The organism is Rhodocyclaceae bacterium, assembly GCA_020248265.1.
Taxonomy (GTDB): Bacteria; Pseudomonadota; Gammaproteobacteria; order Burkholderiales; family CAIKXV01; genus CAIKXV01.
The window spans coordinates 57672-112119 of the sequence record JADCHX010000001.1; the positions used below are offsets into that span (position 1 = coordinate 57672).

Below are 54448 nucleotides of genomic sequence, written 5' to 3' on the forward strand. Positions count from 1 at the left end.
GTAGGTCTCGCGCAGCAGCGGTATCGCGCGCTGGTCGAACACCTGCCAGGCGAACAGCCCCGGCTGGGCCAGCACTTCCCGGCCGTAGCGCGCATAGGTCACGGTCTGGAAGTCGGCACCTTCATCGACGAACCGCTCGCCGCGCGCATTGACCACGACGCCGAACGGATAACTGTGCTTCTGGTAGGCGCCCTTGACGACCGGGTCGCCATACTCCGGCGCGTTGAGCTCCCAGAAGCTCGAATGCGCACAGGACCAGTGGCCATAGGCACGCGCGCCGATGTCGAGCGCCATGCGCAACCCGGCGCCGGTGTTGAAGCGGGTGCCGCGCACCTTCGCGAGGTCCCAGTTGGGGCCGAGGTAGCGGCTGCGCATCTCGGCATTCGCCTCGAAGCCGCCACAGGCGAGTACCACCGCCTTCGCCCGCACCGTCTTCTGCACGCCGCCATGCATCACCGTGACGCCGGTCACGCGGCTGCCGTCGCGCTGCAGCGCGATCGCCGGCGTGCGGTAGTACGTACGCACCCCTTCCTTCGCTGCGCGGGCATGCAGCGCTTCGATCAGCCCGGCGCCGCCGCCCCAGACGATGCACGGCAGGTTGCCCCAGAACTGCATCCGCCCGTTCACCTTCGACGACTGCCGGCCGAACGCCGCTTCGAAGCGGACGCCCTTTCCGCGCAGCCACACGAGGGTAGCGAGGCTGTTGTCGATCACGAATTCAGTCAGTTCGGGATGGCAACGGTAGCCGGTGACGCTCGCCATGTCGTCGAAGAAGTCGGCCGCGGTGTAAGTGCCGAAATCGGTCGTCGCCAGTTCATCCGCGGTCAGGTCGGCCACCACTTTCGTGATGTCTTCGGCGCCGTGGAACACGGTGCGCATCTGGCCACCTGCATAAGCCGTGTTGCCGCCACGGTCTTCCTCGCCACAGGCATCGAGCATTGCGACCGTAGCACCGGCCTCGCGTGCAGCCAGCGCCGCGCATGAAGCCGCATTGCCCGTGCCGACGACCACGACATCCACCGATTCAAGCTGTTCCATCGACGATCCCCGACATTGCATGGATGAGCGGTTCAATCCGCCGTTGCACCGGAGGCACGCACCACCGGGCCCCAGCGCGCGTTCTCGACGCGGATGAACTGCGTGTACTCCGCCGGCCCCATCGGCGAAGGAAATGCGCCGACGCTGGCGAGGCGGGCCACCACGTCATCCAGCGCCGCGATTCGTCGAAGTTCGCGGCTCAACCGGTCCACCACCGGCTGCGGCAGCCCCGCCGGCCCGGAAAGGCCGTACCAGAGCGCACCCTCGACCGCGGGGTAGCCTGCTTCCGCCATCGTCGGCACGTCGGGCAGCACGGCGACGCGTTTCGGCCAGAGCACCGCGAGCACCCGCAGCCTGCCTGCGCGGATGCTCGCGGCGTGCGACGGCAGGCCGTCGAACATCACATGCACGCTGCCGGCGGTGAGGTCGACCGTCGCGAGGCCGCTGCCCTTGTACGGGACATGGGTCAGCGGTGCCCCGGTGCTGGTCTTGAACAGTTCGCCCAGCAGGCGCGAACTGCTGCCCCCGCCGGAGGACGCGAACGAAAAGCCGTCCGGCTTCGCCCTGGCCAGCGCGACGAACTCGCGCACGGTCGTCGCCGGGACCGACGGATGGATCACCATCACCGTCGGGATCGTGGCGACCAGGCCGACATGGGTGAAGTCCTTCATCGCGTCGTACGGCAGCTTGCGGTAGAGCACCGGCCCGATGCCGTGCGTGGTGTTCGACGATACCAGGAAGGTGTGCCCGTCCGGCGTGGCGCGCGCGACGATCTCGGTCGCGATGATGCCGGCGGCGCCAGCGCGGTTGTCGATGACGACATTCTGCCCGAACGATTCCGACAGCTTCTGTCCCACCAGCCGCGCGGTGAAGTCGGAGGCGCCGCCCGGTGCGACGGGGACCAGCAACCGCACGGCCCGCTGCGGCCAGGCCTCGGCCGCGTGCACCGCCGCGCCGTACAGCGTCAGCCCGCAGGGCGGCGGCAGCAAGACCGCTGCGGCCAGCCATGACGGCACGTTTCGAGACATCGGTTGCATCGGCTATCCCCGTGTGTGATCACACGATAGCGCAGCCGCCGCCACCGGACAATGCGAGGTGTGTAGAATCTTTCCGGACCATGCCATTGCGGCGGGCCCGCGGCGGCATCGGCCGACCGCGACGGATGCATGTCAGAGGAGCACAGGTCCCATGTCGTTCGACGTCATTGTCGTCGGGGCCGGCAACGCCGCGATGGCCGCCGCGCTGTCGGCTGCCGAGTCCGGCGCCCGGGTGGTCGTGCTCGAGGCGGCACCGGTCGAGCATGCGGGTGGCAACACGCGCTACGCGGCCGGGCAGCTGCGCACCACCTTCGACGGCGCCAACGACCTGTCCTCGCTGGTTCCGGAGCTCTCGCCGGAGGAAGCGGCGCGCTGCGATTTCGGCACCTACGGCCGCGCGGACTACCTCGAGGACATCGGCCGGCTGACGGGCTATCGCTGCGATCCCGACCTGGCCGAGACCATCGTCGACAACAGCCTGAGCACGCTGCAATGGATGCGCACCATCGGTGCTCGCTTCCAGTTGAGCTACCGCCGGCAGTCGGTGAAGGTCGGCGACCGCATCCGCTTCTGGGGCGGGCTGCCGATCGAGCTGTGGGGCGGCGGCGCCGGGCTGGTCGAGGCCTACCACTCATCCGCCGCGAAGCGCGGCATCGAGATCCGCCACGAGGCGATCGCCCATTCGCTGGTGCTCGATGGCCGGCGTGCGGTCGGCGTCGAAGGCTGGTGGCGCGGGCAGCCGATGCGGGTCGCCGGACGCTCGGTGGTGCTCGCGTGCGGCGGATTCGAGGCGAACACCGAGAAGCGGGCGCGCTACCTCGGGCCGGGCTGGGACCTTGCCAAGGTGCGCGGCACCGCGTTCAACACGGGCGCCGGCCTCGACATGGCGATGGCCGCCGGTGCACGGCCGCACGGGCACTGGACCGGTGCCCACGGCAGCTGCTGGGACATGAACGCGCCGGAGACCGGCGACCTGGTCGTCGGCGACGGCTACCAGAAGTACAGCTACCCGATGGGCATCACGGTGAACCTCGCCGGCGAGCGCTTCTTCGACGAAGGCGCGGACATGCAGAGCTACACCTACTCGCGGCTGGGCAAGGCCATCCTGAAGCAGCCGAACATGGTCGCCTGGCAGGTGTTCGACCAGCGGCATGTGCCGCTGCTGCTCGACGAATACCGGATCCGTCGCATCACGAAGGTGCGTGCAGACACGATCGAGCAGCTGGCGGAGAAGATCGAGGGCATCGACCGCGCGCGCTTCGTGCAGACGGTGCGCGAGTTCAACGCTTCGGTTGCGCATCTGGACGGCACCATCGACCTGTCGCAGAAGGACGGCAAGTCGACCCGCGGACTGCCGCTGCCGAAGTCGAACTGGGCGCAGCCGCTCGACCAGGGTCCGTTCGAAGCCTACGGCGTCACCACCGGCATCACGTTCACCTTCGGCGGCCTGCGCATCTCGCCCGATGCGCGCGTGCTGGATGCCGGGCTGCAGCCGATACCCGGTCTCTACGCGGCCGGCGAGATCGTCGGCGGCATCTTCTACGATGGTTATCCCGGCGGAACCGGGCTGGTGTCGGGGGCGGTGTTCGGCCGTCGTGCCGGGAAGGGCGCTGCGGATCCTGCGCAGTAGCGGCTCACCAGGCGGGCGCAGCCGAGCCTGCCTCAGCGAAAGAGGGAGGTCGTCATGCGCACTGCCGCCGTACCCGAGAAGTCCGCAGCGCAGTCCGCCCGGTCCGCCGGGTTGGCGGTGATCGCCGCGACATGCACGCTGCCGGCCCTGCTGCTGGTCGCGACCGGCGTCCCCGCCCAGCAGACATTCCCTGCCAAGTCGATGCGCCTGGTGGTCGGGGTCACGCCTGGCGGCGCGGCCGACTTCACGGCGCGCGTCCTCTCGCAGCAGGTGCAGGATGCGCTCGGGCAGAGCATGCTCGTCGACAACCGTCCGGGTGCTGGCGGCACGCTCGCATCGGAGACCGTTGCACGATCGGCGCCCGACGGCTACACGCTGCTGCTGTCGTCCAGCAGCACCCATGGCGTCGCACCTGCGCTCTACAGCAAGCTGCCCTGGGACGCGCTCAAGGACTTCACGCACGTGGCGCTGGTCAACACCATCCCGGGCGTGATGGCATTGCACCAGGCCGTGCCCGCGAAGACCGTGAAGGAGTTCGTCGCGCTCGCGCAGGCGAAGCCCGGCGGCTACCTGTTCGCCTCCTCCGGCAACGGCAGTGCGCCGCACGTGATGGCCGAACTGTTCAAGCTGCGCACGAAGACCGAGCTCGGCCATGTCCCGTACAAGGGCAGCGGGCCGGCCGTCGTCGACCTCGGGGCCGGCGCGGTGCAGGCGATGTTCGACGGGCTGCCGTCGCTGCTGCCCCAGATCAAGCTGGGTCGGATACGCGCGATCGCCGCGATGTCCGGCCAGCGATCCACCGTGATGCCGGAAATCCCGACGATGGCCGAGAGCGGCTATCCGGGCATCGAGGGCGGCCTGTGGTACGGCGTCTCGGGTCCGGCGAAGATCGATCCGGCAGTGGTCGAGGTGCTTGCCCGCGAAGTGATGCGGGCCGCCGCCTCGGCGGAGACGCGCGAGCGCTTCACCAGCGTCGGGGCGTTCTCCACGCCGCTCGGACCGAAGGAGTACACCGCCTTCATCGCGCGCGAGCTGGCGAAGTGGGGTGAGGTGATCCGCGCCTCCGGCGCACGCATCGATTGAAAGGGCGGACATGACAAGCGCGAGCGGCACCGATGCACCCATCCGCACTGTCCTCGAAGGAACGACGTGGCAGGTCGTCCTGAATCGTCCCGACTGCGGCAACCTGGTCACCAGCGCGATGGTCGAGCTGCTGCACGCTGCCATCACGTCGATCCCGCGCGAGGCGAAGCTGCTGGTGCTGTGCGGTGCGGGCGCCGACTTCTGCAAGGGACGCGACTATGCGCACGCCCCGGAGCAGGGCAAGGAGGGCCGCGCGCCCACCGCCGTCGCGATCCGCGCGAACATGACGGCACCGATCACGGCACTGTACGGCGCGATCCATCGGGTACCGGTGCCGACCCTCGCGCTGGTGCAGGGTGTGGCGCAGGGCTTCGGCACCGCGCTGGCGGGCAGCTGCGACATCACGGTAGCCAGTGACGAGGCGACGTTCCGGTTGCCCGAGATGGCCGGCGGACTGCCACCGACGCTGGCGATGACCGCGCTCTGGCCACGCGCGATCGCCGCGCTGCCCTGGCTGGTCTATACCGGCAGCAGGATCAGCGCGTCACGGGCGCGTGAAGTTGGACTGGTCGACGAGACGGTCGCCCCCGGATCGCTGGCCGCGCGCGGCACCGAGATCGCGAACACCATCGGCGCGCAGCCGCCCGAGGCGATCGCGGCCGTCAAGGAATACCTGCTGGCCGCGCGCGAGGCCGGTCCCGATGCGCGCGCCGCGCTGGGAGCGAGCCTGTTCGCCGGGGTGCTTTCGTCGCGTTGAGCGCCTGAAGGCCGCAGGCTGAACAATGGCGCGGAATGGTCCAGCTTCAGCGCCTGGCTGCAATCCCTCCTTCGCTAGCCCCTCACGCCTCGATACCACGCCGCGTAATCCTGCAGCAGGCGCGCCATCGGGTACTGGGGCAGGTAGCCGAGATGCCTTGCCGCGCGCGAGATATCCGCGGGCTTCCAGTCGCCACCGCTCCAGGTCGATCCTTCCGGCTGCGCCTCGATCTTCGTGCGTGTTCCGGGAATGGCCGCTTCCAGTGCCGCCGCCAGTTCCTGCGGACGGTAGATCCGCCCCATCGTGATGTTGAAGACGCCGCTGCCGAGGTCGGGTGCATGGATCGCCTGTACCGTCGCCAGCGCGGCATCCTTCGAATACACCCATTCCATCGCGGTACCCGGGATCACCGCTTCGCGGCCGTCGACCGCGGCCTCGACCATCGCACGGAAGATGCCGCTCGGGCCGCCTCCGCCGGGGCCGCTCCAGGGTCCGGCGACCGGACAGTAGCGCAGCGCCGCGAACGCGATGCCGAAGCTGCGCGCATAGTTCAGGCCGATGCTCTCGACCGCCTGCTTGGTTGCCGCATAGAACGTATGCGGCCGCGGCACCGCCTCTTCCTGCGACAGGTCGCCGCCATCCTCGCCGCCGCTCTGGTACCGGTTGAGCACGCTGGAACTCGACGCCACCACCCGGCCGATGCCATGGATGCGTGCGGCTTCCATCACGTTGGCAAGCCCCATGATGTTCAGCTCGATCGCGGCGTACGGATTGCGTTGTGCGCCGAGCGTCAGCAGCGGGTTGGCGGCGGTATGCACGATCGCGTCGACCTTTGCACGCGCCAGCGCCGCGCTGATCGACAGCGGGCGCAGCACGTCGCCCTCGAACAGGTCGATCGTGGACGGATCCAGGAGGGTCGCCAGCACCTCGCGCTGCGGTCGTGAATCCATCACCAGCGGCCGCTCGCCGCGCTCGGCGAGGATCCTCGCCACCTGTGCGCCGACCAGCCCGGCGCCGATGATCAGTGTGGTCATCCCGGCTCCTCCATGGTGCCCAGTATAATCCGCGACCATGCGAGCACTGCCGGAGACAACGGCAAGGCCGGATGCGCAAGTGCGATCCTCGCCGGTGCCGTATCAACCTGGGGGAAACGATGTCCGGATGCAACCGCTTCGACCGTCTGGGGTTCTTGCTCGCGTTGCTGCCGGCGCTCGCAGCCACGCCGGCCTTCGCGCAGGATTACCCGTCACGCCCGATCCGCTACCTCGTGCCCTTCGGTGCCGGCAGCATCGGTGACATCACCGCACGGACCGTCGGCCAGAAGATGTCCGAATCGATGGGCCAGCCGATCATCATCGACAACCGCCCCAGTGCCGGCCTCATCGTCGCGTCTGTGGCCGCCGCGAAGGCAGAGCCGGATGGATACACGATCCTGCACACGGGCAATGGCGCGGCACTGACGGTGTCGATGTTCAACAGCCTGCCGTACGACATCGTGAAGGACTATGCGCATGTCTCGACGCTGGGCTTCTTCGACATGGCGGTGCTCGGCGCGTCCGACACGCGTTTCGGATCGCTCGCCGATGCGCTCGCGCATGTGCGAGCCAATCCCGGCAAGCTCGACATCGGCACGCTGAACATCGGCAGCACGCAGTACCTCGCGGTCGAGTTGTTCAAGACGATGGCCGGCATCCGTGCACAGACGGTGCCCTACAAGACCTCGCCCGCCGCGCTGGCGGCGCTGCGCGGCGGCGAAGTGCAGCTGATGTTCGAAAGCGTCGGCGCGGTGATCGGGCAGGTGCGTGCGAACGCCGTCAAGGCGCTGGCGGTCACGTCGAGCAAGCGCTCGCCGCTGTTGCCCGGCGTGCCGACCGTCGCCGAGAGCGGCGTCGCCGGCTACCACGCAGCGTCATGGGCATCACTGGTCGCGCCGGCTCGTACGCCGGGCGCGATCGTCGATCGCCTGAACCGCGAAGTCACTGCCGCCCTCGCATCGCCTGACGTCGCGAAACGCCTGCTCGACGTCGGCGTCGAGGCGCGCGGCAGCACGCCCCGCCAGGCCCATGACCTGATGGTGTCCGAGATCGGGAAGTGGCGCGAAGTGATCGAGCGCGCCGGCATCCCGAAGCAGTAGCGCCCTAGGCCTTGGGCGGTATCAGCGGCAGCAGCAGGTACGACTGCCGATCACCGCCAGAGTAGATGGTGTTCTCGGCACCGAGGTTGTAATCCGCGTGGTAGTGGCCGTAGAAGTTGCTGCCGATGCCGTCGCGCGGCTGGATGTCGACGCGGATGCGGTGGCCCTTGCGGAACACCATGCAGGTGGCCCAGACCTCGACCTGGCATTCGACCGGCACCCCGGGCTCGAGCCACTGCCGTTCATCATGGGCGTGGTAAGGCCGGTATGGCAGCGACTTCTTCGGATCGAGCTTGCGATGCGAGGCACGCAGGCAACCCTTGGTCAACGGTACCGCCTGTCCCTGCTGGCCGACTTCCCAGACGTCTTCGCCATCAGGACCGATGTTGCGCAGCGTGACCACGATGTCCGCGTCCTCGGACGTGCTGGAGATCCACAAGTTGAGCACGATCGGCCCGGTGACCTCGGTGTCTTCCTGCATCGGCGGGGTCCAGAACGAAGTACCCAGCTTGTCCTTGCTCGCCAGCATCAGCGCGGTCGACGACGAGGAGACGCCGGCCTTGGTCGAGCCGCTCGCGCCGTAGGTCACGCTGCGTTCCTGCGCTGGCGGCGTGGGGTTCAGGATGCCGTCGACCTCGCCACCGGCCTCGTCGATGTCGAGGTGGAAGCGCGTCCACTGCGTGCGCGCGATCGGCCATTCGTCCTCGAAGCGGAACGCGTAGGGCTCGGCAGCACCACCGGTGCGGATCTGCAGCTTGACCGGCGGCTCATCCATGATGCCGGTGTCGATGTCCTTCAGCCAGTAGTCCATGAAGCGCAGCTGGTCCATGCGCCCTTCCTCCGAGTGGAAGGGATGGAAGTGGGTGCCGCTGTGGATGCGCAGCTTCTTGTGCCTGGAGGCGGCGCACAGCCAGGCCTCGGTGTTGCCGCGCAGGTGCATGCTGTATCCGCTCCAGTTGCCGACGCTGTAGACCGGCACCTCGATCAGTTCCCAGCGCGCGCTGTTCATGCGCCAGAACCCGGAGTCGAGGTCGTTGCGCATGTAGTGCCAGAGCATGTTGTTGTTGAAGGCGTCCGGGTTGTAGCTGCGCGGCTTGCCCAGCAGCTGGTGCGCCATGTTCGTGGTGTGCCAGGACATGATGAAGCCCATCGCGAACAGGCCGCCGTGGTAGGCCTGGTCGCGGTACTGGTCGGCGCGCCCCTCCCACGGAATGATCGCCTTCAGCGACGGCGGCTGCAGACCGGCCAGCCGCCACTGGAACGCAGCATGGTAGGACACCCCGTTGGTGCCGACCTTGCCGTTGCACCAGGGCTGTTTCGCGATCCATTCGACGACGTCGTAGGCGTCGACCGCTTCCTGGTACGAGCTGGGCTCGGACATGCCGGGCGACTTGCCCGAGCCGCGCGAATCGACGCGGATCAGCGCATAGCCGCGTGGGCACCACCACATCGGGTTGGCGGTCTCCCAGTTCATGTACGGGTTCGGCGCCTCCTCGAGGTCTGCCGGCGGCCGCCACAGCTTGTCCTTCTGGTACGGGCCGATGTTCATGATGCCGGGGAAGGTCTCCGCGCCGCCGTCGGGACGGAACACGTCGGCGTACAGCACGCTGCCGTCGCGCAGCGGGATCTGCACGTCCTTCTCGACGATCAGCGGGTAGTCCTTCGGCTGCGAGTGGTTGGCGTTCTTGTCGGTCATCGCTTCGTCCTCTTCGTTGTCTTTCAGTCGACCTGCAGCGCGCCGGCCTTCACCAGCCGCGCCAGGCGTGCCACTTCCGATTTCAGCAGTTCCGCATAGCGCGCCGGCGGCCCGCCCTCGATCTCGATGCCGAGCGTGTCGAAGCGGGCGCGCACGTCGGGCATCGCCAGCACCTTGTCGACATCGGCGTTGATACGCTCGACGATCGCGCGCGGCGTCTTTCCCGGGGCATCCAGGCCGAACCAGACGATCGCGTCCGCGCCCTTGATGCCCTGCTCCTGGAAGGTCGGCACGTTCGGCAGCGAGGCCATGCGCTTCGCGCCAGCCGTCGACAGCACGCGCAGCCGCCCGGCCTTGACCAGCGACTCCGCCGACACCCAGGTGGTGAACATCAGCTGGATCTGCCCGCCGGCGATGTCCGCGAGCGATGGACCGGTCCCCTTGTACGGCACATGGGTGGCCTGGATGCCGGTGGCCGCCTTGAACACCTCGAGCGCGGTATGCAGGTTGCTGTTGTTGCCGGCCGAGCCCCAGTTGATCTTGCCCGGATTGGCCTTCGCATGCTCGACCAGCTCGCGCGCATTGCGCGGCGGGAACGACGGGTTGGCGACGATGATCAGCGGCGAATAGCCGATGAAGATCACAGGGGCCAGTTCCGCCATCGTGAACTGGGGTTTCGCGCTGAGCACCACATGGTTGACCGTGGGCCCCGGGTTTGTCACCAGCAGCGTGTAGCCGTCCGGCGTGCCCTTCGCGACCAGCGCCGCGCCGAGTGCACCGCCCGCACCGGGCCGGTTGTCGACCAGCACCGCCTGCCCCCAGTCGTCGGACAGCTTCTGGCCGATCAGCCGTCCGATGATGTCGTTCGAGGCGCCGGGGGTGAATGGAACCACTACCCGGACCGGGCGCGACGGCCAGGCCTCCGCCGCCAGGGCATCGCCCGGAGGGGCGCCAAGCGAAGCCCCTGCCGCCAGCGCCACCGATGCGAGCGCACGCACTACCGCCACCGAAACCTTTCCCGCCATCCTGCCTCCTCCGATCCGGACGGCCCCGGCATGGAGGCCTGCCCTATAATCGATCCGTGCAGCCAGACCCCGAGGATACGATGAGCGGCGCCCGACGCGCGCTGGCCGAGGCGGAAGCCCACGGCGATCCGCGATTGCCCCGGCACGATCGCTACGACTACCTCCCGCTGCCGCTGCGCGCCGACTACAGCTGGCCCGGTGGACGGCGGCTGGCGGTGACGCTGGTCGCGCACGCCGAATGGTTCGCGTTCGGCGCAGGGCTGGGCGACGACCCGGCCAAGCCGGGCGAACCGCAGACCCACCGCAACTACGCCTGGCGCGACTACGGCAACCGGGTCGGCGCGTGGAACCTGCTCGAACTGCTCGACGAGCTCGGGCTGCCCGCCGCGCACTGCGTCGACACGCTGGTCTACCGCGAGGCGCCGCAGCTCACCGATGCGATCCGTGCGCGCGGCGACGAGGTGATCGCCCACGGCCGCACCGCCGCCGAGACGCTTCGCGGCCTTTGGCCTGCGGACGAGGAACGCCTGCTGCGGGAGGTGACCGACATCATCGCGCGGCATGAAGGCCTCGCACCTTCCGGCTGGAAGGGCGCTGCGATGCGCGAGACAGCGTGGACGCCCGACCTGCTGAAGGCACTCGGCTACACCTACCTGATGGACTGGCCGATGGACGATCAGCCGGTGTGGCTGCGCACCCGCGCCGGCCCGCTGCTCGCGCTGCCGGCACCGGTCGAGGTGGACGATGCCGTGCATGTGGTCCAGCGCCGTGGCGACGCCACGGCATTCTGTGACATGCTCGTCGAACAGTTCGACGAGATGGTCGAGCAGTCGGCGCGGCAACCGCTCGTGATGAATGTCTCGCTGCACCCGCACGTCGCCGGCCATCCGTTCCGGATCCGGCTGCTGCGTTCCGCCCTGAAGCACTGCCTGCAGCATCCGCTCGCGGGCCGTGCATGGTGGTGCCGGCCGGGCGAAGTCGCTGGCCACTGCATCGCCCTGCCCGCCGGCATCGTCCCGGGCAGTTGATCCGCCACAGTTGATCCATCCTTGCGCCCTTCCAGACAGGAGTTCCTCCCGATGAAACCGTCCGGCCCCTCCCCCCGCCGCCAGCCGATGCGTTCGATGGCTGCCGCACTGCTCACCCTGATGGTCACCAGTGCTGCCGGCGTGCACGCGCAGGACTATCCGTCGCGCCCGGTGCGCATCATCGTGCCCTATGGCGCCGGCGGGTCTTCCGATGCGCCGATGCGGGTGATCGCTGCCGAGCTGTCCAAGCAGATGGGCCAGCAGATGCTGGTCGAGAACCGGCCCGGCCAGGGCGCGATGCTGGGCAGCGAAGTGGCTGCCAAGGCACCAGCCGACGGCTACACGCTGCTGCTCGCGTCCAACCCGAACGCGATCAGCGCCACGCTCTACAGCAAGCTGTCGTTCGACCCGATCGACGACTTCGCACCCATCTCGCTGCTCGGACGCGAGCAGGGCGTGCTGCTGGTGCATCCGTCCTTCCCGGCGAAGAACATCAAGGAGTTCATCTCGGTGGTGCGCGAGCAGCCGGGCAAGATCGATTACGGCTCCTCCGGCAACGGCAGCGCGCAGCACCTGTTCACCGCGATGTTCGCGTCGATGGCCGGATTGAAGATGGTGCACGTGCCCTACAAGGGCAGCCCGCAGGTCACTGCCGACCTGCTCGGCGGGCAGATCAGGGTCGCGTTGCCCGGCCTCGCGCAGATGATGAGCCCGATCCGCGACGGCCGCCTGCGGCCGATGGCGGTCACCGGCGCCGCGCGCTCGCCGCTGCTGCCCGACGTGCCGACCATGGCCGAGTCGGGACTGAAGGGCTACGAGGCGTACGTCTGGATGGGCATGCTCGCCCCGCGCGGCACCCCGGCGCCGATCATCGCCCGCCTCAACCGCGAGATGAACGCCTCGCTCAAGACCGAGAGCGTGCGCACCTTCATGAACAATGCGGCGATCGAGCAGATCGGCTCGACCCCGGCGGAGTTCGGCGCGTTCTTCCGCGCCGAGCGGGACCTGTGGGCACGCATCATCCGCGAAGTCGGGGCGAAGATCGAATGACGGCGAAGATCGACGCGGACGCCGTCCGCCACTACGGCGCAACCCGCGCCGGTAACGGCGACATCGTGCATGTGCCGGTGGTGCGCGCTGGCCGCTGGGTGTTCGGCACCGGGCTGCGCGCGACCGGGCCCGATGGCCGCATGGATCCAGCGGTGCTGAAGGCCGGCCGGCCGCTTGACATGCCACCGAAGGCGCAGCGCGAGGCCGAAGCGATCTTCGGCCGCATCGGTACGCTGCTGGAGCAGGCCGGCAGCGCGATGCCGCTGGTTGCCCGCGTCGACCAGTACTACCCCGATCCGCGTTCGGTCGACCCCTACCATGTCGCGCGCAAGCGGGCGATGGCCGGCAAGGTCGCGCCGAGCACCTCGATCCTCGTCGGCGGCCTGCTCAACCGCGATGCGGCGATGGACGTACAGGTGATGGCTGCGACCGTTGACAGCGGCCGCAGCGTCGAGCGGGTGCAGGCGAGCCTGGATGCACCGCAGTCCTCCGGCTATGCGCCCTGCGTGCGCGTCGGCGACCTCGTTTTCGTCGCCGGCCAGCTTGCGCGCGACGACACCGGCAACATCGCGCCCGAGGCGAAACCACCGGAAGGACAGCTCTGGAACGGCACCCGCATCAAGCTCGAGACCGGCTACCTGTTCCACGAGCGGCTGCTGCCGGCACTGGACGCGGCGGGCAGCAGTCCCGACCTGGTGGTGAAGGCTCAGGTCTACCTGAGCGACCCGCAGGCACTGCCGGCCTTCCTGCAGACCTGGGCCGATGTATTCGGCGCACGCATCCCGCCGACCACCATCGTACCGGTCGAGCATCCCGGCTTCGGCACGCTCGACGCGACGATCGAGGTGAACCTGGTCGCGGTGCATGCATCGGCACGCTCGCGGCTGAAGGACATCCGCTGCGACGTCGAACTGCCGATGCCGGGAATGGTGCCGGCCTGCAGCTTCGACGGCCTGCTGTTCGTCGCCGGGCTGATGGCGATCGATGCGGACGGGCTGGTGCCGTCGGCGAAGGTGCATACGGATGCGCCGTACTTCCACGATACGGTGCAGGCGCAGATGACCGACATCCTCGCCAAGGCGAAGGTGATCTTCGCCGCTGCCGGCACCGACCTGTCGCAGGTGGTTCGGGCACTGCATTTCCATGACGACCTCGGAGGCTTCCGCAGCGCCTATGCCGCGTGGACGCATGAGATCGGCGACGGTGGCCTGCCGTTCAGCGCGATCTCCGTGTCGCCCGACCTGTTCGTACCGGGCGCGAAGCTCATCGTCGATCTCTGGGGGCATGTACCCGGCGCCACCGCCGTCGAGGCCAGCTGAACCGATGGAGGAAACACCGCTCCTGCCGAGGCACGACCGCTACGACTACGTGCCGCTGCCGCAACGCGCGGTGTATGACTGGCCGGGGCAGCGCCGGCTTGCGTTCACGATCACCACCAACATCGAGTGGTTCGCCTTCGGTGCGGGCTCCGGCCATGACCCGGGCGATGCCTCCGAACCGCAGACCCAGCGCAACTACGCCTGGCGCGACTACGGAAACCGGGTCGGCATCTGGCGTCTGTTCGACCTGCTCGACGAGCTCGGCCTGCCGGCCGGCCATGCGATCAACAGCCTGCTCTGCCGCGAGGCGCCGCTGATCGTCGACACCGCCCTGCGCCGTGGCGACGAGCTGGTCGCGCACGGACGCACCAACGCCGAGAACCTGCGCGGCCTGTGGCCGGCCGACGAGGCACGCATGCTGCAGGAAGTCACCGACACGATCACCCGCCATGCAGGCGCTGCGCCGCGCGGCTGGATGGGTGCGGCCGCCTACGAGACGCCGATCACACCCGATCTGCTGAGGGAAATCGGCTACACCTACCTGATGGACTGGCCGATGGACGACCAGCCGGTGTGGATGCGAACCCGGTCAGGGCCGATGCTTGTCGTGCCCTATCCTGTCGAGATCGACGATGCGCAGGGACTGATCCACCGCAAGTGGACCACTGGCGCGTTCTGCGATGCGATCACCGGGCAGTTCGACGAGATGGTCGAACGCTGCGAACAGCGGCCGCTGGTGATGAACGTTTCGGTGCATCCGAACGTGTTCGGCCAGCCGTTCCGGGTGCGGGCGCTGCGCCGTGCGCTGAAGCACTGCCTCGACCATCCGCTGGCCGGACGGGTCTGGTGGTGCCGTCCGGGCGACATCGCGGCGCATTGCGCGACGCTGCCGGTGGGCACGATGCCCGGTCGGTAGGCCGGGGGGGCGCTACTCCTTCTTCAGTCCGGCACTGCGCACCACGCCGGCCCACTTCACCACCTCGGCCTTGACCATCGCGCCGAAGGCCTCCGGTGATGCGCTGAGCTGCGGCTCGGCGCCGCTGGTCACGAGCTGCTGCCGGGTCGGCGCATGCTGCACGGCATTCGAGGTCGCGGTGAACACCTTCTTCACCGCGTCCGGTGGCGTGCCGGCCGGCGCGAACAGGCCGAACCATTGCAGCGCCTGGTAGCCCGGCACCCCACCCTCGGCCAGCGTGGGGATCTCCGGTGCGGCGGACGAGCGTACCGGCGTCGTCACGCCAAAGGCACGCAGGCGTCCCTGCTTCACATGCGGCAGCGCGCTCAACACGCTGCCCATCATCAGCGGCACATGTCCGGACAGCGTATCGGCGAGCCCGGCATTGCCGCTCTTGTACGGCACGTACGAGAGGCGGATCGACGCCATGTGCAGGAACAGTTCCATCGCCATGTGTCCGCTGCCACCGTAGGACCCGGCAGCATAGTCGACCTGCCCAGACTTCTGGCGCGCGATCGCAATCAGCTCCTTCACGTTGCGCGCCGGGAACGACGGATGGCCGACCAGGATCTGCGGCAGCTCGACCACCTGTCCGATCGCCGCGAAGTCGCGCACCGGATCGATGCGCAGCTTCGCATGGGTCGACGGGATGATGGTCATCGTGCTGTTTCCGATGAGCAGCGTGTAGCCGTCGGGCGCGGCGCGCGCGACCACGTCCATGCCGATGATCAGGCTGGCGCCGGGCCGATTCTCGACCACCACCGGCTGGCCGAGCACTTCGCCCAGCCGCGGCGCGAGGATGCGCGCGGTGGTGTCGGTGCCACCGCCGGGCGAGGAGGGAACGATCAGCCTGACCGGCCTGGACGGGTAGTCGGGCTGCGCGGCTGCGGGCATCGGGGCGAGCAGGACGGCCGCGGTGACGAACACAGAGGATGAGGCCTTGGCGACGGCGCCGGTCGGGCAAGCGGCGGCGGCACGGACCGATGGCGCAGGACGTCCGGCCCGGCCGGTCAATGGATGGTTCATCGATACCTCGGTTGCATCAGGGTGGCATTCATTCGACGCCCGCATCGGAGAGCAGGCATCGCGCAGGCGGGGTGGCGAACATCGCGACAAAGCGGCCGCCCAGCGCCGCCTCGGCGCAGCCGGACACGACCGCCGCTTCATAGGTCGTCACGTTCTGCAGGCCCTCCGGTAGCGGCGCGGCGAGCCGCAACGGCGCACCTGCGGCGACCTGGTCCGCGATGTTGGTGACATTGACCAGGCCGTAGATGGCACCTTCGGACGTAGCGATCCTTTCGAACACCTGCGCGCCGCTTGCGCAGACGAAGATCTCCGGCCCTGGCCGATCGCGCAACCCGAGCTGCTCGATCACCTGCAATGCATGCAGCCCGCTCGAGCCTTCGTTGCAGGCGACACCGTCCGCGGCACGCATCGCCGCAGTGAACGCCTCGACGGTGGACAGGTCGGGAACCGGCAGTCCGGTGCGCATCGCCACCGCCATCGGCGCACTGCCGACCCGGATGCGCGTGGACGTGTCCAGGCGCCCGCCGGCCGCAAGCGCGTCCAACGCCGCAGTCGAGGCGAGCGCCACGTCCCAGCGCTCGCCCGCCAGCAGCCGCTGGCGCACCTTCGGCGCGGAGGTGAACACGACCTCGACACGCGCACCGCCCACCTGCTCGAACAGCGCGATGACCGCGGACACTCCGCGCCGGATCGAACCGGCGCTGAGCAGGTGCAGCGTACCGGCCACAGGGGTCAGCCGGCGGCTTCCCTGCGCAGGCGCTCGCGCAGGTAGGGCTTCTCGCCGCCGGCGAGGATCATCCCGCGGTAGATCTCCGGCAGCGCGCGACCCTGCAGAGAACGGCCACTGCCGACATTGCGCACGACGAGGGTGTCGGTGTCGATCTCCAGCGTGTCACCGGTTTCGACCAGGTCCAGGATGCCCGGGCAGGCCACCGGCCACAGCGCGCCACCGGCGCAGTTGCTGAAGAACAGCGCACCGAACGACTCGGCGACGATCGCCGGGATGCCGAGCGCGGCGATCGAGTAGTGCGCCGGTGTCGACGAGCCGCAGCCGAAGTTGGTGCCGGCGACGATGAAGTCGCCCGGCGCCACCTTCGATGCGAACGAAGGGTCGAGCGCCTCCATGCAGTGCTTGCCCTGCTCCTGCGGCGGCAGGTGGTTGTACATCTGCCTGCGGATGAGCCCGGTGCTGATGTCGTGCTGCGGGAACTTCCAGACCTTGCCGGTAAGCTTCATCGCGCGTTCCTGTTCAGGCGGCCAGCGGGTTGGTGATGCAGCCGGCGATCGCCGAGGCTGCCACGGTCGCGGGCGAGGCGAGGTAGATCTCGCCGCCCGGGCCCATGCGGCCCTCGAAGTTGCGGGTGATCGAGGTGATCGCCACGTCACCCGGGCCGAGGATGCCGCCGTGCAGCCCGGGGCAGGCGCCGCAGTTGGCGCTGGTGACGATCGCGTTGGCTTCGTGCATCACCTGGATGTAGCCGAGTTCGGTGGCGGCTTTCAGCACTTCGCGCGAACCGGGCGTGACGATCAGGCGGACGTCCGGATGCACCTTGCGCCCCTTCAGCACGCGCGCGGTCTCGGCCATGTCCTCGAGCCGGCCGCTGGCGCAGGAGCCGATGTAGGCCTGGTCGACCTTGCGGCCGGCTACCTCGTCCACCGGCCGCACGTCGTCGGGCGCATGCGGGACGGCGATCTGCGGGCCGATGCCGGAGACGTCCACCTCGTGCACCGTGTCGTACACGTAGTCGGCATCGGTCTCGAAAACGGTAAACGGTTCGCTGGTGCGCTGGCGGACCCATTGGTGCGTAGTGCGATCAGGCTGGATGTAGGACGCGACCGCGCCCATCTCGGTGCCCATGTTGGTGAAGGTGAAGCGCATGTCCATGCTGAGCGACTCGATGAACGAACCGGCGAACTCGACCGCATGGTTGTAGGCGCCGCGCTGGCCGAGCTTGCCGTTCACGTACAGCGAGGCATCGCGCCCCGCGACGCCAGGCGGCAGCGTGCCGGTCACGCGCACCAGCGTGACCTTCGGCACCTCGATCACGTAGCGGCCGATCGCATAGAGCGTGAGGCGCCCGCCACCGAGCGAACAGGCATACATGCCGATCGCGCCCATCGTCGGCGCATGCGAGTCTATCGCGATGCCGAGCATGCCGGGACGGACGAGGCCCTCCTCGCACAGCACCAGGTGCGACACGCCGGCGCCGCCGTCGAAGGTGCGGATGCCGTGCGCCTTGAAGAACTCCCGGAACGACTTCTGCGCGCCGGCGATCGCCACGGTCGGAGCCGGCGAGGCATGGTCGGCGACTGCGTAGATACGATCGCGCAGCGGGATGCGGTCGATGCCCAGTTCCTCGAGGTCGGCGGCCAGCCGCTTCACGTCGCTCGCATTGACGCCGACGATCACGCCGAACACGTCGGGCTCGATCTCGACGAACTCCCCCGGGCTCACCCTGGCAAGCGAGGGCCGCGTACGGTTCGCAATGATCTTGTGCAGCGCGTGCATGCCTGCCATATGTCTTCCTCCTGCATCCTTCTGTTCATCCCAGTGTAGGCAGTTTGAAGGAAGCGATGCAACCGGGACGACCCGCTGCCACGGCCGCATGATGGGTACTGACATGGATGCCAACGTTCATCACCGAAAACCCGGGTCAGACACGCATTCGGAAATGCGTGTCTGACCCGGGTTTTGCACGTTTCCAGCCGTGCTAGGATTCTTCAGGGCAGGACGCCACCGACGAGCGGCCGCAGATACTGGAGGGGACGATGGAACAGCCGATGATCCGCCGGCGCTCGCTGCTGAAGGCAGCCGCAGCAGCCGCCACAACCGGACTGGCCGCCTGCATGACGCAGGCGCGCGATGGCAGCTCGATGGAGAGCGGCACCGCCCGCCTGCCCGCCCGCGGCGAGTACCTGATCCGCGGCGCGACCATCCTCAGCATGGATGCCGCCGTCGGCGACTACGAGCGCGGCGACGTGCATGTGCGCAACGGTTCGATCGTCTCGGTCGGCGCGGTACCTTCCGCCGCCACCGCAAACGCCACGGTGATCGATGCCGCCGGCATGATCTGCATGCCCGGCTTCATCGACACCCATTGGCACCTGTGGACCAGCATCACCCGACCGATCATCCGCATCGACGACCCGAAGCGCGGCTACTTCCCGGTCACCAGCTTCCTCGGCCGCTTCTACACGCCTGAGGACAGCTACCGCAGCGTGCGCCTCGGGCTGTCGGAGGCGATCACTGCCGGCGCGACTACCGTTCACAACTGGGCGCACAACATCGTCACGCCGGAGCATGCGGACGCCGAGCTGCGCGCGATGCGCGACACCGGGCTTCGCGGCCGCTTCTCCTATGGCCCGGCGCAGGGGATGCCCGACGACAAGCCGATGGACCTGGCCGGCCTCGCACGCACCCAGAAGGCCTGGATGCCCAACGATGGCCTGCTCACGCTCGGCATCAACTCGCGCAACGTCGGCACCGACCCGAACCCGCTGCGCGGCAACATACCGCTCGAGATCGTGCGCGCCGACTGGGGCGGTGCGCGGGCGCTCAAGCTGCCGATCACGCTGCACACCTCCGGCCCGAGCCCGATCACCTTCCTCGAACAGGCCGGCCTGCTCGGCCCGGACGTCCAGCTGGTGCATCCGCTGCTCACCACCGCGGCCGAGCGCAAGATCCTGCGCGAGCGCGGCGTGAGCTACAGCATCTCGCCGCTGGGCGAGTCGCGACGGCCCGCCAGCGCCGGCGTGATCCAGCTCGGAGAACTGCTCGAAGCCGGCGTGAAGACCAGCCTGTCGATCGACCACACCGGCACCTACAGCGTCGACTACTTCAACTGCATGCGCCTGCTGTACAACCTGCACCAGCATCGTATCGGGCCGAAGTTCCCGTTGACCGCGCGGCGGCTGGTGCAACTGGCCACCCTCGATGGCGCGATCGACCTGGGCATCGCCGATCGCACCGGCTCGCTCACGCCGGGCAAGCGCGCCGACGTGATTCTGGTGCGCACCCGTGACGTGAACATCGCGCCAGCGGGCGACCCGTACGAGGCGCTGGTGTCGTTCGCGCAGCCGCGGAACGTGGATACGGTGATCGCGGACGGGCGTGTGCTGTGGCGCGGAGGGAGGTTCACTGCGCTCGATCACGGGCGGGTGCTGGAGGAGGCGGAGCAGTCGTCGGCGGCGGTGCGGGCAAGGGCCAAGTGGGGGTAGATCAACCCTCGCCAGTGGCATCGCCCTTGCCAACTGAATCATCAATGGCATAGTATGCCAACGCTTTCAACGCTGCGTGACGCCCTTCATGCCTACGCGAAACGTCGTCCTCACTGATCATCAGGCAACCCTCGTCGAAGCGTTGGTCTCGACCGGACGCTACCAGAACGCGAGCGAAGTCCTGCGCGAGGGACTGCGATTGATCGAGGCTCGCGAGGCGCAGGACGATGCACGACTCTACGCGTTGCGGCAGGCCGCGCAGGTCGGAATCGCCGACATCGAGGCGGGGCGATTCCACAGCTTCGAATCGCAGGCTGATCTTCGGAATCACCTGAGCGAACTCGCCAGAAAGACGATCGGCCCCCGGCCCCCTGAACGCTTGAAGTGAGCGCACGCGTGTGGTCCGTACGCCTGACGGCAGCGGCACAGGCGGACTTCGCGGAGATCCTGCGTTGGACGGACAGGCAGTTCGGCAAGGCTCAGGCTCACCGTTATGCGGACACGATCTCAGCAGCGCTGGATGATCTGGCAGCAGGTCCGGCGGTCGCAGGGGCGAAGAAGCGCGATGACATCCAGCAGGGTATCGTCTCGCTTCATGTCGCCCGCAATTCGCGGAAAGGGCGGCACTTCGTGATGTTCCGAGTGGGACAAGCACCGCAAGGCAACGTGATCGAAGTACTACGCCTCCTTCACGATGCGATGGACCTGGAGCGTCATCTGCCTTAGGCGGATGCTGCCAGCATCCGCTCCACCCACGCCGCCGCCCGCATCAACCCTGCATCGTTCCCCGCCGCCGCTATCACCTGCACCCCCAGCGGCAACCCACCCGAGCCCTTCCCCGCCGGCACGGTGATGCACGGCAGCCCGAGCTGCGTCCACATCAGCCCGAAGGTCGGCTCGCCGGTACCTTCGATACCCGGCGCCTCGCCCGGCGTGCTCGGTGCCAGCATGATGTCGCAGGCGTCGAAGTGCCTGGCCATCAGCGCGATGCAATGGTGCGTATCGGCCCGAGCCGCCTCGTAGGCCCCGCGGGTCACCATACCGCCTGCCGCCAGTCGCCCGGTCAGGCTCGGAGAGATCAGTTCAGGATGCCGGGTGCGCTCATGCGTCAGCGCCCGGTAGAACTCGTACGAGCTGAACGCGATCTGGATCTCGTTCATCCGGTCGAACGCCGGCTCGAGCCAAACCGAAGAAACCTTTGCGCCAGCCGCAGCAAACCGCACCGCAGACGACTCGATCAACGCCTGCGTCGCCGCATCCGCCTTGTCCCACCAGGGCGTACGGCAGACGCCGATACGCAGCGCAACCGAAGGCGGCGTCGCATCCAGCGAGAGCCCGGTAAGCCCCTCGGTCAGCAGCGCCGCGTCAGCGACGGTACGCGACAGTACGCCCAGCGTGTCCAGCGACTCGGACAGGAACTTCAGCCCCGCCCGGTTGATCAACCCGTAGGTCGGCTTGTAGCCCACCACGCCGCAATACGCGGCCGGCCGGATGATCGACGACGAGGTCTGCGTACCCAGTGCCAGCGGCACCATGCAGTCGGCCACGGCCGCGCCAGATCCGCTCGACGATCCACCCGGGGTATGCAGCGGGGAATGCGGATTGCGCGTCTTGTTCGGATGCCGCGTCGCGAACTCGGTCGACACCGTCTTGCCGAGAATCACCCCGCCCAGTTCACGGATCAGCGACACGCAGGCGGCATCGGCTGCCGGACGATGGCCCACGTAAATCGGCGACCCGTACTCGGTTGGCATGTCGTACGTGTCGATCACGTCCTTGATGCCGACCGGTATGCCGTGCAGTGGCGAGCGCACACCACCCCTCACCCGCTCGGCATCGGCGGCACGCGCCTGCGCCAACGCCAGCGCCGGGTCGATGAACGCCCATGCTCGTACATCGTCCTCGCGGGCGGCAATGCGTTCCAGACAGGCCGAGACCAGCGCCTCGGAGGTGAGGCGCCCCACGGCCATCTCCCGCGCAGCCTGCACGGCCGTGAGTTCGTTCGCTGGCTCAGCAGTCATCTCATTCACCGGTGATGTTCGCAGCCTTGATCACCTTGGCCCACTTCACCGTCTCGCTCTCCATCAGCTTCGCGAACTCCGCAATGGAACGGCGCGACGGGTCGATGCCCTGCTCGTCCATGCGCTTCAACATGTCCGGCGACTCGAGCGAGGTGTTGACCGCCGCATGCATCTGAGCGACCAGGTTCGCCGGCGTGGTGCGCGGCGCGAACAGTCCGAACCAGATGTAGGTCTCGTACCCGGGCAGTCCCGACTCGTTGATCGTCGGCACATCGGGGAGCAGCGGGTTGCGCTTCGGCCCGCCGACTGCGAGCGCGCGCAATCGCCCTGCGCGTACCTGGCCCAGAACCGAGGGCAGCGACCCGATCTGCACCTGCGTGTTGCCGGCCGAGGTGTCGGCCACCGCCGGGCCGGCGCCCTTGAACGGTACATGCGCCATGTCGATACCAGCCATCATCTTGAACAGCTCGGTGTTCAGGTGCGGGAAGCCGCCGATACCCGACGACGAATAGTTCAACGAACCCGGTTTGCGCCTGGCCAGCGCGATCAGCTCCTTGACGTTCTTCACTGGCAGGCTCGGATGTACCACCAGTGCGCTGTCGCCGAAGCCGAGCAGCGCCACCGGGGCGAAGCTGTTGACGAGATCGATCTTCGCCTTGTTGATGATGAAGCCGTAGCCAGTCGAGGTCAGCATGAAGTTGTGGCCGTCGGGCGGCATCGCAGCGGAGAACTCCATGCCGACGATCGAGCCTGCGCCGGCGCGGTTCTCGATCACCACCGTCTGGCCGAGGCGCTTGCCGAGGTCCGCACCCAGCAGCCGGGCGACGATATCGGTGCTGCCGCCCGGGGCCCAGGGCACGACGATGCGCAGCGGCTTGTCCGGCCAGGCGGCCGCAGTCCAGCCGACGGACGGCACCAGCAGCGCCGTACCCAGCAGCATCGAAGCCGGCAGCCCGGCACCCAGTTTGATCTTTCTCATCATCGACTCCGGTTACAGCGGCGGCTGCCGCTTCGTCCAGCCAGTCGCAGCCTCGTAGGCCTGCGCCACCCGATAGATCATCGCCTCGCCGAACGGACGGCCGACGATCTGCATGCCCAGCGGCAAGCCACCGGCGCTGAAGCCGGTGGGCAGTGCCAGCGCAGGGTTGCCGGTGAGGTTGAACGGTGCCCGCGCCTGCCGCGCGTAGGTGTATTCGACCTGCTTCGGATCGTCGATGCGGCAGGCCGGGTCGTGCGCGCTGGCGGTGACTACCACGTCGACATCGTCGAACAGGCTGTTGAAGGCGGCGGTCATCTTCAGCCGCATGCGCGAGGCGTTCACGTACTCGGCCGCGCTCACGAACGCGCCCGGGAACAACCGCTCGCGGGTGAGGTCGCCATAATCCTGGGGACGCTCGCGCAGCCAGCGCTCGTGCACGGCATACGCTTCCGACACCAGCAGCGTGCGGTTGCAGGCGGCGAACTGCTGCAGCGGCAGCGTCTCCACCTCGCGCACCACCGCGCCCATCGACTCGAGCTGCGCCAGCGCCTGTTCGATCGATGCGCTCATCTCGGCGTCGGCCACCAGGTCTTGGCTGTAGAAGTGGCGCACCACGCCGATGCGCATGCCCTCCACGCCACGGTCGAGCAGCGACGTGCAATCGCCGCCAGTGCGCGGCACGCTGCCCGGATCGTGCGGATCATGCCCGGCGATCAGGTCGAGCACGATGGCGTTGTCGCGCACGGTGCGGGTGAGCGGCCCGACGTGGTCGAGCGAATAGGCGAGCGGGAACACCCCGCGCCGGCTCACGTAGCCATAGGTCGGCTTCATGCCGGTGACACCGCACATCGACGCCGGGTTGCGGATAGAGCCGCCGGTATCGGTGCCGATCGCCACCGGCACGAAGCCGGCCGCGGTCGCGCTGCCCGAGCCGCTGGACGAACCCCCGCAGAAATGGTCGCGGTTCCATGGGTTGCGCGCCGGCGGCCAGGGCAGGTCGAAGCACGGACCACCGATCGCGAACTCATGGGTTGACAGCTTGCCCATGAACACGCCGCCGGCCGCGCGCAGCTTGCGCGTGACGAAGGCATCGGTGGCAGCGGTGTTGTCTTTCAGGATCGCCGAATGCCCGGTGGTGGGCAGGCCGGCGTAGTCGACGATGTCCTTCAGGCCGTAGGGTACGCCATGCAGAGGGCCGCGCCAGCCGCCAGCCATGATCTCGGCCTCGGCACGCTGCGCGTCGGCGAGCGCGATCTCAGGCGTGAAGCGCAGGAAGGCGTTGAGCGCGCCGTCATGGCGCTCGGTGCGTTCGACCAGCGCGCGGGTGTACTCCACCGGCGACAGCTTGCGCTCGCGAATCAGCGTGGACGCTTCGGCCAGGGACAGGGTGTGCAGTTCGCTCATCGGCGGCGATCCTCAGCTCAGACGGTAGACATGGCAGGGCTCGTCCGCCGCCGTCAGCGACCGGGTATCGAGCACGGCCCGGCGCGACTGCGCCACCTGAGCGGCCTTCATGAACTGGCGCAGCTGAGGCTCGGTGAGTCTGTCCAGCCCGAGAGCCTTCGCCTGCGCCCGGATGTCGTCCGGGATCGGTTGTTCTTCTGCCACGGCTGCATCCCCTCTCATCAGGAAGGGAGCAGTCTAGCAAATGCGTGAAGACGTCCTCCGGGCGACAAGGGTGCAAGCGGGGCGAAGCGGGCTGCCGAAGGCCTGCGGATAGCCGGTATGATCTGAGCCTCATGCTGCATCGATGCGACGGTCCGCACAGCGAGACGCCGTCCGCGCCCCCAGGAGGAAGTCACCATGTACACCCGCCGAAGCCTTGTCCGGATGTCCACCGCCTTGCTCGCCGCAGGCGCGCTGTCCACTCCGTTGCTGGCCCAGCAGTTCCCGGCCAAGCCGATCCGCACCATCATCCCGTTCACTCCCGGCTCGACCACCGACGTGATCGGCCGTATCGTCGCCGAGGGCCTGTCGACGTCGCTCGGGCAACCGATCATCATCGAGAACCGCAGCGGCGCCGGCGGCTCAGTCGGTTCGGCGGTAGTTGCCCGCGCCGACGCGGATGGCTACACCTGGCTGATGAACGCTGCGGCGCACTCGGCCTCGCTGGCCGCGTTCCCGAACGCGCCTTACCATCCCGGTAACGACTTCGCCGGCGTCGCCGTGTTCGGCGTGGTGCCGAACGTTCTGGTGATCTCGCCCGAGAAAGGGCTGAAGACGGTGAAGGCGCTGATGGACGCCGCACGGAAGAACGACATGACCTTCGCCTCGGCCGGCATCGGCAGCGCCACCCACTGGGCCGCCGAGCGGCTGCTGCTGTCTGCCGGCATCAAGGCCACGCACGTGCCGTTCAAGGGCGGGCCCGAGGCGCTGGCGGACGTGGCCGCCGGCCGCGTCGACTTCCTTTCGATCGGCACCTCGTCCGGGCTGCCGTTCATCAAGTCCGGCCGCCTGATCCCGCTGGCGGTCAGCACCCGTAGCCGGTCGAGCGTGTTCCCCGACGTGCCGACCACGATCGAAGCCGGCTTCGCCGACAGCGACTACACCTTCTGGAACGGCCTGCTGTTGCCGGTGAAGACGCCACGCGCGCTGATCGACCGGCTGCATGCCGAGACGATGGCGGTGCTGAAGCAGCCGGCGGTGATGGAGCGGCTGGTGAAGATCGGCCTCGAGCCGATGCCGATGACGCCGAAAGAGTTCGATGCACTGATCGCGGCCGAGATCAAGGCCAACCTCGCGATCGTGAAGGCGGCGGGATTGAAGTTCAACTGAGACGGGGGATCTCTGCCATCGCGAACTGCTGGCCCGCGATCCTTTGTGCGGCGGTGTTGCTGGTCGGTTGCGAGCGCAGTACCGCGCCGCCGACATCAAGAGCGAATGCGCCGCCACCGTCCGTCAACGACGTCGTCGCACAGCTCGAGGGGCACCACTGCCGGTTCGCCGTGGAGCCGTCGGACGCATGCGCGGCAAGGCCGGTCCGAGGGACCCTCGAGTGGGCCTTCACGCGACACGAGGACCGTTGGACCTGCCCGACGGGCGCCGCGCGGTGTCTCGGCAAGATGGGGCCTTCCGCACGCCCCGCCGTTCCTGCGCTCATCAAGGCCCTGGCCTCGGGCATCAAGGATCATGACACGGGCGACGGCGTGATCCCGGTGCGCTCGTCCATCATCGAGGCGCTCGGCCGCACGGGTGACCCGCGCGCAATCGATCCCATTGCCGACCTGCTGTCCGGTGAGGCCGATGCATACGTCGCCCTCGAGGCACTTGCGGCGCTCGGTCCGCCGGCAGCACACCGCGCGCACGACGTGTCGAAGTTCCTCAAAGCCCGTATCGCCGACGAGGAGGGACGACAGGCCCGTTGCGCGCGTGCAGTGCAGCAGCTCGACTATCTCCTTGCGAACGACGCAGTCGTCGAACGTCTTCAGCGCGATAATCCGACACAGACACGCTTCCTCATATCGCCTCAAGAACACGCGACTGCGCTTGCGGCGCTCGACCGCACGACCCAGCGCTACGGAGAGGCGCGCGAAGGCCGTTGCCGCGATCTCGTCGGTGAAGCCGCGCTCCGGGCGCTCGCGGCAATGCATTGCGAAGCTTGCCTCGCGACGGTCGTGGCGGCGCTTGCAACACCCGATATCGCGCTGCAGGCCGCCTGGTCCCTTCGTGCATTGCCAGTGTTGCCACACGGTGCCGAGGGAGCGCTCAAGGACGTGCTCGCGTCGCCGATTCATGGCCCGCTGGCGAAGCTGGCAGCGAGGCAAGCGCTGGACGGGATCGGCCGGTGATGCCTGCACAACAGCCTTTCCATCGCGCCAATAGCCCACCCCGATGATCCGGATCACGCATGCATGGCAGGCGAACCGGACCGTCAGGACGCTGCCCTCTGGATGGCCGAGGCGATAGAGACGCGCATCCACCGGGCGGGCAACCGGACCTTCCTGGAAGTCGAAGGTGACTGCGCGAAGGAGCACGACGATGAACGATCAGGACACCGGCATCTGGGCGCTGTGGTACGACCTTGCCGAGGAGACGCGCGACGCGTACTGCGACTGGTTCCACAATATCCACATCCCGGAGAAGCTCGCGCGTCCGGGATACCGCTGGGCGGCGCATTACCGACTCGGCCACGGCGGGCGTGGCCAGGGGTGGCTGGCGCTGTTCGGCGGCGAGTCGGCGCACACCTTCCTCGCCCCGCCGCCTTCCGAGCTCGCCACGCGGCAGAGCGACCTGACCCGACGTCACATGGCGATGCGCCAGCCGCTGGGCTCGGCGATCTTCGCGCAGGAGGTGCGGGTCGACGGACCGGAGGCCGGGCATCGCGACCCGCGCGCGTCGGCCCCGGTCGTGCAGTTCGGCCATTACGATGCCCCCGACGCGGCCACCGACGAGGCGATCGGCAGCTTCTACGCGCAGCAGCGCTTCCCGCTGCTCGCCCGGCTTCCCGGCGTGATGGCCACGCGCAAGCTGCTCGCGAGCGTCGGCGGCTGGCGCCACGGAGTCATGTACGAGTTCACCTCGCTCGCCGAGCGCGAACACCACTACGAGCCGCTGGAAGCCGAGGCGCGCGACCCGTCGACGCGCATGGGACAGGTGGTGCCGAGGCTGCGGCATGCGCCGTTCTCGCCTGCGGTCGGCGTACGCGCGTGGCCACCGGTTGACTGAGATTCGCGTCCCGTTAACCGTATCCCGCAGGCAAGCTCCAGATCGTTCATACGAAATGTATACTTCGTGCGAATAACCTTCAGGAGCCACGCCGTGTCGAAAGATGCCGTCTTCACGATGAAGCTGGAACCCGAGCTTCGAGACGCCCTCATGGCCGAGGCGGAAGCCAGCCACCGTCCCGCGTCGCAGATCGTGCGCGAACTGATGCGGGATTTCGTCCAGCGCCAGCGCGAGGCGCGTGAACATGATGCGTTCCTGAGAGGCAAGGTTGCCGACGCACGCGCGCAGATTTCCGCCGGGCTGCATGCCGGCGATGAAGAGGTGGACGCGCGATCGGCTGCGCGACGCGCTGCCTGGCAAAGCCCGACAGGCGGTCCTGACGCATGAAGGTACGGTGGGCCCTGTCTGCCGAACAGGACCGCATCGACATCACCGACTTCATCGCACGGGACAATCCTCTTGCCGCAATCGCGATGGACGAACTGTTCGCGGCTGCAGCAAGGCGTCTCGCGGAGCATCCGTTGATCGGCCGTCCCGGGCTGATCACGGGCGCGCGGGAACTGGTTGTGCACGACAGCTACCGCATGGTCTACGAGGTGAGGGACGATACCGTCTGGATCCTCGTGCTGGTACATACGGCAAGGATGTGGCCGCCACGACGCAGGTGACCCAACGCGGCGCCAGTAGCAACTCAGGTCACCAGCACCAGAGTCAGCCAACTTTCACGACGATCGTCCCGCAAGGTCACTTGCGCCCGATGAACTCCAGCACCGCCCCCGCACAAGCCTCCGCGTCACTCGCTGCCACGTGGTAAGACTTCCCCGGTAACACCAGCAACCGTGAATCCGGGATCTGCTCCTGCCACGCCCGTGTCCGCTCCACCGTCCCCAACCCGCTTTCCTCCGTGGTGATCACCAGCGTCGGGCACCGGATCTTCGGCAGGTCAGCCCGGATGTCCGCGTAGTTGATCCCCCGGTTGAACCCGACCAGCGACGACACCGGCGCACGCCCCATGAATTGCGTCCACCACTCGACGCCTTCGGGCGGAAAGTGTTCCCCGAGCCGGCCGGCCATGGTCCGGCGCGCCCAGTGCTCCGCGCCCCTGGTCTCGAACTCCTCGATCAGCGCGGGCACCTTCTCCACACCGGGACGCAGCGCCTGCGGCGTTCCCACCACCACCAGCGAGCGCACCCGGTCCGGCCGGCGTGCCGCGAACGCCCGTGCGATCGTCCCGCCGATCTTGGCCGCGACCAGATGGAAGCGCTCGATGCCGAGATGGTCCATCAACCGGCAGTAATCATCGATCAGCGCATCCAGCGTCCACGCATACTCGCGCGGCATCGGCGTTGACTTTCCATATCCACGCATGTCCGGCCGCACCACCTTCAGGTGGCGCGCCAGCACCGGCACCCAGGCATACCAGGCGAGCGAGCTTTCGGCGTTGCCGTGGAGCATCAGAACCGTCTCCGCTTCGGTCCACGGGTCGGTGAAGTCGTCGACCTGGTAGTACAGGTCGCAGTCGGGGAGTTTCAGCGCGGGCATGGCCGGTTCACCGACCCGATAGCAGCTGCATCAACCGGGCAACGCCACCGGCCGCTGCCAGCCCCTGCACCTCCGCCTGCAGCGCATCGACGCGCGTCGCATCGAACCGGCGGCCGAGTTCCGCCCGGAAGCGCGCGACATGGTCGTCCATCGTGAACGGCCGCGACACGCTGCCCTTCGGCGCATCGATGAAGCACTCGACCACCTTGCCGTTCTTCAACCGGAACGTGACCTTCGCGCCCACCGACTGCTCGGTGCTCACCCGCTCCGCATCGTCGTCGAGCTCGCACGACACGCGCGACGAGATCGCCATCACAGACGGGTCGGCGAGCGTGGTCTCGAAGTCGTCGATGTTCAGCGTGAAACCCTCGGGCACCGCGCGGCCCTGCTTCAGCACCATCGCCATGCAGAACGGCAGGCTCATCTGTGCGGCCTGGATATCCTTCGGTTCGTTCACGGTCAGCCGTCCCTGGATCACCTTCGGGATGCCAACGCGGATGGTGTCGATGTCCTCGATGGTCAGCCCGTGCTCGGTGCTCAGCGTCGCCGTCGCCTCGATCGCCGACAACACGCGTGCGCTGCTCGCATGCGGCTTGATCGCGGTCTCGAGCAGGCGCCACTGTTCGCCGAGGCCGGACAGGCCCTTGTCGAAGTCGTGTCCGTCGGCATAGGCGCGCGCGAACCCGTCCTTGCCTTCGAGGATGTCCGCCGGGCCGGAGAAGCCGGCGGCAGCCAGCAGCGCGGCATGCACGCCCTCGCCCGCTGCATGCGCGGCATGGATGCGCTTGACCGTCGAGCCGGAGTGGTAGAACTGGGTCAGGCCGCCGCTGAACGAGGCGACCAGGCCGAGCGTCTCGGCGATGCGCTCGGCGCGATCGGACCCTTCGAACATCAGGCACGCGGCCGCGGTCGCCGCGCCGAAGCCGCCGCAGGTGGCGGTACTCTGGAAGCCGCGGCGGAAGTGCGAGGGCTGCAGCGACAGGCCGATGCGGATCATGTTCTCGTAGCCGGCTGCGATCGCCGAGAGGATGCGCGCGCCGCTCGCACCACGCGCCTCACCCACCGCCAGCGCGGCCGAGATCACGATACAGCCGGGATGCAGCATCGAGCCGACATGCACGTCGTCCGCGTCGATGCTGCCGGAGAAGGTCGTGTTGACGAAGGTCGCGCGCTCCGGGTCGGTGCGGTCGGTCGAGAACAGGATCGTCGACTGGCCGTTGCCACCGAGTTCGGCGGCGAGCTTCACCGCCCAGCCGCTCCACGGCATGCGCTGGCCGAGCGAGGCGACGCGCAGGTAGTCGAGCAGGAAAATGGTGAGGTGTTCGCGCACCACCGGCGGCAGCACGTCGTACGTGAGCCCTGCCGCGAACGCGGCGAAGCGGCGGGTAACTGCATCGTTGCCGGGCAAAGAGGTGCCCGGCGCTGCGGCTTGCGGCTGCACCATCAGTTGTTCTCCTTGATGCCGGCGGCGGCAATCACCTTGCCCCACTTGTCGTAGTCGGCCTTGTGGTACGCAGCCAGCGTGGCCGGGGTACCGCCCGCCGGTGCCGCACCTTCGAGCGCGAGCGCCTTGCGGAACTCCTCGGTCGTCAATGCGCGGTTGGCGGCCTTGTTCAGCATTTCGACGATAGCGCCTGGCAGGCCGGCCGGGCCGTACAGGCCCCACCACTGGCTCGACTCGAATCCCGGGACGCCAGCCTCGGCGATGGTCGGCAGTTCCATGGCCACCGCGATGCGCTGTGCGCTGGTCACCGCCAGCGCACGCAGGCGGCCGGCGCGCACCTGCGAGCCGACACTCGGGAACGCGGCGAACAGGACCGACACGTTGCCTGCGACCGTATCGATCGTGGCCGGTGCGGCACCCTTGTACGGGATGTGGAGCATCTTCACGCCCGCGCCCTGGGCAAACAGCTCGCCGGTCAGGTGGCTCAGCGTGCCGTGGCCGTTCGAGGCATAGGCCAGGGCATCGGGCCGCTTCTTCGCCAGCGCGATCAGGTCGCGCACGGTCTTCGCCGGCACGGACGGATGCACTACCAGCACGTTCGGCGCATGGCCGATCAGCGCGATCGGGGTGAAGCTCTTCAACACGTCGAACGGTGCCTTGCCGCCCAGGTGGGGATTGATCGACAGCACGCTGGAGGAGGCGAACAGCAGGCTATAGCCGTCGGCCGGCGAGCGCGCGATATTGTCCGCGCCGATGTTGCCGCCGGCGCCGCCGCGGTTGTCGACCACCACCTGCTGGCCGGCAGTCTCCGCAAGCCGGCTGGCGAAATGACGCGCGACGATGTCGGCGGCACCACCCGGCGGAAACGGCACGACCATGCGCATCGGCTTTTCGGGGAAGCCCTGGCCATGCACCGATGTGGTCAGGCACGCGGCGAGCGCCAGCGCGAGCGGAACAGCGACGAACGGAACCTTCGATTGCAGCGACACGTTGCTTCCTTCGACTTCAGGGACGACGATTTCAGTGGCTGTGGCCCGGCGGCGGCTTTCCGTCGGTGCGCGGTTGCTGCACCTGCACGACCACGTCGTGTTCGCCGGCGCGCTCGAACTTCAGGCGTACGGTGAAGCGGTCACCGTTCTTCAGCGGCGCCCTCAGGCCGATCAGCATCAGGTGTATCTCGCCGCCATGGCGGACCTTCAGGGCAGCGCCGGGGGGCAGATCGATCGTGGCGAGCGGGCGCATCCGCATCACGTTGTCGACGATGGTGCTGCTGTGCAGTTCCATCGACTCGGCTGCCGTGGTGGTTGCCGAAAGCAGCCGGTCTGCGTCGCGTCCGGTGTTCTTCAGCGTGCGGAAGTACACCGCGCCAGTGCGTGCGCCGCTGGGCGTCGGCGTTGCATACGGATGGTCGATCACGATCGCGCCGGCACGAAAGCCATGCGCGAGGGCGGACCGCACCGCGATAGCACCGCTGGCCAGCAGGCCGGCCGGTGCCAGCAGCGCGATCGCCCGTCGGCGCGCCTGCATCAACCGAGGTGCTTCTGGAAGAAGTCGACCGAGAGCGCCAGTGCGCGATCGGCCTCTTCCTTGCGATACGGCTTGCCGCCATGGCGCGCGAAGGCGTGGTCGGCTTCGGGATACTTGTGGATCGTCACCAGCGGGTTCGGCGACAGCCGGCGTTCGAGCATCTCGTTCACTTCCGCCTGCACCCAGCGGTCCTTCATCGCCATGTGCAGCATGAACGGTCGGTGCAGGTTCGATGCCTCGCGGATGTTGTGCTCGATGTAGGTGCCGTAGTAGGCGACCGCGCAGTCGATGTCGGTGCGGCAGCACATCAGATAGCAGAGCTTGCCGCCGAGGCAGTAGCCGACGCTGCCGACCTTGCCGGTGCCACCGGGCACGGTGCGCAGCCACTGCATCGTGTCCTCCATGTCGCGCACGCCGAGGTCGTAGTCGAAGTCGTAGTAGAGGTCGAAGGCCTTCTGGCCGTCGGCCGGGTTGCGGTCGGACAGTTCGACCCCAGGCTCCTGGCGCCAGAACAGGTCGGGCACGAGGCAGATGTACCCGGCATCGGCGAACTCCTGCGCATGCTTGCGCATGGTGTCGTTCACGCCCCATATCTCCATGATCGCGATGATCGCCCCGGCGGGCTTGCGGTCGGGCCACGCGATGTGTGCGCCCATTTCGCCGTCGCGCAGTTTCAGCTTGATGTCTTCGGTCCTGGCCATTGCGTCGGGCTCCGGATATGCAGGGGAAGGCGAGAGTAATCCAACGCCGGAATTCGTACCGGGCGGGGCGCCGTTCGTCGGTTGCTGTACACCCCGCGCGCGCCAGCCGCGTTGATGGGTGCGTAGGGCCAGGAAGGGCCCGCGGCGTGGCCGGTTCCTGACTGACAAGTGTTTCGAGACTGTAACCGCAGCAATGTCCGCTTGCATCGCTGACGGTTGCAGGCGCTGGACCGGACTACGCTTGCTGCATGCAGGACCCCTGCCATCCGAGGGTCCGAGGAGGGAATGATGTCTTCACGATCCGTCATGTCATCGAGCCCGGGCCGCGCGGCGATCGCTGCCTCGCTGCTGGCTGCAGCTGCACTGGCGATGCCCGCGCCCGCAATGGCCGACCGCGGGGGACACCGCGGCCACGGCTACGGCTACGGCCATGGCCATGGCCATGGTGGCGGCCACCACTGGAACGGCGGCCCGCGCATCGGCGTGTACGTCCCGGCACCGGTCTACCGGCCGCACTACTACGCCCCGCCACGCGTGTACTACGCGCCGCCGCCGGTGTACTACCCACCGCGCGTGATCCATTCGGCGCCGCTCGTGTACGTACCGCCGGTCGTCTATTCATCGCGCAGACATGCGCCGCCGGTCTATGTCGAGCGCAACGACCTTGCGGCAGTCCATCCGGCGCCGGTACCCGCTCCGGTGGCAGACACCGCGTTCTGGTTCTTCTGCGCCGATTCCAATACCTACTACCCCTACGTGACCCAGTGCGCGACACCCTGGGAACGGGTTGTGCCCACGCCGCCTTCGGCGGGGCGCTGATCCAGCGGATGGTGGAGACACTGATGACCTTTCGATCCCTTTCTTTCCGGACGGCGGCACTGGCGCTCGCAGCCGGCACGCTGCTCTCCCTGTCGGCCGAGCAGGCGCAGGCGCATGGGGGCTACCGCGGCCATGGCGGCTTCGGTGGCCCGCGGGTCGGCGTGTATTTCGGCGCACCGATCGTGCCTTTCTACTACGGCCCGCGCTACTACTTTCCGCCGCCCGCCTACTACTACGACTACCCGCCGGTGGTCAGGGTCGTGCCGGCGCCGCCGGTCGTGTATGTCGAGCGCGGCGATGCGCAGGCGCCCGCGCCCGACTACGTGCCGGCGCCGTCCGCGTCGCAGCCGCAGGTGCAGCCGGCACCGTCGGCGCAACCCCAGCCCGCGCAGGGGCCGGAGTGGTTCTTCTGCAAAGATTCCAGCACCTACTACCCGTACGTACGAGAATGCGCGTCGCCGTGGCAGCGCGTGCCGGCGCAGCCGTCGACGGGTCCGCGGTAACCGCAGGAGCCATGCGATGAGACCTGCCTTTGTCCGCCTGCGCGATGCGCACCACCGGCGCCGTGTGCGCACCGGCGTGCTGGCCACGGCCCTGCTGGCGCTCGGCGGCTGCGTGTCGATACCGACCGGGCCGAGCGTGGCGACCTTCCCCGGCACCGGGCGCAGTTTCGACCAGTTCCGCGCCGACGAGGCCGACTGTCGACGTTATGCATCCGATTCCATCGGTGGCAGCGATCCGTCGCGGGCGCAGGCCAACAGCGCGGTGACCAGCGCAGCGGTCGGCACGGCAGTAGGCGCGCTTGCCGGGGCCGCGCTCGGCGGCAGCCAGGGCGCAGCCGCCGGGGCCGGCGTCGGCCTGCTGTTCGGCGGCGTGGCCGGTGTCGATGCGGCCAACACGTCCGGCTACGGCATCCAGCAGCGCTACGACAACGCGTTCGTGCAGTGCATGTACGCCAAGGGCAACAAGGTGCCGTCCACCGGGCTCGCGCGCAGCAGCGCGCCGGTGGCCCCCGCCCGCCCGCCGGCCCCTGCGGTGTACGCCCCGCCGCCGCCGCCGCCGCCACCGCCACGCAACTGAGCTGGCGGATGAACCGGCAGGGCCCGGCCCGCCCTTCTGGCAAGAGGCCGAATTCGCTCGGGCCGGAATGGTTTCTCGTTGCCGTACGACCGGAACCAGTTGCCCGTACCCTGGTCAGCCCCGCACGATTGCGACCTCGCCCGGCGTGAACCGCATCCACACCCGTCCGCGCACCCGTTCGACCACCATCCGCCGTGCAGCCACGTCCAGCCGGTAGGTCAGGAAGCTACGATCGCGCACACCGGACAGCCGTTCCGGCCGGAACACCGCCGCATTGGTTCCGCTGCAGCGGGCGGAGCCGACCAGCAGCCCGTTAGCGCCCTGCGCATGCAGGTAGCCGCCTGCGCGCTGGGTGAACGCATAGCTGTCACGGTCGACCAGCCCGGGATGGCGATCCTGCCGGCCGCGCAGGTCCACCAGCAGCGCAGCGCACGTTGAACACCCGCCGCTCGGTGACGATCGTGCGCTGCTCGCAGGCGAAGCTGTCCATCACGAAGCGGTACCAGTGCCAGGCAGTCTCGTACACCGTGGTCTCGAGTTCCAGCGCACCGTACCAGACGCCGAAATGCGAGCCGTCGGAAAACCGGGTCTGCTACCAGTGGCTGGAATCGAAGCTGTAGCTGATGACGGTGCCGTAGTCGAACGGACGGCTGATCACCGCGTCGGCGGGCGCCCGCCGAGCCGTGCGTTCGGCTGGCTCACCCAGCGGTAGACGAGGTCGCGGTCGTGCGGGAAGAGGATGCGCAGCGTCAAGCGTCGGCGCTACGTCCACCCGTGCGCAATGCATCCAGCAGCGGCGCCATGGACGGCCATTCCTCGCAGCGTTCGATGGCCGACTCCACCGCAGCCACGCCCGCGTCGGTCAACACAAGCCCTGCCAGCTCGCGGTACTTGGCGCGCACCGGCGCCTCGTCGAAGGCCTCGCCGACCCGGCGATCGTCCTCCACCGAGCACGTCTCGCGCCGGCCGTCCTTCAGCACCAGCGTCACCCGCGCCGGCTTCGACGCCGGCAGCCGGGCGGTCATTGCCTCGTCCTCGACCACGTGAACCCGGTGGCGCAGCGCGGTCAGTACCGGGTCGCGGACCGCGGCGTCGGTGAACGACGCATAGCCGAGGTGGCCATTGACCACCAGCGCTGCGGCGGCGTGCGGCAGCGAGTAGCGCGCCCCGAAATGCCCGGGCGGTTCCTGCACGCCCAGCCCGGCGGCGAAGTCGTAGGTCTCGACATCGATGCGTTCGATGTCCTCCGGGCGGGGCTTCAACCGCGCCAGCACGTCGGCCAGCGCATCGAGCGCCGGGTAGATCGGATTGCAGCAGGCACGCAGGCGGAACAGCACCTGCGCAATCTCCCAGCGCGTGCCCAGCCCGTCGAACACCGGTACCGGGTTGAAGCCGACCGACAGCAGCTCGGTCATCGTCTGCTCGATCGCATCGTCCTGCGCCGTGAAGCCGGCGAGCACGAGTTCCGGTGCGTTCACCGCCGCCATCGCCGACAGGCCGCCGACGGCATTGAGCGTGGTGGCTCCGGCGACCACGTTGCCGTAGCCGGCAGTGACCATCAGGTTGCCGCCGATGCGGATGGCGGTGCCGATGCCCGCCGCATCCAGCCCGCGCAGCCGCGCGCCGGCCGCGATCGCACCGAGCATCCCGGCCTGGCCCAGCGGATGCGCGAGCGGGCGGCGGGTGGTCGCGGCGCCGAGCCGGATCGCAACGTCGTAACCGGTGACCAGCGCCTCGAGCAGTTCGCGCCCGTTGCGACCGGCCCGCTCGGCCACCGCCAGCGCCCCCGGCACCACCTGGATCGCGGCCTGGCAGGACACCTTGCCATGCGTCTCGCACATCTCGATCGCGCGGCCCGCCACACCGTTCAGGAAGGCAACGCGGCCGGCGTCGTTAGCCGCCCAGCCGCGCGCGAGCACGGTGGCACCACTGCCGGCTCCAGACGACAGGCCGGCGCGCAGCCGGGCCACCTCGGGCTGTTCCGATCCGCCGAGGATCACCCCGATCGTGTCGAGCAGCACCAGTCGCGCCAGCCGCTGCACCCCGGCGGGGATATCGTCCCAGTGCGTTTCCGCCGCCATGCCGGCCAGCGCTTCGATCGCCTCGCTCATCGTCGTTTCCTTCAGTCGAAGCCGTAGAGCCGGCGTGGATTGTCGACGAGTATCCGGTGCCGTACCGCCTCGTCGGGCGCCCATTCACCCAGCATGTCGGCGAGGTCGCCGTCGTCGGGCATCTTCTCGCGCGCGCTTGGATGCGGCCAGTCGGACCCCCAGACCACGCGGTCGGGCGCGACCTCGATCATGCCGCGCGCAAACGGAACCAGGTCGGGATAGTGAGGTACCGCGTCGGAGACGAAGTAAGGTCCCATCAGCTTGGCCCATACGTTGTCGCGCGCGAGCAGGCGCAGCAGCGCGCGGTAGGCCGACGCCTGCATGCCTTCGGCGGTCGCGATGCGCGCGAAATGGTCGATCACGATGTCGATGTCGAGCGACTCCAGTGCCTGCTCGATCTGCGGCATCGTGCGCAGGTCGAGGTAGAACTGCAGGTGCCAGCCCAGCGGCTTGATGCGCTCGGCCAGGCGCGGTGCATCCTCGATGCGCAGCCCGGGCGTGGCCGAAGCAGTGTTGATGCGGATGCCGCGGAAGCCGAGGCCATGCAGGCGCTCGAGTTCGCGGTCGTCGATGTCGGCCGACACCACTGCCACCGCGCGCAGGTCGAAGGTGCGCGAGGCCAGCGCCTCCTCGATCAGCGTGTTGTCGGTGCCGTACACGCTGGGCTGCACCAGCACGCCGCGCTCGCAGCCCAGCGTGCGCAGCATCTTCACGTAAGCTGGCAGCGGCGTCTCGTGCGGCACGAAATGCGTCTTCGGCAGCAGCCGGTAGCGCGACTGCGGTCCGAACACATGGGCATGGCAGTCACAGGAACCGGGCGGGAACGCGCGCCTTGGCGGATGCGGGGTCGCCGCAGGCGGCGGGATGTCAGGCGTTCGTATCGTCGCGTCGGTCATCGCAGTCATTTCCGGGGTTACCCTTGCGACGGACGATATCACTCCGGGAGCTTCCCCCATGCATGTCGACGGCCAGTGCCATTGCGGCCACATCCGCTATGAAGCCCAAGCCGACCCGTCCCGGGTCGCGATCTGCCACTGCACCGACTGCCAGGTGCTCACGGGCTCGCCGTACCGCGTGTCGGTCGTGGTACCGGCATCCGACTTCCGGCTGCTCGCTGGCGAGCCGACCTTCTACGTGAAGATCGCCGAGAGCGGCAACCGGCGCGCGCATGCGTTCTGCCCGGTCTGCGGCACGCCGGTGTTCGCACGTCCGGACAGCGATGCGCCGCAGACCTTCACTCTGCGCGTCGGCGGCCTGGCGCAACGCGCGAGCCTGCCGCCGCAGCGGCGTATATGGTGCCGCTCGGCCGTCGACTGGTCGGTCGACATCGGCGCACTGCCGGGGTCGGCGCAGCAATGAAGCAGACCGCGGACACTGCCTGGCACGGCGTGGCGGCCGGCTCCTTGTTCCGTGCGCAGGCGGGCACCTGGCGATCGCGTCGTTCCACTGCGGTACGCTTTTCGGTAGATTGACGTACTCTGGAACCTCGCAGGGCAACCCCACCATGGCCGAACGCATCCTCGTCATCAACCCGAACAGCACGCATTCGGTCACCGAGCAGATGAGCGCAGCCGTATCCGCGATGCGCCTGCCGGGCGGCCCGCAGATCGTCTGCGAGACGCTGCGCGAAGGCCCGCCTGGCGTCGAGACGCAGGCACAGGTCGATGCGAGCACCGGGCTGCTGCTCGACTGGCTGGCTCAGCGTCCCGAGTTGGCCGCAAGCGATGCCATCATCATCGGCTGCTTCTCCGACCCCGGTCTGCATGCGCTGCGCGAGGTATACCGGCAGCCGGTGCTCGGCATCGGCGAATCGGGGTTCAACACCGCATCGGCGCTGGCCGAGCGCTTCGCATCGATCGCGATCGTATCGGGCTCCCTTACGCGCCATCGGCGCAAGATCCGGGCGCTGGGCTTCGAGCATCGCTACTGCGGCGGCCTCGCCGTCGAGATGGGCGTCGCCGCGCTGGCCGACGTGCAGCGTACCCGCGAGCGCCTGGAATCGGTAGGACGGCGGTTGCGCGACGAGATGGGTGCGCAGGCGATCGTTCTCGGCTGCGCCGGCTTCTCCGCTCATCGTGAAGGGCTGGAACAGGTCCTCGGCGTACCGGTGGTCGAACCGACGCAGTCGGCCGTAGCGCTGGCGCTCGGGCAGGTGCTGGCGCGGCGCATGCTGGCCGAGCCGAGCCGAGCCGCGGCCTGAAGAAGCGCCGTCTGGGCTATCGACGCGTTCGAGAAGACGGGCACCACGCGGACCCACCGCCCGGAGCGCATCGTCGTGCACCAGGGTCAGCGCCCGAATGGTCTTCAGGCCGGCCGGAAGCCGCCCTCTGCCGGCAGTGGCGGGCTGTAGATCACCACCACCTTCGCCGGTCCGTCAACGGCACGCGCGCCGTGCACGCACTTCGGCGGGATGCGGATCACGCTGCCCGGACCGCAACGCTGCGGCTGCAGACCGGGCTCGGAATGCTCCAGGAAGCCCTCGATCACCATCACGATCTGCCACGCGCTGTCATGCGAATGCGGATGTGCCGCACCGCCGGCTGCGACCTCGCCCAGCACCATCTCGAGCCCGGCGCCGAGGGAGGCCTCCACCAGCCGCCGGTTGACCGTGCCACCATGACCGGGCGGGGAGTAGGACGGCAGTGTGTCGGGGTGGACGATGCGCGGGGGCTGTTCCATAGAGGGTCTCCTGGAGGGTCGTTCCGTGCGGCCCGGCCATGGCCGGCCGCAGGGGTCTCAGGCGAGCGTGCGTGCGCCGCCAGAAGCAAGCAGCGCAGCGATGCTTGCCTCGTCGTAGCCCGCTTCGCGCAGCAGCACGCAGGTGTGCTCGCCCAGTCGCGGTGCGTTCATCGGATGCCGTGCCGCTACGCCGTCGAAGAAGCCGGGCGAGGACAGGTGCTTCACCGGTCCGATGCCGGCGAACTCGCGCGTTTCGACCGCGCCGCTGCGTTCCAGCTGCACGTCGCCGGCTACGTCGGCCAGCGACACCACCGGCATCGCCGGCATGTTCAGCTCGCGAGCGAGCGTGATCCACTCGGCGACGGTGCGGGTATGCGCGACCGACTCGACCACATCGTACAGCTCGTGGAAGCGGGTGCCGCGTACCGCCGGATCGGTGACGCGCGGATCGGTCGCCATGTCGGGGCGCCCCACGGCGGTGAAGAAGCGTGCCCACTGCTCGTTGCTGTAGGGCGTCATCGACACATGGCCGTCCTTCGCGCGGTAGATGCGGCGGCCCTCGCGCGTCACGCGGGTGTAGCCGACGCTGCCCTGCGGCGAGAAGGTCGCACCCTGCAGGTGCTCGACCAGGCAGAACGAGGCGAGCGTCTCGTACATCGGGACATCGACAGTGCCGCCCTGCCCGGTGGTGCGCTGGCGCACCAGCGCGGCGAGCATCGCAGAGGCGAGCGCGAGGCCGGCAACCTTGTCGGCGATGAGGCTCGGCACCAGCCTCGGCGTGCCGTCGGCATCGGCGTTCAGTTCCGACAGTCCCACCGCGCACTGGATCACGTCGTCGATCGCCGGTGCATCGGCCAGTTCGTGCGCCTCGGCGAACCCGGTCGCCGCGCAGTACAGTAACCGTGGATTGAGTGCGGCACAGGCCTGCGCCGAGAAACCCAGCCGGGCCATCGGCTTGCGCCGGACGTTGTGCACCAGCAGATCGGCACCGCGGATCAGTGCTTCGAGCGCGGCCTTGCCGTCGGGCTTGCGAATGTCGAGCACGATCGACCGCTTGCCTCGGTTCAGATTCACGAACACCGGTCCCATGCCCCGCTCGGGCGCATGGCCGGCATAGCGCATGATGTCGCCCTCGGGCACCTCGACCTTCACTACGTCGGCACCGTAGTCGGCCAGGATCTGCGTCGAGTACGGGCCGAACACGACCGAGGTCAGGTCGATCACCCGTACCCCGTCGAGCATCTTCGCTGCTGCTGTCATTGCCGATCCGGGATCAGTCGTTATGCAGGCCGTGATGGTACCTCAGCACATCGCGGATCCCGCCGATGCTGCACAGACTGCGCAGGGCCGCCGGCGTATCATCTGCGCTCTTCGCCAAGGATGAATCGATCGTGATCCGTTCCGACCCCGCCCGCCGTGCCGCGCTTGCAGCGGCCTTCGCGGCTGCGCTCTTGCCCGCCCCGGTATTGGCGCAGAACACCGACGCAGCCGCTTTCCCGTCGCGGCCGATCCGCATGGTCGTGCCGTACGTGCCCGGCGGCCTGCCCGACACCCTCGGCCGCATCGTCGCGCAACGCCTCGGCGATGCCTTCAAGCGTCCGGTGCTGGTCGACAACCGGCCAGGCGCCGGCGGCATCATCGGCACCGAACTGGTCGCGCGCGCGTTGCCCGACGGCTACACGCTGCTGGTGGCTGACCTCGGACAGACCGCGATCACCCCGGCGATGACGCCGAAGCTGCCCTACGACATCCGGCGCGACTTCGCACCGGTAAGCCTGCTCGGCACCTCGCCGTTCTTCCTGGCTGTGAACGGCAGCACCGGCATCTCGACGCTCAAGGAGTTCGTCGCCTACGCACGCGCGCGCAGCGGAAGCGCGTCGTACGGCTCCTCCGGCGTGGGCAGCCCGCACCACCTGGCGATGGAGATGCTGCGCCTGCGGCTGGGCATCGAGCTGGTGCACGTGCCGTACAAGGGCAGCGGCCAGTCGACGCCGGCGATCGTCTCGGGCGAGGTGCCGGCGCTGTTCACGGTGCTGCCGACGGTATCGGCCCATGTGAAGTCGGGCACCATCAGGCTGCTCGGCGTGGCGAGCGCCACGCGCAGCGCGCAGGCGCCCGACGTGCCGACGTTCGCCGAACTCGGGGTCAAGGACTTCGTGCTGCTGCCTTCGGTCAGCGTGCTCGCGCCGTCCGGTACGCCGGGCCCGGTGATCGAGCGGCTGGCCGCCGAGATCGGCAAGGCGATCAGGCATCCGGACTCGATGCAGAAGCTCGCGGCAATGGGCATCGACCCCGTCGGCAGCACGCCGGCCGAGTATGCGAAGCAGCTGCGTGCCGACATCGAGCTGTTCGTGCAGGCGGTACGCGCCTCGGGCGTGAAGGCGGAATGACCGGCCCGGCATCCGGCAGCGGCGCGCACACCGGGGACGCGACCGGAGACGGCCAGCTCTACTTCGAGGATTTCGCGCCCGGCCAGTGCTGGCCCGGACAGCAGCGCCGCCTCGACGCCGCCGCGTTCCGCGCCTTCGCTGCCCTCACCGGCGATGCCCACCCGATCCACTACGACGCCGACTATGCACGCGGCACCCGCTTCGGCGCACCGGTCGCGCACGGGCTGCTGGTGACGGCGATCGGCGCGCTGGGCGCCACTGCACTGTCGCCGCGGCTGGAATCGTCGATGGTCGCCTTCCTGGAACAGGGGATGCGCTTCCTCGCCCCGGTGCTCGAGGGCGACACCATCCGCACCGCGTTCGAGGTGGAGAGTACCCGGCCCTCGCGCGACGGCAGCCGCGGCGTGGTGCGCTTCATCGTGCGCGTGAGCAATGCGGCCGGCATGCCGGTCGCCGAAGGCTTCCACGCATACCTGATTTCCGGTCGGCCGCAGCCCCGACCAGCCACATCGTAAAGGAGCACACCATGGCCAAGCCCTTCACCGCAGTCACCCCGCCCGGCGGCTGGAACGAGCGCTATACGTTCTCGGCGGGCGTGCGCGCCGGCAACCTGCTGTTCATCTCGGGCATGACCGCCGCCAACGAGCAGGGCGAACTGGTCGGCGAGGGCGACATCGTGCGGCAGACCGAGTACATCTTCGAGAAGATGGGCCGCGTGCTGGAGGCTGCGGGCGCTTCCTTCGCCAACGTGGTCGAGACCACCGAGTACTTCCTGACGCTCGACGGCTATGCGAAGACCGCCGGCGTGCGCAGGAAGGTATTCGGCGAGGCGCCCTGGCCGGCGGCAACCGGCGTACTGGTTGCCGGGCTGATCCGCCCCGGTGCACTGATCGAGATAAAGGCGACCGCGCTGCTCTCCTGAGCCGAGACCGGTACGGGCCCGTCGTTCAGTTGATGCCGGCGCCCGAGGCGCGCACCACCTTCTCCCATTTCACCAGTTCGCTGCGGATCAGCGCGCCCAGCTGCTCCGGCGTACCGGGTGCCGGTTCGTCGATGCCCTGCCCGGCCAGCTGGGTACGCACCTCCGGGTCGGCAAGCACCTTGCGCAGCTCGGCGTTCAGCCGGTCGATGACCGGCCGCGGCGTACCGCCGGTAGCGGCCAGTCCGTACCAGGTAGTGGCGACGAAGCCGGGCACGCCCGCCTCCTGCACCGTCGGCAGGTCGGGCGCTGCGGCGCTGCGTTTCGCGCTGGTCACCGCGAGTGCGCGTACCTTGCCGGCACGTGCGATCGGCAACAGGGTGCCGATGCTGCTGATGACGATCTGCACCTCGCCCGACATCAGCGCCGTCAGCGCCGGCGGCGCGCCCTTGAACGGCACGCGGACGGTCTGGATGCCGGCAAGGGTGTTCAGCAGCTCCGTCGCCAGGTGGGTCGGGCTGGACGTGGCGCCGTAGAACAGGCCACCCTTCTTCGCGCGTGCCAGCGCGAGAAGCTCCTGCATCGTGTTCGCCGGCAACCCGTTATGCACCGCGACGATGTTCGGCGATTCGCCGATCAGGCTGATCGGCGCGAAGTCCTTGATCGGGTCGAACGATACCTTGCCGTAGAGCGGCGGATTGATCGCCACGCCCGGCTGAATCAGCAGGAGCGTGTGGCCATCCGGGCTGGCCCGCGCGACCACTTCCATCGCGATGTTCGCATCCGCGCCCGGCCGGTTCTCGACGATGACCGGCTGGCCCAGCGGCACCGCCAGGCGTGGTGCCACGATGCGCGCGACCAGGTCGACCGGACCGCCGGCTGTGAAGCCGACGACGATGCGCAGCGGCCGCGAAGGCCAGGCCGGGGCCTGAGCCTGCACCGGCAGGCTCGACAGCAGGAAGGGCACCGCGGAAAGGACGGCGAGGGCCGGAAGGGCGGCCAGTGTCTTGCGTCGGGTCTGCATCGACTCATCCATCGGATTACGTTGAAGGGCGTACGGCGTTCAGTCGGGACGGATGCCCACGCGCGGGATCACCTCTCGCCATTGCGCGATCTCGGCATGCACGCGCTTCGTGAAGGCCGCCGGGGGTACCAGCAGCGAGCGTGCGCCCTGTGCGGCGAACAGCTCGCGCAGCCGCGGCCGGTTCGCCGCACGGACGATCTCGCCATGCAGACGGTCGAGCCGGTCGGCAGGCAGCCCCGCCGGGCCGATGATGCCGAACCAGATCGGCATGTCGTAGTCACCGAAGCCGGACTCGGCGAAGGTCGGCACCTCGGGCAGCAGCGGGTTACGCTCTTTGCCGGTGACCGCCAGCGCGCGCATCCGCCCCGACTGGATCGGACCGGCGGCGCTGGCGATGCTCGAAGTACCGACGTCGACGCGCCCGGCGACGATCTCGGCGATCGAACCGGCCACGCCCTTGAACGGCACGTGCACCATCTTCAGCTTGTTGCGGTCGATGAACAGCTCGGCGGCCAGGTGCGAGGAGGTGCCGTTGCCGCCGGTGGCGAAGGTGACCTCGCCCGGCCGGTTGCGCGCGAGCTGCACCAGGTCCTTCGGGCTGCGCGCCGGGAACTCGAGCCGGCTGAACCAGACGGTCGGGGCCTCGGCGATCAGCGTGACCGGCTGGAAATCGCGCACCGGGTCGTAGGTCATCTGCTTGCCGTACAGCGCCGGCGCGATGGAAAACGAGTTCTCGGTCATCAGCAGCGTGTAGCCGTCGGGCGATGACTTGGCGACGGTGGCCGCACCGATGGTGGTGCCGGCACCGGCCCGGTTCTCGACCAGCACCGACTGGCCGAGCGATTCGCCCATGTCCGCGGCCAGCCCGCGCGCGACCACGTCGGTGAACGACCCGGGCACCACCGGCACCACGATGCGCATCGGCTTCACCGGCCACTGCGCCTGGGCAGCGGCCTGCGGCATGAGGACCACTGCCACGGCAGCAAGGCCTGCGGCAGCCACCAGGGCGCGCAGGCCGCTGCAAGGGACGATCGACGGCGCGCCGCCGGCATACAATCGGGTCAAGGTCTTCCCTGCCTCTCGAACTGTGATCACGATGACATCCTACTACGAAGACTTTGCCGTCGGCGCCCGCTACCCCACCTACAGCCGCACGGTGACCGAAGGCGACCACTCCCTGTTCTGCGCGCTGGTCGGCTACCACGTGCCGTTGTTCATCGACGAAGAGTTCGCGAAGAAGACGCCCTATGGCGGCCGCATCTGCCCGAGCCACCTGATCATGTCGTTCTCCACCGGCATGACCGAGAGCTTGTTCCGCACCTCGGTGGTCGGCCTGCTGGCGCTCGATGGCGGCCGGTTCTTCGCGCCGGTGCGCATCGGCGACACCATCCGCACCGACGTCGAGGTCCTGTCCAAGCGCGAGACTTCGAAGCCCGACCGCGGCCTGGTCGTGTTCCGCGACCTGGTCTACAACCAGCGCGACGAGCTGGTGTTCCAGATGGACAAGACCGTGCTGATGCGCACCCGCGCCAGCCTGCCGCCCGCGGCCTGATACGGAGAGTACCCATGGCAACGCATGCAACCGGCACGATCGACGCCTTCGGCGACCCGCTCTCCTTCCGCGCCCGGCAGGGCACCGCACGGCCGGCGGTCGTGCGCAATGTCGCCGGCCATGACGTGTTCACGGTCGAGGCGCGCCAGATGGCGCACCACCAGAAGGAAGCCGTGGTCACCGAGGGCGATGCCGGCAGCGCCTGGCGCATCACCAGCGACGAAGGGCGGCACCTGTCCGGCACCGACCTGGCCCCTTTCCCGCTCGGCGTGTTCAATGCGGGCCTGCATGGCGACCTTTACAACCGGCTGCTGGCCTCGGCACCGGTGGCCGGCATCGACATCGACGACCTGCGCATCCACCTCGACAACCGCTACAGCCTGACCGGCTCGTTCGTGCGCGGCGATGCGGTCGGCCAGGCGGAGCCGACACGGGTCACGGTCCAGGTGAAGTCGCCCGCCGCGACCGCCGCGGTGCGCGCCTGGGTCGAGGCTGCGGTCGTCGCCTCGCCCGCGATGGCCGCACTGAGCACCCCGCTCGAGAACACCTTCGCGATCTACGTGAACGGACGCCGGCGCAGCGTCACTGCGCTGCCCGCTTCCACGGCGCCGGATGCGCAGGATCCCTACCAGGTCCATGCGCGCCCGCCGCGGCCAGCGCCCGGCCCGGACCCGCTGCAGCCGCTGATCCTGCGCACCGGTGAACAGCGCCCCGGCGTGTCGCAACCGGCGCAGGCCTCGCCGACCGGACGCGTGCTGCGCCTGATCGTCGGCGACAGCCACCTGCTCGACCCCGCCGGTGTCACCAGCACCGACACCTGGCTCGAGCTTCCCGCAGCCAGCCATTTCGCGCTGCGCACCGACGAGCGGCCCGGCACCGGCAGCGCCGGCGACCAGGGGCCGTGCGGGCTGTCGCTGCTGTCGGCCGGCATCGTCTTCTGCTACATGACCCAGCTCTCGCGCTACATCGAGAACATGAAGCTGGACATCAGCGGCGTGCGCGTCGTGCAGTACACGCCGTTCGCCCTGGAGGGCAGCCTGGCCGCCGGCACCCTCGCGGGACGGGCGCTGCCGGTGGACACCCACCTGTTCCTCAACGGCGGTGCCGCAGACGAAGTGTTCGAGCGGCTGCAGAAGATCGCCGCCATCACCTGCTACCTGCATGCGACGCTCGCCGCGCCGCTGCCGCCGGAAGTGGCCGTCGAGCACGAGGGCACGGCACGCTGACCATCAGCGATCGCTGCCCCGCCGCCGACCCTTCCACGATCGCGTATCGCCCCACCATCCTTCACGGGAGACCGCCATGCCCCATGTGATAGCCGACGACGGCATCAAGCTCGCCTACCAGGTCGACGACTTCAGCGACCCGTGGCTGCCGGACGACCCGCTGCTGCTGCTGCATGCGGCGATCGGCAGTTCGAAGCGCTGGTACTCGATGGTGCCGGCGCTGTCGCGCCACCACCGGATCATCCGCATGGACCTGCGCGGGCACGGCGCCTCCGACGTGCCTGACCCGTCCTCGCCGTTCTCGCTGGCGCGGCTGGCGAAGGACACGCTGGCGCTGATGGATGAACTCGGGCTGGGCAAGGTGCACATCCTCGGCAACTCGGCTGGCGGCTACGTGGGCCAGCGGCTCGCGATCGACAACCCCGAGCGGGTGAAGAGCCTGGTGCTCTACGGTTCGACGCCCGGACTGACCCGCAGCCAGGTCAGCACCTGGGTGCCTCACATGGGCGCGATCGGCATCCGCCCGTTCCTGGCCGAGACGATCTCGGACCGCTTCCCGGTGGACGCGGTCGATCCGCGCTTCGTCGAGTGGTTCCTCGACGAGGCGGCGAACAACGACCTCGCGTTCATCCAGCGCTTCGTCGGCCACATGTCGACGGTGGACATGATGGAGGAGATCCGCGCGATCCGCTGCCCGGTGCTGATGATCGCGCCCGGCGCCGAGCCGGTCGGGCATGCCTCGACCTACGAGGACATGAAGGTGCGCATCCCCGACAACGAACTGGTGTACTACGACGGCGCGCGCCACAACATCTGCGACTACCTGCCGGACCGCTGCGCAGCCGACACGCTCGCCTGGCTGCAGCGGCGGTTCCCGCGCGGCTGAGGCTCGGCCGCGCGGTACGGATCAGGCCGCGTGCTTCAGCAGGAAGCGCTTCAGCTCTTCCGCACAGCGATCGGGCACTGCATCGGTGATGTTGTGCGGCAGGCCGTCGTAGACCACGAACTCGCAGCCAGCAACCCGCTCGGCGATCGGCCGGTACTCGTCGGCCGGATGCAGCGGATCGGCACCTGGCACCACCACCAGCATCGGACAGGCGATCTTCGGCAGATCGTCCTGCAGGTCGACGGTGGCCATCATCGGCACGAAGCGCGCGAGCACCTCGACCGGCGTGCGCGCCGATTCGGCGATGAACCAGTCGACGAAGCCCGGCTTGGCGGTCGCCAGGTCGACCCGGTCGGCGATCGTCTCGCGCAGGAAGGTGGCCACGCCCTTGGCGCCGATGCGCGCCACCCAGCCGGCGTAGTCGGTCGCGACCTTCTTCATGCCAGGTACCGATGCGAAGCTCGCCAGCGTGCGCACCCGCGACGGGTGATGGATGGCCAGCCCCTGCGAGACGATACCGCCGGCGGATGACCCCGCGACATGCGCCTTGTCCACGCCCAGGTGGTCGAGCAGTTCCACCACGTCCTGCATCAGCCGCGGGAACGACAGCTGGTCGGGACCGGGGATGCCGGTTTCGCCATGCCCGCGCTGGTCGATCCGCACCACCCGGAAGTGCCGGGCGAGGTGTGGCACCCAGGCATGGAAGCGGCGCGAGCTTCCCATGGCAGCATGGACCAGCAGCAGCGTCTCGGCCTTGCGCCAGGGATCGGTGTAGTCATCGACGACGTAGCGCAGTTCGAGGCCATCGCTGGCGACCAGGGTTTGCATGTCCGTTCCTTCAGTAGGCTGACCGGCCACCGTCGGCCGGGATCGTTGCACCGGTGATCATGCGCGACTCATCGCTTGCCAGGAACAACGCGATGTTCGCGATGTCCTCCGGCCGCCCGACCCAGAACGGGTAGTCGCGCACCCGGCCGGCGGCATCCTGCCGGTCGGCGACCGGCCCAGGTGCATCGGCGGTGCCATAGTTGTTCAGGATGCGATCGGTGAGGATGCGCCCGGCGCAGATCGCGTTCGCCCGGATGTTGTCCTTCGCGTAGGTGCCGGCCAGTGCGCGGGTGAAGGACAGGATCGCGCCCTTGGCGGCGGTGTAGACATGCTTCGGACTGCTGCCGCGCAGCGCAGCGCCGGAAGACATATTGACCACCGAACCGCCGCCGGCCTTCACGAGCTCCGGGATACCGTGACGGCACACCAGCATCGCCCCGCGTACGTCGAGCCCCATCGTACGGTCCCATACGTCGAGGTCGACATCGGTGACCAGGCTGTCCGCATTGAGCGAGCCACCGGCGCAGTTGAACAGGATGTCCAGCCGGCCATGGCGGGCCACCACCGTATCGATCGCGGCACGCACGCTCGACTCGTCGGTGACGTCGGTGCGTACCGCCATCGCGTCTCCGCCCGCATCGGCCACGTTGCGCGCCGTGGCCGCGCCCAGCGCGCCATCGATCTCGGCCACCGCCACCTTCGCGCCCTCGCGTGCGAACAGCACCGACGCGGCGCGCGCGATACCCGAGCCACCGCCAGTGATGAAGGCAACCTTGCCGTCGAGCCGCTTCACGCCGCGCCAGCGCTCACGGCCGCAGCTCGGGAAAGTGCTGGCGCAGGAAGCGCAGCACCTCTGCGACGCAGCGGTCCGGCTGGTAGTCGTACAGGTTGTGCCGGCCGTTCTCGTAGACGACACGTTCGCTGTTCGGGATCAGGCGTGCCATCTCGGCAAACGCCGATCCGGTGCCGATCGGATGCGCACCGGGCTCGACGATCAGCGTCGGGCAGCCGATGCGATGCACCTGGTCCATGAAATCGGTATCCGTCCAGTGGCCGATGAAGCGTTTCAGGAACTCGAGGTCGTTCTTGCAGATCTCGTCGAGCACCCATGCGACCAGCCGCGGATCGGCCTCCCCCACCGGCAGGCGTTCGTCGATGGTCTCGCCGAATACCGCACGCATGCCGCGCACCGAGGCCTCCGCCAGCCAGCGCTTGCCCTGGTCGCCCTTGAAGCCCGGCGTCGAGCTGAACAGCGACAGGCTCTTCACCCGCGACGGATGGTGGATCGCCAGCAGCTGACCGGTATAGCCGCCGGCCGAGCCGCCGAGGATGTGCACGCTGTCGAGCTTCAGTACGTCGAGCAACTCGAGCACGTCCTGGCTCAGCCGCTCCTTGTCGTGTGGCACGCTGGCCGGCGGCACCTGCGACTCACCATGGCCACGCGAGTCCATGCGTACCACCCGCAGGTGGCGCGCCAGGCCAGGCACCATCGAGAAGAAGCGCTTCGCACTGCTCATCGCCGAATGCAGCATCAGCAGCGTCGGCGCATTGCGCCACGGATCGGTGAAGTCATCGACGTGGTAGGCGATGCGCACGCCGTCGCTGGTGGTGAAGGTTTGCATGCTCATGGCTCGACCTTTTCGAGGAACTTCAGGTATTCGAGCGCGCAGGCATCCGGGATCTCCGCGGTCATGCCATGGCTCGCGCCCGGGAAGGTGACGAAGGTGCAGTCGCGGATGTAGCCGAGCATGCGCTCGTACTCACTGCGCTCGACCATCGGGTCAGGGTCCGGCACCCCCATCATGACGGGGAATCGGAAGTCGGCCAGGCGTTCGGTCCAGTCCTCGCTCGCCATCAGCGGCACGAAGCGCGACAGGTACTCGACCGTCAGTCCATCGGCGGAGTCGAGGTACCACTTCACCTGTTCCGGCGAGGCATCGCCGATACGGTCGCGCACCGTCTGCTCCAGGAAGCCACGTACGCCGGCCTTGCCGACGCGCGCCATCCAGTCGCCCTTCTGCGGGCGGCTGGGCGGGATGCCCGCAGTGGCGGCATAGAGGGCAAGGCTGCGGAAGCGGCCCGGCTCGCGAATCGCGGCCTGACCGGCGATCATCCCCCCGGCGGAAGAGCCCATCACATGTGCGGATGCGATACCGAGGTGGTCGAACAGTTCGAACAGATCGAGCGACAGCCTGTCATGGCAGAGCGTATTCAGGGGTCCTGGCTCCGACCTGCCGTGCCCGCGGGTGTCGGGACGGACCACCCGGAACCGGCGCGCCAGGTGCGGAACCCATCCGAACAGCCGTAGCGAACTGCCCATGCCCGGATGCAGCAGCACGACCGTCGGCGCGCGGGTCCACGGATCGGTGAAATCGTCGATGCGGTAGAACAGGCGAGTGCCGTCGCTCGCGGTCCAGTGGTGTTCGGCGGTCATCTGCGGTGTCCGTCCTCCCGGCTACGGACGCTTCGCGGATCCGCGCAGGCTTCGGTGAAGGAAACGCATGGATGCTTCTGCATCGATGCATGACTTCCGGTCAGACTATCACAAGGCGTCTGCTACCATTTTGCATCCGGCATCCAACACAGGCCCCGCACGATCATGAACAGCCGCGCTGCATTGCCGTCCCTTCTCGCCGCCCTGCTCGTGCCTGCTGCAGCGACCGCCGCCGAGTTCCCCGTCAAGCCGATCCGCTGGATCGTGCCGTTCGCCCCGGGCGGCAGTGCCGACGCGCTTGCGCGTACGGTACAGCCGGCGTTCGCCGATGCCTTCGGCCAGCAGCTGCTGATCGACAACCGCGCCGGCGCCAGCAGCACCATCGGCTCCGAGATGATGGTGAAGGCGCCGCCCGATGGCTATACGCTGCTGCTGATCACCACCACCCACACGATCAACCCGAGCCTGATGAAGCTGCCGTTCGACCCGGTGAAGGATTTCGCTCCGGTCTCGCTCATCCTGTCTCAGCCGAACATCCTCGTGGTGCACCCGTCGGTGCCAGTGAAGTCGGTAAAGGAGCTGGTGGCTCTGGCGCGAGCGAAGCCCGGCTCGCTCAGCTACGCCTCCGGCGGCAGCGGCAGCTCGCCGCACCTGTCCGGCGAACTGTTCAAGCTGGTCGCGGGCATCGATCTGGTGCACATCCCCTACAAGAGTTCCGGCCCGGGCGTGAACGACCTGCTCGGCGGCCATGTCCCGATGATGTTCGTCGGGCCGCTGGCGGTCGACGGCTTCGTGAAGACCGGCCGGCTCAGGGCACTGGCCGTGGCGGACGTGCGGCGCAATGCGGTGGTGCCGAACGTGCCGACAATGAAGGAGGCCGGCTTCGGTGGGGTGGAGACTGGCACCTGGTTCGGCATCACTGCGCCACCTGCAACGCCGCGCGCGATCATCACCACGGCGAACGCGGCGATGGTGAAGGCGCTGGCCGGCCGTGACCTCAAGGCCAAGCTCGACGCGATCGGCGTGGATATCGTCGCCAGCACCCCGGAGGCGTTCGGTGCCCATATCAGCGCCGAGATCGCCAAGTGGGCCGCGGTGGTGCGCAAGGCCAACGTGAAGATGGACTGAGGAGACCGACGATGAAGCGCCTGCCACCCCCGCCCGCGCCGCCGGGCAGCGACACCGCCGAGGTGTTCGGAGAGATCCTCGCCACCCGCGGCTTCGTCTCCAACGTGCTGTCGTCGATGGGCCATGCGCCGGGCGGCCTGCGCCACCTCGCCCGGCTCGGCGCCTACTGCAAGTACGACACCGACCTTCCGGAGCGGCAGCGCGAGCTGTCGATCCTGTGCGCGGCGCGCGGCGTGCCCTATGCCTGGGACCACCATTCGGCACTGGCGATCCAGGCCGGCATACCCGCGTCCGCCGTCGAGGCGATCGGCGCCGGCCGCACGCCCGTCGAGCTGCCGGCGTCCGAGCAGGCACTTGCTCGCTACCTGGCGGTGCTGTTCTCGCCCGCGCAGATGGACGACGCGGCGTTCGCGGAACTCGCGCGCCACTTCAGCCCGCGGCAGATCACCGACATCACGATGTCGGCTACCTACTACGGCGTGCTGGCGACGATGGTGAAGGCGTTCGGCGTCGAGCTCGAAGGCGAGGCGGTGCTGAAGGTGGAGAAGGACTGGCAGAAGGCAAAGGCTGGGCTGTAGCATGCAGCGGCCGGGACCGGCATGCCACCGTCACCGCTGCGGTGGTCAGTCCATGCCCGCCACCGTCGTGCGATACATCAGCCGCCGCTGCGGCAGGGCGTAATCCGCGATCGCCAGGTGCTGGGTCGACGTGTTGTCCCACATCACCAGGTCACCTTCGTTCCAGCGGTGCCTGTAGACGAACCGTGGCTGCGTGGCGAAGGCGACGAGTTCATCACGCAGCGCCAGCCCGGCCGCCTCGTCCATGCCGACCACCGCAGTGACCATCGCCAGGTTGACGTAGATGCACGGGCGGCCGGTGCGCGGATGGCGGCGGATCACCGGATGCACCACCGGCACGACCTTCGCGCGCGTGCCACCATCGAGGTCTGCGCGCTGCCCGCCGGCCGCGCGCACCTTCGCCAGCCGGCGCTCGTACTGCACCGTGTAGTCGTGCACCGCCTCGAGGCCCTCGCAGCGGCGCTTCATGCAGTCGGGCAGCGCGTCGTACGCGGCGGTCATGCTGGCGAACAGCGTGTCGCCCAGCGGCTGCCCGTCGGCATCGCGCGGCACCTCGATCGCATGCAGCAGCGAACCGCGGCTGGGCACCTGCATATACGACGAGTCGGTATGCCAGACACGGCCCGCATCGGCGTTGCCGATGTTGCGGCCACCCTCGACGATGTTCGACACGACGTACACTTCCGGCATGCCGTCGAGCGCGTACTGGCGATTGGTCGGTACCTCGACCGCGCCGAAGCGGCGGCTGAACGCGACATGTGCGGCCGGGGTCAGCCGCTGGTTGCGGAACAGCAGCATGCCGCGGTCGTCGTATGCACGCTCGATCGCGACGAACGTGGCATCGTCCATCGGTTGCGCGAGGTCGACGCCGAGGACCTCGGCACCCACCCCATCCAGGTTGCGAATCTCGAACTGACCGCCCCGATCGTCCATTCCATTGCCTCCCGCATCGTCTCCGTTCAGGATCACTTGCCACCGGGCCGTCGCCCGGTATGGATGATGCTCCACTCCGCGAGGCAATGCCCTGCCCACCATCGCACGGAACCCGACCGATGACCGCCGTCCCCATTCCACGCCCGCGCCCGGCCGACGGCAAGCCGAGCATCGTCTTCGTCGGCGCGGGTGCCATCGGCGGCTACGTCGGCGCCCACCTGTTCCGGGCTGGCTTCGACGTGACCCTGATCGATCCCTGGCCTGCGCACGTGAATGCGATCCGCAGGGACGGGCTCGCCTTCAGCGGCACGGTCGGCGAGTACTCGATCGCGGTGCCGGCACTGCACATCCACGAAGCGCAGCAGGTCACCGGCCGCCGGCCGGTGGATATCGCCTTCGTCTGCACCAAGCTGCACGACACTGCCTGGGCGGCCTCACTCGCCGGCAGTTGCCTGAAGTCCGACGGCTTCGTGGTCACCATGCAGAACTGCCTGGTCGAGGAAATGGTGGCGGAGATCGTCGGCGCCGACCGCACCATCGGCTGCATCGCCAGCACGCTGAGCGCGGAGGCCCACCGACCTGGCGGCATCGTGCGCACCCGGCAGCCGGGCGGCAGCAGCTACACGATCTTCCGCGCCGGCGAACTGCACGGCCGGATCACGCCGCGGCTGCAGTCGCTGGTGGCGATGCTCGGCCAGGTCGACAGCGCGCGGGCCACGTCCAACCTGTGGGGCGAACGCTGGTCGAAGCTGGTGGCCAACACGATGACCACCGCGCTGTCGGCCAGCAACGGCATGACGCTGAAGTCGATCATCGCCGGCGCGCAGACGCGCGCGATCATGGTCCGTCTCGCCGCCGAGGCGATCCGCATCGGCATCGCGCTGGGCTACGCGCTCGAGCCGATCCGCACGCTGGACGCGCAGGCCTGGCTCGATGGCGCGGCAGGCGATGCAGCCGCTCGCCGCGCGATCGACGCGGCGTTCGAC

At 68.6% G+C, this 54448-nt stretch carries 62 protein-coding genes (2 of these 62 only partly in view); 30 read left to right on the forward strand and 32 right to left on the reverse strand.

Going from position 1 to position 54448, the window contains the following annotated elements; translation table 11 throughout:
• Both tcuA (ING98_00275) and ING98_00280 read right to left on the reverse strand, forming a co-directional pair.
• Positions 1-1038: the 5' portion of an FAD-dependent tricarballylate dehydrogenase TcuA gene (gene tcuA, locus ING98_00275; protein ID MCA3100287.1), read on the reverse strand. The gene continues 456 nt to the left of window position 1, outside the view; 1038 of the gene's 1494 nt are visible here — the first part of the coding sequence; its start codon is at positions 1036-1038; the stop codon falls past the left edge of the window.
• A gap of 32 nt (positions 1039-1070) precedes the next feature.
• Positions 1071-2075 (reverse strand): tripartite tricarboxylate transporter substrate binding protein, encoded by a 1005-nt coding sequence (locus tag ING98_00280; GenBank protein MCA3100288.1) that lies wholly within the window; start codon positions 2073-2075, stop codon positions 1071-1073.
• 151 nt (positions 2076-2226) lie between these two features.
• Between ING98_00280 and tcuA (ING98_00285) the strand changes: the two genes are divergently transcribed.
• Genes tcuA (ING98_00285) through ING98_00295 form a run of 3 tightly spaced genes read left to right on the forward strand, consistent with a single transcriptional unit; the run spans position 2227 to position 5545 of the window.
• Positions 2227-3705 (forward strand): FAD-dependent tricarballylate dehydrogenase TcuA, encoded by a 1479-nt coding sequence (gene tcuA / locus ING98_00285; GenBank protein MCA3100289.1) that lies wholly within the window; start codon positions 2227-2229, stop codon positions 3703-3705.
• A 54-nt stretch (positions 3706-3759) separates the two neighbouring features.
• Entirely contained in the window at positions 3760-4788 is a 1029-nt protein-coding gene (locus ING98_00290; protein ID MCA3100290.1) for a tripartite tricarboxylate transporter substrate binding protein, read from the forward strand.
• A 10-nt stretch (positions 4789-4798) separates the two neighbouring features.
• Positions 4799-5545, forward strand: a complete 747-nt coding sequence (locus tag ING98_00295) for an enoyl-CoA hydratase/isomerase family protein (protein MCA3100291.1) — start codon at positions 4799-4801, stop codon at positions 5543-5545.
• Between the two features lie 74 nt (positions 5546-5619).
• Here ING98_00295 and ING98_00300 read toward each other — a convergent pair whose 3' ends face one another.
• Positions 5620-6579 carry an NAD(P)-dependent oxidoreductase gene (locus ING98_00300; protein ID MCA3100292.1) on the reverse strand — a complete coding sequence of 320 codons (960 nt, stop codon included), beginning with the start codon at positions 6577-6579 and terminating at the stop codon, positions 5620-5622.
• A 119-nt stretch (positions 6580-6698) separates the two neighbouring features.
• Between ING98_00300 and ING98_00305 the strand changes: the two genes are divergently transcribed.
• Positions 6699-7679 carry a tripartite tricarboxylate transporter substrate binding protein gene (locus ING98_00305; GenBank protein MCA3100293.1) on the forward strand — a complete coding sequence of 327 codons (981 nt, stop codon included), beginning with the start codon at positions 6699-6701 and terminating at the stop codon, positions 7677-7679.
• Positions 7680-7683: 4 nt separating this feature from the next.
• Here the strand turns inward: ING98_00305 and ING98_00310 are convergent, their stop codons facing one another.
• Both ING98_00310 and ING98_00315 read right to left on the reverse strand, forming a co-directional pair.
• Complete coding sequence (locus ING98_00310) at positions 7684-9375, reverse strand: CocE/NonD family hydrolase (protein MCA3100294.1); 1692 nt, start codon at positions 9373-9375, stop codon at positions 7684-7686.
• A gap of 23 nt (positions 9376-9398) precedes the next feature.
• Positions 9399-10400 (reverse strand): tripartite tricarboxylate transporter substrate binding protein, encoded by a 1002-nt coding sequence (locus ING98_00315; protein MCA3100295.1) that lies wholly within the window; start codon positions 10398-10400, stop codon positions 9399-9401.
• A gap of 80 nt (positions 10401-10480) precedes the next feature.
• Here ING98_00315 and ING98_00320 point away from each other — a divergent pair, with 80 nt between their 5' ends.
• Genes ING98_00320 through ING98_00335 form a run of 4 tightly spaced genes read left to right on the forward strand, consistent with a single transcriptional unit; the run spans position 10481 to position 14713 of the window.
• On the forward strand, positions 10481-11428 hold the full coding sequence (locus tag ING98_00320) for a polysaccharide deacetylase (GenBank protein ID MCA3100296.1): 948 nt from the start codon (positions 10481-10483) through the stop codon (positions 11426-11428).
• Positions 11429-11479: 51 nt separating this feature from the next.
• Positions 11480-12478, forward strand: a complete 999-nt coding sequence (locus tag ING98_00325) for a tripartite tricarboxylate transporter substrate binding protein (protein ID MCA3100297.1) — start codon at positions 11480-11482, stop codon at positions 12476-12478.
• The gene (locus ING98_00330; protein ID MCA3100298.1) at positions 12475-13797 is read left to right on the forward strand and encodes a hypothetical protein; all 1323 of its coding nucleotides are present in this window, start codon (positions 12475-12477) and stop codon (positions 13795-13797) included. Before ING98_00325 ends, ING98_00330 begins: the two co-directional genes overlap by 4 nt.
• 4 nt (positions 13798-13801) lie before the next feature.
• Positions 13802-14713 (forward strand): polysaccharide deacetylase family protein, encoded by a 912-nt coding sequence (locus ING98_00335; GenBank protein MCA3100299.1) that lies wholly within the window; start codon positions 13802-13804, stop codon positions 14711-14713.
• Between the two features lie 12 nt (positions 14714-14725).
• Here ING98_00335 and ING98_00340 read toward each other — a convergent pair whose 3' ends face one another.
• Genes ING98_00340 through ING98_00355 form a run of 4 tightly spaced genes read right to left on the reverse strand, consistent with a single transcriptional unit; the run spans position 14726 to position 18296 of the window.
• Complete coding sequence (locus ING98_00340) at positions 14726-15778, reverse strand: tripartite tricarboxylate transporter substrate binding protein (GenBank protein ID MCA3100300.1); 1053 nt, start codon at positions 15776-15778, stop codon at positions 14726-14728.
• A 28-nt stretch (positions 15779-15806) separates the two neighbouring features.
• Positions 15807-16505 carry a substrate-binding domain-containing protein gene (locus tag ING98_00345; GenBank protein ID MCA3100301.1) on the reverse strand — a complete coding sequence of 233 codons (699 nt, stop codon included), beginning with the start codon at positions 16503-16505 and terminating at the stop codon, positions 15807-15809.
• A gap of 5 nt (positions 16506-16510) precedes the next feature.
• Positions 16511-17014: a 3-isopropylmalate dehydratase small subunit gene (gene leuD, locus ING98_00350; protein ID MCA3100302.1), complete on the reverse strand. Its 504-nt coding sequence runs from the start codon at positions 17012-17014 to the stop codon at positions 16511-16513.
• Positions 17015-17027: 13 nt separating this feature from the next.
• Positions 17028-18296 (reverse strand): 3-isopropylmalate dehydratase large subunit, encoded by a 1269-nt coding sequence (locus ING98_00355; protein ID MCA3100303.1) that lies wholly within the window; start codon positions 18294-18296, stop codon positions 17028-17030.
• A 329-nt stretch (positions 18297-18625) separates the two neighbouring features.
• On the opposite strand from ING98_00355, the gene ING98_00360 reads away from it, so the two are divergent.
• From ING98_00360 to ING98_00370, 3 genes are all read left to right on the forward strand, one after another.
• Complete coding sequence (locus ING98_00360) at positions 18626-19996, forward strand: amidohydrolase family protein (protein ID MCA3100304.1); 1371 nt, start codon at positions 18626-18628, stop codon at positions 19994-19996.
• Positions 19997-20084: 88 nt separating this feature from the next.
• Complete coding sequence (locus ING98_00365; GenBank protein ID MCA3100305.1) at positions 20085-20384, forward strand: type II toxin-antitoxin system ParD family antitoxin; 300 nt, start codon at positions 20085-20087, stop codon at positions 20382-20384.
• A complete protein-coding gene (locus ING98_00370; GenBank protein ID MCA3100306.1) occupies positions 20381-20722 on the forward strand; it encodes a type II toxin-antitoxin system RelE/ParE family toxin in 342 nt (113 codons plus the stop codon). Before ING98_00365 ends, ING98_00370 begins: the two co-directional genes overlap by 4 nt.
• Here ING98_00370 and ING98_00375 read toward each other — a convergent pair.
• The 4 genes from ING98_00375 to ING98_00390 are packed head-to-tail and all read right to left on the reverse strand — an operon-like array spanning position 20719 to position 24604.
• The gene (locus tag ING98_00375; GenBank protein MCA3100307.1) at positions 20719-21966 is read right to left on the reverse strand and encodes an amidase; all 1248 of its coding nucleotides are present in this window, start codon (positions 21964-21966) and stop codon (positions 20719-20721) included. The two genes, ING98_00370 and ING98_00375, sit on opposite strands and share 4 nt — an antisense overlap.
• A 52-nt stretch (positions 21967-22018) precedes the next feature.
• A complete protein-coding gene (locus tag ING98_00380; protein ID MCA3100308.1) occupies positions 22019-22996 on the reverse strand; it encodes a tripartite tricarboxylate transporter substrate binding protein in 978 nt (325 codons plus the stop codon).
• Positions 22997-23008: 12 nt separating this feature from the next.
• The gene (gene gatA / locus ING98_00385) at positions 23009-24400 is read right to left on the reverse strand and encodes an Asp-tRNA(Asn)/Glu-tRNA(Gln) amidotransferase subunit GatA (protein ID MCA3100309.1); all 1392 of its coding nucleotides are present in this window, start codon (positions 24398-24400) and stop codon (positions 23009-23011) included.
• A 12-nt stretch (positions 24401-24412) separates the two neighbouring features.
• The gene (locus ING98_00390) at positions 24413-24604 is read right to left on the reverse strand and encodes a hypothetical protein (GenBank protein MCA3100310.1); all 192 of its coding nucleotides are present in this window, start codon (positions 24602-24604) and stop codon (positions 24413-24415) included.
• Positions 24605-24799: 195 nt separating this feature from the next.
• Between ING98_00390 and ING98_00395 the strand changes: the two genes are divergently transcribed.
• From ING98_00395 to ING98_00415, 5 genes are all read left to right on the forward strand, one after another.
• Entirely contained in the window at positions 24800-25771 is a 972-nt protein-coding gene (locus ING98_00395; protein ID MCA3100311.1) for a tripartite tricarboxylate transporter substrate binding protein, read from the forward strand.
• A gap of 287 nt (positions 25772-26058) precedes the next feature.
• Positions 26059-26784, forward strand: coding sequence for a HEAT repeat domain-containing protein (locus ING98_00400; protein ID MCA3100312.1), 726 nt, complete (start codon positions 26059-26061; stop codon positions 26782-26784).
• 190 nt (positions 26785-26974) lie between these two features.
• Positions 26975-27661 (forward strand): hypothetical protein, encoded by a 687-nt coding sequence (locus tag ING98_00405; GenBank protein ID MCA3100313.1) that lies wholly within the window; start codon positions 26975-26977, stop codon positions 27659-27661.
• 93 nt (positions 27662-27754) lie between these two features.
• Positions 27755-28048, forward strand: coding sequence for an antitoxin of toxin-antitoxin stability system (locus tag ING98_00410; protein MCA3100314.1), 294 nt, complete (start codon positions 27755-27757; stop codon positions 28046-28048).
• On the forward strand, positions 28045-28329 hold the full coding sequence (locus ING98_00415; protein MCA3100315.1) for a type II toxin-antitoxin system RelE/ParE family toxin: 285 nt from the start codon (positions 28045-28047) through the stop codon (positions 28327-28329). Before ING98_00410 ends, ING98_00415 begins: the two co-directional genes overlap by 4 nt.
• 76 nt (positions 28330-28405) lie before the next feature.
• Here the strand turns inward: ING98_00415 and ING98_00420 are convergent, their stop codons facing one another.
• From ING98_00420 to ING98_00440, 5 genes are read right to left on the reverse strand one after another with little or no spacing between them, the layout of a single operon-like run.
• Positions 28406-29203 (reverse strand): alpha/beta hydrolase, encoded by a 798-nt coding sequence (locus ING98_00420; protein ID MCA3100316.1) that lies wholly within the window; start codon positions 29201-29203, stop codon positions 28406-28408.
• Positions 29204-29210: 7 nt separating this feature from the next.
• The gene (locus ING98_00425) at positions 29211-30647 is read right to left on the reverse strand and encodes an MmgE/PrpD family protein (protein ID MCA3100317.1); all 1437 of its coding nucleotides are present in this window, start codon (positions 30645-30647) and stop codon (positions 29211-29213) included.
• Positions 30647-31636, reverse strand: coding sequence for a tripartite tricarboxylate transporter substrate binding protein (locus ING98_00430; GenBank protein ID MCA3100318.1), 990 nt, complete (start codon positions 31634-31636; stop codon positions 30647-30649). The genes ING98_00425 and ING98_00430 overlap by 1 nt, the downstream gene beginning before the upstream one ends.
• 31 nt (positions 31637-31667) lie before the next feature.
• Positions 31668-32174 (reverse strand): copper chaperone PCu(A)C, encoded by a 507-nt coding sequence (locus ING98_00435; GenBank protein MCA3100319.1) that lies wholly within the window; start codon positions 32172-32174, stop codon positions 31668-31670.
• Positions 32174-32875, reverse strand: a complete 702-nt coding sequence (locus ING98_00440; GenBank protein ID MCA3100320.1) for a dienelactone hydrolase family protein — start codon at positions 32873-32875, stop codon at positions 32174-32176. The genes ING98_00435 and ING98_00440 overlap by 1 nt, the downstream gene beginning before the upstream one ends.
• 306 nt (positions 32876-33181) lie before the next feature.
• Between ING98_00440 and ING98_00445 the strand changes: the two genes are divergently transcribed.
• From ING98_00445 to ING98_00455, 3 genes are read left to right on the forward strand one after another with little or no spacing between them, the layout of a single operon-like run.
• The gene (locus ING98_00445) at positions 33182-33694 is read left to right on the forward strand and encodes a hypothetical protein (GenBank protein ID MCA3100321.1); all 513 of its coding nucleotides are present in this window, start codon (positions 33182-33184) and stop codon (positions 33692-33694) included.
• Positions 33695-33717: 23 nt separating this feature from the next.
• Positions 33718-34197, forward strand: a complete 480-nt coding sequence (locus ING98_00450) for a hypothetical protein (protein ID MCA3100322.1) — start codon at positions 33718-33720, stop codon at positions 34195-34197.
• 16 nt (positions 34198-34213) lie between these two features.
• Positions 34214-34774, forward strand: a complete 561-nt coding sequence (locus ING98_00455) for a hypothetical protein (protein ID MCA3100323.1) — start codon at positions 34214-34216, stop codon at positions 34772-34774.
• Between the two features lie 114 nt (positions 34775-34888).
• Here the strand turns inward: ING98_00455 and ING98_00460 are convergent, their stop codons facing one another.
• The 5 genes from ING98_00460 to ING98_00480 all read right to left on the reverse strand — a co-directional run bounded on the left by ING98_00460 (position 34889) and on the right by ING98_00480 (position 37781).
• Complete coding sequence (locus ING98_00460) at positions 34889-35191, reverse strand: RES family NAD+ phosphorylase (protein MCA3100324.1); 303 nt, start codon at positions 35189-35191, stop codon at positions 34889-34891.
• Positions 35142-35318 carry a hypothetical protein gene (locus tag ING98_00465; protein MCA3100325.1) on the reverse strand — a complete coding sequence of 59 codons (177 nt, stop codon included), beginning with the start codon at positions 35316-35318 and terminating at the stop codon, positions 35142-35144. Before ING98_00465 ends, ING98_00460 begins: the two co-directional genes overlap by 50 nt.
• Positions 35319-35428: 110 nt before the next feature.
• Complete coding sequence (locus ING98_00470) at positions 35429-35527, reverse strand: DUF2384 domain-containing protein (protein MCA3100326.1); 99 nt, start codon at positions 35525-35527, stop codon at positions 35429-35431.
• Positions 35524-36885 (reverse strand): MmgE/PrpD family protein, encoded by a 1362-nt coding sequence (locus tag ING98_00475; protein ID MCA3100327.1) that lies wholly within the window; start codon positions 36883-36885, stop codon positions 35524-35526. Before ING98_00475 ends, ING98_00470 begins: the two co-directional genes overlap by 4 nt.
• A gap of 11 nt (positions 36886-36896) precedes the next feature.
• Complete coding sequence (locus tag ING98_00480) at positions 36897-37781, reverse strand: amidohydrolase family protein (protein ID MCA3100328.1); 885 nt, start codon at positions 37779-37781, stop codon at positions 36897-36899.
• Positions 37782-37839: 58 nt separating this feature from the next.
• On the opposite strand from ING98_00480, the gene ING98_00485 reads away from it, so the two are divergent.
• Both ING98_00485 and ING98_00490 read left to right on the forward strand, forming a co-directional pair.
• Entirely contained in the window at positions 37840-38244 is a 405-nt protein-coding gene (locus ING98_00485) for a GFA family protein (protein MCA3100329.1), read from the forward strand.
• A gap of 145 nt (positions 38245-38389) precedes the next feature.
• A complete protein-coding gene (locus tag ING98_00490; protein ID MCA3100330.1) occupies positions 38390-39085 on the forward strand; it encodes an aspartate/glutamate racemase family protein in 696 nt (231 codons plus the stop codon).
• Positions 39086-39189: 104 nt separating this feature from the next.
• Here the strand turns inward: ING98_00490 and ING98_00495 are convergent, their stop codons facing one another.
• Both ING98_00495 and ING98_00500 read right to left on the reverse strand, forming a co-directional pair.
• Positions 39190-39564: a cupin domain-containing protein gene (locus tag ING98_00495; protein ID MCA3100331.1), complete on the reverse strand. Its 375-nt coding sequence runs from the start codon at positions 39562-39564 to the stop codon at positions 39190-39192.
• Between the two features lie 57 nt (positions 39565-39621).
• Positions 39622-40824, reverse strand: a complete 1203-nt coding sequence (locus tag ING98_00500; GenBank protein MCA3100332.1) for a CoA transferase — start codon at positions 40822-40824, stop codon at positions 39622-39624.
• A 65-nt stretch (positions 40825-40889) separates the two neighbouring features.
• Here ING98_00500 and ING98_00505 point away from each other — a divergent pair, with 65 nt between their 5' ends.
• The 3 genes from ING98_00505 to ING98_00515 are packed head-to-tail and all read left to right on the forward strand — an operon-like array spanning position 40890 to position 42876.
• Entirely contained in the window at positions 40890-41954 is a 1065-nt protein-coding gene (locus tag ING98_00505; protein MCA3100333.1) for a tripartite tricarboxylate transporter substrate binding protein, read from the forward strand.
• The gene (locus tag ING98_00510; GenBank protein ID MCA3100334.1) at positions 41951-42469 is read left to right on the forward strand and encodes a MaoC family dehydratase N-terminal domain-containing protein; all 519 of its coding nucleotides are present in this window, start codon (positions 41951-41953) and stop codon (positions 42467-42469) included. The genes ING98_00505 and ING98_00510 overlap by 4 nt, the downstream gene beginning before the upstream one ends.
• 11 nt (positions 42470-42480) lie before the next feature.
• On the forward strand, positions 42481-42876 hold the full coding sequence (locus ING98_00515) for a RidA family protein (protein ID MCA3100335.1): 396 nt from the start codon (positions 42481-42483) through the stop codon (positions 42874-42876).
• Positions 42877-42901: 25 nt separating this feature from the next.
• Here the strand turns inward: ING98_00515 and ING98_00520 are convergent, their stop codons facing one another.
• Together ING98_00520 and ING98_00525 are read right to left on the reverse strand one after the other, a co-directional pair.
• Positions 42902-43897, reverse strand: coding sequence for a tripartite tricarboxylate transporter substrate binding protein (locus ING98_00520; GenBank protein MCA3100336.1), 996 nt, complete (start codon positions 43895-43897; stop codon positions 42902-42904).
• A gap of 39 nt (positions 43898-43936) precedes the next feature.
• The gene (locus tag ING98_00525; GenBank protein MCA3100337.1) at positions 43937-44962 is read right to left on the reverse strand and encodes a tripartite tricarboxylate transporter substrate binding protein; all 1026 of its coding nucleotides are present in this window, start codon (positions 44960-44962) and stop codon (positions 43937-43939) included.
• A gap of 31 nt (positions 44963-44993) precedes the next feature.
• Between ING98_00525 and ING98_00530 the strand changes: the two genes are divergently transcribed.
• From ING98_00530 to ING98_00540, 3 genes are all read left to right on the forward strand, one after another.
• Positions 44994-45449 (forward strand): MaoC family dehydratase, encoded by a 456-nt coding sequence (locus ING98_00530; GenBank protein MCA3100338.1) that lies wholly within the window; start codon positions 44994-44996, stop codon positions 45447-45449.
• Between the two features lie 14 nt (positions 45450-45463).
• Positions 45464-46675: a hypothetical protein gene (locus ING98_00535; GenBank protein MCA3100339.1), complete on the forward strand. Its 1212-nt coding sequence runs from the start codon at positions 45464-45466 to the stop codon at positions 46673-46675.
• Positions 46676-46751: 76 nt separating this feature from the next.
• Positions 46752-47561 carry an alpha/beta fold hydrolase gene (locus ING98_00540; GenBank protein ID MCA3100340.1) on the forward strand — a complete coding sequence of 270 codons (810 nt, stop codon included), beginning with the start codon at positions 46752-46754 and terminating at the stop codon, positions 47559-47561.
• 21 nt (positions 47562-47582) lie between these two features.
• Here ING98_00540 and ING98_00545 read toward each other — a convergent pair whose 3' ends face one another.
• The 4 genes from ING98_00545 to ING98_00560 are packed head-to-tail and all read right to left on the reverse strand — an operon-like array spanning position 47583 to position 50823.
• Positions 47583-48389, reverse strand: coding sequence for an alpha/beta fold hydrolase (locus ING98_00545; protein MCA3100341.1), 807 nt, complete (start codon positions 48387-48389; stop codon positions 47583-47585).
• A gap of 10 nt (positions 48390-48399) precedes the next feature.
• A complete protein-coding gene (locus tag ING98_00550) occupies positions 48400-49182 on the reverse strand; it encodes an SDR family oxidoreductase (protein ID MCA3100342.1) in 783 nt (260 codons plus the stop codon).
• Positions 49183-49195: 13 nt separating this feature from the next.
• Complete coding sequence (locus tag ING98_00555) at positions 49196-50017, reverse strand: alpha/beta hydrolase (GenBank protein MCA3100343.1); 822 nt, start codon at positions 50015-50017, stop codon at positions 49196-49198.
• Entirely contained in the window at positions 50014-50823 is an 810-nt protein-coding gene (locus tag ING98_00560) for an alpha/beta hydrolase (GenBank protein ID MCA3100344.1), read from the reverse strand. The genes ING98_00555 and ING98_00560 overlap by 4 nt, the downstream gene beginning before the upstream one ends.
• Positions 50824-50988: 165 nt before the next feature.
• Here ING98_00560 and ING98_00565 point away from each other — a divergent pair, with 165 nt between their 5' ends.
• Together ING98_00565 and ING98_00570 are read left to right on the forward strand one after the other, a co-directional pair.
• Positions 50989-51951: a tripartite tricarboxylate transporter substrate binding protein gene (locus ING98_00565; protein ID MCA3100345.1), complete on the forward strand. Its 963-nt coding sequence runs from the start codon at positions 50989-50991 to the stop codon at positions 51949-51951.
• An 11-nt stretch (positions 51952-51962) separates the two neighbouring features.
• Positions 51963-52529 (forward strand): hypothetical protein, encoded by a 567-nt coding sequence (locus ING98_00570; protein MCA3100346.1) that lies wholly within the window; start codon positions 51963-51965, stop codon positions 52527-52529.
• Between the two features lie 45 nt (positions 52530-52574).
• On the opposite strand, the gene ING98_00575 is transcribed toward ING98_00570, so the two are convergent.
• A complete protein-coding gene (locus tag ING98_00575) occupies positions 52575-53462 on the reverse strand; it encodes a TauD/TfdA family dioxygenase (GenBank protein ID MCA3100347.1) in 888 nt (295 codons plus the stop codon).
• A 119-nt stretch (positions 53463-53581) separates the two neighbouring features.
• Between ING98_00575 and ING98_00580 the strand changes: the two genes are divergently transcribed.
• On the forward strand, positions 53582-54448 hold the 5' portion of the coding sequence (locus ING98_00580; protein MCA3100348.1) for a 2-dehydropantoate 2-reductase. It continues 291 nt past the right edge of the window; only the first 867 of its 1158 coding nucleotides appear in the window; the start codon lies at positions 53582-53584; the stop codon falls past the right edge of the window.

Bases quoted from the DNA above. Each gene is read 5' to 3' on its own strand.
- ING98_00280 (MCA3100288.1), bottom strand. From the start codon at position 2,075: ATGCAACCGATGTCTCGAAACGTGCCGTCATGGCTGGCCGCAGCGGTC.
- tcuA (MCA3100289.1), top strand. From the start codon at position 2,227: ATGTCGTTCGACGTCATTGTCGTCGGGGCCGGCAACGCCGCGATGGCC.
- ING98_00290 (MCA3100290.1), top strand. From the start codon at position 3,760: ATGCGCACTGCCGCCGTACCCGAGAAGTCCGCAGCGCAGTCCGCCCGG.
- ING98_00295 (MCA3100291.1), top strand. From the start codon at position 4,799: ATGACAAGCGCGAGCGGCACCGATGCACCCATCCGCACTGTCCTCGAA.
- ING98_00300 (MCA3100292.1), bottom strand. From the start codon at position 6,579: ATGACCACACTGATCATCGGCGCCGGGCTGGTCGGCGCACAGGTGGCG.
- ING98_00305 (MCA3100293.1), top strand. From the start codon at position 6,699: ATGTCCGGATGCAACCGCTTCGACCGTCTGGGGTTCTTGCTCGCGTTG.
- ING98_00310 (MCA3100294.1), bottom strand. From the start codon at position 9,375: ATGACCGACAAGAACGCCAACCACTCGCAGCCGAAGGACTACCCGCTG.
- ING98_00315 (MCA3100295.1), bottom strand. From the start codon at position 10,400: ATGGCGGGAAAGGTTTCGGTGGCGGTAGTGCGTGCGCTCGCATCGGTG.
- ING98_00320 (MCA3100296.1), top strand. From the start codon at position 10,481: ATGAGCGGCGCCCGACGCGCGCTGGCCGAGGCGGAAGCCCACGGCGAT.
- ING98_00325 (MCA3100297.1), top strand. From the start codon at position 11,480: ATGAAACCGTCCGGCCCCTCCCCCCGCCGCCAGCCGATGCGTTCGATG.
- ING98_00330 (MCA3100298.1), top strand. From the start codon at position 12,475: ATGACGGCGAAGATCGACGCGGACGCCGTCCGCCACTACGGCGCAACC.
- ING98_00335 (MCA3100299.1), top strand. From the start codon at position 13,802: ATGGAGGAAACACCGCTCCTGCCGAGGCACGACCGCTACGACTACGTG.
- ING98_00340 (MCA3100300.1), bottom strand. From the start codon at position 15,778: ATGAACCATCCATTGACCGGCCGGGCCGGACGTCCTGCGCCATCGGTC.
- leuD (MCA3100302.1), bottom strand. From the start codon at position 17,014: ATGAAGCTTACCGGCAAGGTCTGGAAGTTCCCGCAGCACGACATCAGC.
- ING98_00355 (MCA3100303.1), bottom strand. From the start codon at position 18,296: ATGGCAGGCATGCACGCGCTGCACAAGATCATTGCGAACCGTACGCGG.
- ING98_00360 (MCA3100304.1), top strand. From the start codon at position 18,626: ATGACGCAGGCGCGCGATGGCAGCTCGATGGAGAGCGGCACCGCCCGC.
- ING98_00365 (MCA3100305.1), top strand. From the start codon at position 20,085: ATGCCTACGCGAAACGTCGTCCTCACTGATCATCAGGCAACCCTCGTC.
- ING98_00375 (MCA3100307.1), bottom strand. From the start codon at position 21,966: ATGGCCGTGGGGCGCCTCACCTCCGAGGCGCTGGTCTCGGCCTGTCTG.
- ING98_00380 (MCA3100308.1), bottom strand. From the start codon at position 22,996: ATGAGAAAGATCAAACTGGGTGCCGGGCTGCCGGCTTCGATGCTGCTG.
- gatA (MCA3100309.1), bottom strand. From the start codon at position 24,400: ATGAGCGAACTGCACACCCTGTCCCTGGCCGAAGCGTCCACGCTGATT.
- ING98_00395 (MCA3100311.1), top strand. From the start codon at position 24,800: ATGTACACCCGCCGAAGCCTTGTCCGGATGTCCACCGCCTTGCTCGCC.
- ING98_00400 (MCA3100312.1), top strand. From the start codon at position 26,059: ATGGGGCCTTCCGCACGCCCCGCCGTTCCTGCGCTCATCAAGGCCCTG.
- ING98_00405 (MCA3100313.1), top strand. From the start codon at position 26,975: ATGAACGATCAGGACACCGGCATCTGGGCGCTGTGGTACGACCTTGCC.
- ING98_00415 (MCA3100315.1), top strand. From the start codon at position 28,045: ATGAAGGTACGGTGGGCCCTGTCTGCCGAACAGGACCGCATCGACATC.
- ING98_00420 (MCA3100316.1), bottom strand. From the start codon at position 29,203: ATGCCCGCGCTGAAACTCCCCGACTGCGACCTGTACTACCAGGTCGAC.
- ING98_00425 (MCA3100317.1), bottom strand. From the start codon at position 30,647: ATGGTGCAGCCGCAAGCCGCAGCGCCGGGCACCTCTTTGCCCGGCAAC.
- ING98_00435 (MCA3100319.1), bottom strand. From the start codon at position 32,174: ATGCAGGCGCGCCGACGGGCGATCGCGCTGCTGGCACCGGCCGGCCTG.
- ING98_00440 (MCA3100320.1), bottom strand. From the start codon at position 32,875: ATGGCCAGGACCGAAGACATCAAGCTGAAACTGCGCGACGGCGAAATG.
- ING98_00445 (MCA3100321.1), top strand. From the start codon at position 33,182: ATGTCATCGAGCCCGGGCCGCGCGGCGATCGCTGCCTCGCTGCTGGCT.
- ING98_00450 (MCA3100322.1), top strand. From the start codon at position 33,718: ATGACCTTTCGATCCCTTTCTTTCCGGACGGCGGCACTGGCGCTCGCA.
- ING98_00455 (MCA3100323.1), top strand. From the start codon at position 34,214: ATGAGACCTGCCTTTGTCCGCCTGCGCGATGCGCACCACCGGCGCCGT.
- ING98_00475 (MCA3100327.1), bottom strand. From the start codon at position 36,885: ATGAGCGAGGCGATCGAAGCGCTGGCCGGCATGGCGGCGGAAACGCAC.
- ING98_00480 (MCA3100328.1), bottom strand. From the start codon at position 37,781: ATGACCGACGCGACGATACGAACGCCTGACATCCCGCCGCCTGCGGCG.
- ING98_00485 (MCA3100329.1), top strand. From the start codon at position 37,840: ATGCATGTCGACGGCCAGTGCCATTGCGGCCACATCCGCTATGAAGCC.
- ING98_00490 (MCA3100330.1), top strand. From the start codon at position 38,390: ATGGCCGAACGCATCCTCGTCATCAACCCGAACAGCACGCATTCGGTC.
- ING98_00495 (MCA3100331.1), bottom strand. From the start codon at position 39,564: ATGGAACAGCCCCCGCGCATCGTCCACCCCGACACACTGCCGTCCTAC.
- ING98_00500 (MCA3100332.1), bottom strand. From the start codon at position 40,824: ATGACAGCAGCAGCGAAGATGCTCGACGGGGTACGGGTGATCGACCTG.
- ING98_00505 (MCA3100333.1), top strand. From the start codon at position 40,890: ATGCTGCACAGACTGCGCAGGGCCGCCGGCGTATCATCTGCGCTCTTC.
- ING98_00510 (MCA3100334.1), top strand. From the start codon at position 41,951: ATGACCGGCCCGGCATCCGGCAGCGGCGCGCACACCGGGGACGCGACC.
- ING98_00515 (MCA3100335.1), top strand. From the start codon at position 42,481: ATGGCCAAGCCCTTCACCGCAGTCACCCCGCCCGGCGGCTGGAACGAG.
- ING98_00520 (MCA3100336.1), bottom strand. From the start codon at position 43,897: ATGCAGACCCGACGCAAGACACTGGCCGCCCTTCCGGCCCTCGCCGTC.
- ING98_00530 (MCA3100338.1), top strand. From the start codon at position 44,994: ATGACATCCTACTACGAAGACTTTGCCGTCGGCGCCCGCTACCCCACC.
- ING98_00535 (MCA3100339.1), top strand. From the start codon at position 45,464: ATGGCAACGCATGCAACCGGCACGATCGACGCCTTCGGCGACCCGCTC.
- ING98_00540 (MCA3100340.1), top strand. From the start codon at position 46,752: ATGCCCCATGTGATAGCCGACGACGGCATCAAGCTCGCCTACCAGGTC.
- ING98_00545 (MCA3100341.1), bottom strand. From the start codon at position 48,389: ATGCAAACCCTGGTCGCCAGCGATGGCCTCGAACTGCGCTACGTCGTC.
- ING98_00555 (MCA3100343.1), bottom strand. From the start codon at position 50,017: ATGAGCATGCAAACCTTCACCACCAGCGACGGCGTGCGCATCGCCTAC.
- ING98_00560 (MCA3100344.1), bottom strand. From the start codon at position 50,823: ATGACCGCCGAACACCACTGGACCGCGAGCGACGGCACTCGCCTGTTC.
- ING98_00565 (MCA3100345.1), top strand. From the start codon at position 50,989: ATGAACAGCCGCGCTGCATTGCCGTCCCTTCTCGCCGCCCTGCTCGTG.
- ING98_00570 (MCA3100346.1), top strand. From the start codon at position 51,963: ATGAAGCGCCTGCCACCCCCGCCCGCGCCGCCGGGCAGCGACACCGCC.
- ING98_00575 (MCA3100347.1), bottom strand. From the start codon at position 53,462: ATGGACGATCGGGGCGGTCAGTTCGAGATTCGCAACCTGGATGGGGTG.